The organism is Xanthomonas hortorum, from assembly GCF_011305375.1.
GTDB lineage: Bacteria > Pseudomonadota > Gammaproteobacteria > Xanthomonadales > Xanthomonadaceae > Xanthomonas > Xanthomonas hortorum_E.
In genome coordinates this window covers 1-57,671 of sequence record NZ_VCME01000025.1, presented here as the reverse complement: position 1 = coordinate 57,671, position 57,671 = coordinate 1, and the positions used below count along the sequence as shown (strand labels likewise).

The window sequence follows — 57,671 nt, the reverse complement described above, 5'->3', positions numbered from 1 at the left end:
AGGTGTCAACCTAAGATTCCAAAATAGCAAAAATGATTTTTCAAGCATGTCAGCTGTGTGCACGCTAGATTTTGAGCATTACGATAAAGCACTCAAGGCAATGGGGTTTGATGGCTCACCTACTTACGGTCCGATTGGTCAGGTAGAGGACTGGCGCTACGTAAAGTTCGCAAAAGGAGGGGTAGGAGGACACATTGTTATTTCTTTAGTTCCGCAGAATTTAATAGCAGGCGAGCCGAGCCAAATGTGTGTTAGAGCTATCGGAACATTGAACGGACGCTAAGCCGCAAAGGAGGTAGACCATGGCCAACCTTAGCCCGCAATTGGAAGCCGCGCTCTCAAAATTTTCTTCGCAGCAGGGCGTGACCAGTGACCAGTTAGCCCAGCTGCGCGGTGCGCTCACTAACGATGCCAAGCTTTTGTCTCAGTTCGAGCAGCAGGTGCAAGCGGGCCAACTCCGTGGCTTTGCTGTACAGGCTGCCAGCAACGTTCAGCCCAATCTCGCTGGAACCTACGATATACAGAGTGGAATGGTCACTCTACCTGCAGCGAGTTTGCAACCGTCTGGTACAACGGCAACTAGTGATTTGAAGGCTGCGCTGCAGGTTCAACAGATGTCGGTGGCATTCGCGCACAGTACCTATCAGGATCCGGCTAAGAACCATCGTCCTGTTACTCAGGACATGCTTGACAACCTGCAATCGAGCATCAACAAGTCACCTTATCTTGCCGATGAGATCAAGAGGGCCGCGACGACCGTCGATGTATCAGATACACGCAATCCGAAAAGAGCTCAGCTTGAGGGATTTGGATTCGTTGGACCTGGGGTATCGGCGGGCGGGACGTACGACGGCAACCAAAAGATCATGAGCTTGCCAACCATCGGGTTGCAATCGGTATCTCCTACTACTCCCGGCGGCAGGTTTAATCCGCAAGATCTGACTTTCGTATTAGGCCACGAGATACAACACAGTTTCAACCATTCCTCCAAGGCTCAAGCGACCGTAAAGTTTCTGGCTGATGTTGATCATCAATCAAAGAGCAAAGGACCAGTCCATGACTACACTGACGAGCTGAAGAACTATATACAGGCCGGGCGGGAGGACGAGGCGAAAGCAGAAATTGCTGGCTGGAATGCTCTTCTAAGTCGCGAAAGAGAACAAAATCCTCATGGAAACGGTTTGAATTTGATGTTGGCTACTCAGACTCAAAGGCAACTGGATTTCATTGCGGCTGATCCAGTAAATCCTAGTGCGGCTGTAGCTATACCAAACCTCACTTTCAATCAGGATGGCAGTCTCTCTCCGACACCGGGCAACATTGCGGCAATGGGTCAGAATTACTTCGATCGGCCTTCACAGCTCTATGCACAACCCGGCCAACGCCCCGTAAGTCTTGGCGAGCACCGCAGTCAGGCGGGGCAACTTCAACCCACTGCGGACTACGCCAATTACTACGGCACATGGGCCGTGGAGCAGATCCTTCAGGCAGAAGATCGCGCAAACGTGCTGCACCAAGGTGTCCGGCCACAGGTGACGATCGATATGGCCGCGTTGGGGCTGAAAGAACATCTGATCGAGAACGAAGGTCTGGACCGAGGGCCGAACAAGACACCGTTTCCGTATCACGACAGCAGCACCAAGCCGCCCACGCTGCACCATTTCGACCACACGCAGGACGGCAGCGTGAATCGGGCGCACGACCACACCTACGTGCCGGTGGTACCCAGTGCCCCTGCCGCAGCGGGCCCGCGCGGCCCGGATGATCCTGCGCATCCGGACCACGCCATGCTTGAGCAAATTCGCGGTGGTGTACGCAAGATCGATGAAAGTGTGGGCAAGCCCTATGACGATATGAGCGAACGCGTGAGCCGCAGCCTGCTGGCCGCATGCAAGGACAACAGCGAGGCACATCCACACGTCACAGACTACGCGCTGGCCAGCAACGCGCTCAGCCGTGTGGATCATGTGGTGATGAGCAAGACCGGCAACGTGTTCGCGGTGGAGGGACGGATGGACGATCCTGCGCATAAGCGCGCGCATGTGGAGATCGATCAGGCGATCCATATCCCCGTCGAACAGTCGGACCAGAAGCTGCTGGCCGCCAATCAGGCGATTGCGCAAGAGAGATCACTGATGCAGCAACAAGAGCTGGCGCGCGGGATCAACGAACCTGGCCCAGGTGGCCCGACAAGATAGGTCACGGACTCCCCGAGCGTATGCATAGCCGTCAAAACCAAGCGGACTGAGCCACCTGTGCCTGCAACGCATGCGCTAGGATCTTGCGTACAGGGGGAACACCATGGACAGGATCACCATCGCGCACCGTGTCGCGCTGGCACTGACAGCGCTATGCATACTTGCATGCGGACAAAGCGTGCCGGCACAGAGCATGCGCTCTGCCACTGGCAAATCCGCCAGCAAATACATACCGCCCACGCAGCAGCCATACAACTCCATGGCGCGCGACACCACGCCGTTCAATTGCGAGCAATACCGCGCGCACCCGCATCCGGGCATGACGCGTTACTGCCAAGGCATCGAGAACATGACGTTGCGTAACGAAGCGCATCGGCAAGGGCGACCTGCTCCGTCGGATTCCATCATCGCGCTACCTGGCCTGGGCACGGCGGAGGCAAAGCAGCTGGGCTACGCGTGCGTGGGCGGGCAGGCGATGAAGCGGCTGCGCAATGGATGGGAGCAGGTATCTGCCGCTGCGGGTGGATGGCAGCGGTATCAGGGTGGGTAAGTGACCCTATTCTCCGCTAGCTCTAAACGAAGCGAACAGACGCCAATAGATGGCGGCCCTGATCAACACTGAAATCCCCACTGCTAGCACCGGAGCGAAGCGGAGTGGCGTACGGCTAAAACCCGCCCACTAGATGCCCACTTGGCCAGGAGGCACGGACATCCCGGCACAAGGCGAAGTGCACTACGGGTTTCGTTCCGTTGAAGACCAGCTCAAGGCAACCCTTGAGCACGTAGGCGGCAAGGCGCTGACCTGATCCCGATGCAGCTAGACCGCGCTGACGCCGACCAAAACTCGTGTCAGTAGCACATAGCCGATCATCGCCAGAGTTGCAAAAACAAGACCATTGGCAATGAGGTGAGAGCGGTTGCCGCGGTTTTCAGCTGCGGCACGTTGTACTGCCTGTGCCCGGTTAACCCGGTAAAGCAAGAATGCCGAGCCAACCATGATCACTGCACTACAGCCGAAAGCGGCAGGATGATTGGAGATGAGATAGCCCTGCAAGAATTTCCCGTGACTCGGAACTGCAGCCTCCCAGCCGGCTGGTAGGGATTTACCTTGAAGATCGAGAGCAGCGATGGGCTTGGCTGAGAGGAACGTGGACGTAGCATAAAAGGAGACAATTAGCGGCAGCCATAGCAGCAGCTCAACTACGTACAGGAGAGGGAACTTCATATTTTTCAGCATATTTTTCGGATATCTCGACCTAGTAATCAGCTTTTTAATAATCGAGCTTTCGCTCTCAATCGCGCCTCAAACGGATGTTCCCACAACATCTCGCCAAGCTGTTGGTGATCCGAGGAGCCGCGCGCTACAAACCTTGCTAACTTAGCCGAATACGTAAGTGCGATGAATCCTGCCAGTTCCCAGCTGGTCGTGATGCACCGTCAAGGAGCGTATGGCATCGCCCTGCCATTACTCACCCAGCGCCGCGCGGCAGGCGGCCAGGGCGAGGCTGATGTGCTTTTCCACCATCTTGACGGAGATGCCCATGACGGCGGCGACTTCGGGGTAGGTGGGCCGTCGATGCGGTTGAGCATGAAGGCCCGGCGGCATCTGGGCGGCAGTGCGGGCAGCGTTTGGGTGTGCAGGTGCTGCAGGGTGCGGCGGGCGTCCACAAGCTGGTCCACCGCGCGGCTGGCTTAGAGCGGCTAGCACAACTACTACGCGGCCGTTAGGCGGGCGACCGCTCGCTACCTTTTGTTAGCCGCTCTTAATCCGGTTTCCTCCAATTCGGATTATTCCCCAATGTCGGGTATCGCCTGACCAGCGTGTGCAGTGCGTCGGCCAAGGCAACCGGGTCCTTGCGCAACGGCCAGACAATGTCGAAGAGCCCGCCTGACAGGGCCACTCCCTCCGTGAGCTTTCTAAGAAGATTCTGTATGCGTCTTGCGTGATCTTCGCTCGGCGGAGCGTATGTCTCCTCGACCCCGGACACCAGGTTCGCAACCTGCGCTGCCAACTCTGGTTTGAGGATCAGGCCCTCCTTGAACTGCAAGAACTTTGCATCGCCGCCTGCCTTGGCCACCTGGATTTCGAGGTCGACATCCGCCGCGAGTTGCCGCATCTGTTTGAACATGGGGTGGCCTGCGTATTGCTCGATGCCCTCGACAGGCGGCGCGGCTGCGTCCGGGTTCGCATAATGGTTAGCGATCCGGTTCTGGATCTGCTTAATTCTTTCAGCAATATCGTCGCTACCGCCAACCGCCCTTTTCCCGAGTGCACACTCACTCATGCGCGTGAGCAACCTGAGTGCTGATTTATGCTCGGCATGGAGGGCTTCATTATTGAGGATGGGGCCAATGGCATTGAGCAATGTGTGCGCCATCCCCTGCATCTGCAACAGCATGCGAGTTTCCACGCCCGAGCGCTGTGGCCGCGTTGGCTGTGACGTCGTTGGCCGCGATGGAGTTGGCCGTGACGTTGGCCGTGATGGGGTTGACAGGCGCGGCGGGCGACGTTGCAGTCCCTGCAATGGCGACTGATTCGGCAAGGGTGTCGATGGGGCCGGCCGCTGCGGCGTGCTCTGGGGCGTGGGTTCGTGCTGCGTGTAGGTCACGTGCGCGTGGGTGCCACTGACATTGTTTGAAAGACAGTTTCCCATCGGTTTTTCCCACTACTTCAATCATGGGCGGCGAGTACATCAGAGCCAATCCCGGCACTGCGCAAGCAAACGCGAATGGGCGGTTGTGGATCCGAAGCTACGCCCCGCTGGTCAGCAATGCAGGAGAACCCCTTCGTCGCAAGGCACGCGGCCAGCTGCCGTAGGCGGGCAGGCGGTGCAGCGGCTGCGTAACGGATGGGAGCAGGTATCTGCGGCTGCGGGTGGATGGCAGCGGTGTCAGCGTGGCTAGGTGGCTCAGGTTGGCAGGCGTGAGGGCCTGGTGCATCTGCCCGGCTGCTTGTGATGTGCTGCTAAGGCGCACAAGCCGTGTGTTCCACCCGTTGCTCAAGAATCGCGCGCACCGCGTTGGCGGCGTCGAAGATGGCCTGGCCCAGGGTTGGCAGCGTCTGTGCGTGCAGGCACTGTGGCGCGCTCATGGCGATCACGTCGCCGTGCGCGGCGATGGTGCGCATCAGGCGCTCGAGCTGGTCGATCTGGTCCAGGGTGAGACAAAAGACGGCGGCATGCGGGTGCATTGCGTGATCCTCTGCGAGGCGGGCGCGTGCGCACGCAGCGTGGCATGCGCGCAGCGCGCCTGAAGGGTGGCCGTGCACCTGCGTGGCTACACGCGCACGGTGGGGCCGGTCAGTCTGTGGGTGCCACGCTCACCACCAGCTCGCCATCGCGCAGGCGGATGTGCAGCTTGCTGCCGATGGCAAAGCCCAGTTGTTCCAGCCAGCGGCCACGCAGGCGCAACGTGGGCACGCGTAGGTCGCTGGCGGGGTAATAACCGTAGCCGACGGTGCAGTGTGTTGGGGCACGCGGGTGGCCGGGGCGTGGGGGGCGGGCTTCGGTGCGGGGTTGGGGGATGGGCGTGCGCTCGACGTAGGGCCGCGGCTTGAGCGTGGGGTCGAGCGAGTGCCAGCCGATCTCGCGGGGCGGCGGCTCCGTGGCGCGCTTGCGTGCTGATGTGGGACGGGACGTGGGTCGACGCATGGCAAGGCCCTCCTTGACGAACAGGCCCCGTTGCACAACGCAACGGGATGTCGGGAGGCTAGAAACCGCAGAGAGCCGGCGGGCGTATTCCCCTTGCGGGTGTTGTATTAGCCGCCCTCCCGACGCAGGCATCGCGTCGGTTGCACCCGCAAGATGCTGCAGGCACAAAAAACCCACCGGTTTGACGGAGGTGGGTACCGCTCTCTGAGGAGTTTCTAGGCTCCTTAGGGTGGAGATTGCTACGCGCTACGTGACGTGTCAACTGGCTGAGGCTGGTAGTCTGGAGGACACGCGCTGAGACGTGTTCTTAGCGGGGCAGAGCACAGAGAATTTCGAAGTACGACGCGAGCAGAATGTGGTGTCCTCCACCTTTAGCCTGCGACAGCACTACTCTGCGCATGACTTGCAACCGCTCTATTCGATCAGGATCTTGTGCAGAAGAGTTTGGAGTAGCCGTGATAGATAGAGAACTTGCCTCGGATCGAAGCGTCGCGTTGGGCAACAGGAAGACAATGACAAGGTTCCGCTCACTCACTCTGCTTGTTTCGCTGACGCTTGCGGCGATGCTATCGAGCGCCTGCGCTCGCTCCTCCGAAGAGAAAGCCGGCGATGTCCATGGTGTGCGCTCCGTGGCAGCCAAGTCCCCAGCATCCCACGCTACGTCAAAAACCGTGACCAACGGAGTCAACACCACGACGACAGGCATCAGCAACCAAGAGTTAGAGGCTCGATTGCTGCAGTTCATCGATGCATTTAAGGTTCCAGAGGACATGAGCTATACGCGCTTGGAGTCCGCGCTGGGAATGAAGCTTGGGCCCGCCTCAGAGCCTGCATCTCCTTGGCATGTGGTGAAGGACGTCGCACTAGCCGATGGCTATACGTTCTATGCCACGCATTTTCCTGCGAAAAAAGGCTTTTCAAGCATGGAGGTTGCGGTGGCTCTGCCCAATCCCATCGACCCAACGCGCACGCCGACATCCGTCTGCATTTGGGACGCGGCAGCGCTCTCGCAGAAGTTGGAGGCCATGGGTTACAAGCGCGGCGGGCAGCGCCCTTTCCAGGCTGGATGGCTACGCCAACACTGGCGCTCCATCGACAACGGAAAGCAGGGCTTCTCAGTGGCATTGCTGATTTATCGAACTAGCCAAGAAAGCGGCTCGCGCGAATGCGCGTTTGGCGTGCAAATTGATGGAGGTGATGTATGACACCTGTTGATCCGCGAATTGAACCTTTGCTAGCTCGGATGGCCGAAGACCCGCGCCTTCCAAGGGAGGCCGAGTCCAGCATTCGGCAAGCGCTCGCTGAATCTCCGTACCTATCCAACTTATTAGGCAATGCGATTGAGAAAGAACAGATAGGAGCGATTGCGGTCTCGCGCGGCCAAAACAACGGCGGCCACTTTCAAGATAGTAAAGATGGCAAGGCGGGCACGCTCAACATTAGCGAAGCAGCCTTCGCAGATTTCAGTGGTACCCAGCGCATCGACTACCTGACAGAGGTCATGGGCCACGAAACGATGCATGGTGTGCTGGCTGAGCATCGTACCCAGGCACTGGCAGAGTTCGGAAAAACCATGGGCAGCCGCATGCAAGAAGCCCATGAGAACCGAGAGGGTCAAGTCGACCTCACGGGGCCGACGCAGGTGTACTTGGACGCAACCCGAGAAGATGAAGCATTGTCCGAGATTTCCGGCATGCGCGCCCTGCATAATCGTATCAAGCATCAAAGCCCGACGATGCCGGATGACATTGTCGAGCTACGGCTACTCCAACGCTCCACCACCCGTTGCGTAGACAGAGAAACAAACCCTCCGCAATTTGCCAACGGCTTGAGCTACGACGAGCTAACGACGCGCCCATTTGCACGCAACGACGCGCTAACCAAATCAGTAGAGCAATGCTTTTACGATAGTAGAGGCACGCTCGGTCCGCACGGCGACTCCGATTACCGCAACTACTATGGCGTCAATCTGATCAGCCATATCGCACAGAACTACGATCATCTTGCGCACGATCGCCGGCCTCCTGAAATTCGCATTGACCTCAAATCACTGGGCCTGGACCCAAAGCAGTTGGAGCGCAATGGGCTGGAGTTAGGCTCCGCAAAGACATTCAATATCGTTGATCTGGGCAAGGACGGCTACGGCATGGTCCAACTCAAGGAAACCGGCGCGCGCAGCATCAACTCGCCAAACCCGGCAACGCCCATTGAGCCGAGCCGCGCATTGACGCCTGCTGACGCAGGCCACCCGGACCATGCCATGCATCAACAGATTCGCGGCAAGGTGGAGCAGCTGGATGCCGCCAACGGGCGCACATTCGATGCAACCAGCGAGCGGATGACGGCCAGCCTGCTAACCCTGGCCAAGGACAATGGGTTGACCCAAGTCGACCACGTATTGCTCAACGAAAAGACCAAGGATGTGCCTGCTGCACAGACCCTGTTTGTGGTGCAAGGCGAGCCGCAGGACCCAGCAAAGCTGAGAGCGCATATGCCGACAGCGGAGGCCGCGCAACGCCCGTTGCAAGAAAGCTTTGCGCGACTGGAAACAGTCAACCAGCGCTTGGCGCAGGAGCGTGCACAGGAACAGTCGGCAGAGCATCAGCGTTCACAAGAGCAGCAACAGCGCGGCCCTGTGCCGACGTTGTAGGAAGCAGACGCACAGGTTATTTTCTTGGACGTCCATATCCGTAGTTACTGCTCAGGAAAAGAATCTGCTTTAAGTTAATTGATGACTGTTGGGGCCAGAATTGAATCTGACCACGTTATTTGGATTGTGCGCGGTCAAGCTACCGGAGACGCTATTACAGGAGCTTCGTTGGCCGGTGGATCCGGCAAGGATTTCAGCCGTTCTGTAGTAAGCTTTTCTTCTAGGTCGCGGAGCTCTCTGAGCCGCTCTCGCATGTAGGATTCTGGATTCCACTCCTTCGCTGGCCGGGAAGGCACACCACTCGTAAGCCGGAGCTGTTTAGCCAGATCAGCGACCATCACGCCTAGTTCCGCGAAGCGAAGTTGTCGCTCAGCTATGTAGCGATCATAAGGCGGGTCATCGTATTCACTGACACCCTGCAAATAGTCTTTTGCCTCATCAAGCTCAAGCGGTATGGAAAGAATCGTATACATCAGTATTGAATCAATCGACTTCCATTCGACTTTTATCCCATCCCACGTGAGTTCGGGAATTTTCGTTTGCGCGACATAAAATTCTTCGCCTTCGTCAGTGCGACCGGCTGGTCTACCGTATGCCGTTCCGTCGTCGCCCACTACGCTCGCGCAGCCATGCATAAGACGTTCAAGCTGAATCAGCACAGTCGCTCCCAAGTAAGCGGCGTCAGCCTGTCTCTCGCGTCTACGCTTCCAGATATCTGCAAGCTGCGCGAGCAACCAGCCTGCAATGACACCGCCGAAAATTTTTTCTAATGAATCCATATCTTCACCCGCGTCTTTAATCATTAATAACCATCTCGACTAGCGCTTTAAAAAACGGATAAATTCTGATTTATTAATTAAATCTGACTCCGTCTCTGTAAACGCCTCAAATTAATTTTTTGATCAAATAACAAGTACTCGACAATCGACTAAATTTACTTCATTTGACTGACCAAACCTTAACAGCCATCTCGGCCATGATCGTTTGGCGATTATTTATTTCTTCCGAAGTCCACTCACTTGAATCAGCAATCATTTTAGTGAATGTGAATTTTGACTTTTTAAGTTCGCCGCGCTTGGTGGCAAAGTCATCATTTCCAATCGTACTATTTATGCGTGTTGATAGGATGGCCATGTTTCCCAAGCGTCGTTGATAAGCTCTTGCTTCATCGGGGGCCCACGTCTTTGACCAGCCACCGGAAAGTGTGATGGGTAGAATATGCTCTAGGTTTACTTTATCTGTATCGGTACTTGGAACAACCTCAGAGTCTGCATTGCTCCCTTGATCCAGCGATCTTAAATAATATCTGGCAAGTGACTGCTTTGAAATTGTCGCAGTAGTGAAAGCCTGAAAGAATGCAGAGTCGCTAGGAAGCGTAGTAAATACCTTTAGTATTTCAAATATATTTGTCAACTTCCCCTCGGTGACTTGACGAGCGGCATCGCTATAGATTTTCTCTAGTGTTCCGCCACCCGCACCCCCAACAATTTGAAAACGAACAGCCACGGATACTAATTTCTTAAAAGAAGCACTTACTTTTTTTGCTTCAAATTTTTCAAGAATTGCCAACAATAGCGGTCTCATCTGGACCATTCCAAGCAAATTGAAAGCAATTACCGACTCACGCGTTGCATGGTCATATCTATTCCAGTATTCATGATCGGTATTTATGAGAGACGCATAAGTTTTTGAATTATTACTGAGCTCAGTTGAAAATGATAAGGCAAGCTTTTTACTAGTTATCTTTTTCTTTATCAGTCCAAAAAGGTCTTTCTCTCTTACAAGCCCGTATCTCGACATCGCGAAATGGCGCAGATAGCTGACAATTAACGGATCATCAGACGCACTCTCCAATGTCGCCACCATTGTGAGCCAACGGTTCTTCGTCTCTTCTATTTTGTCGGAAGAGCGATGGAAAAGATAATTTTTCAGCAGATCGGAAATAGCCAACTCCAACCCACGATCATTAAGAGTTTCAAAGATAACAAATGCATTACTATCATCCGAAGTAACGACTAATATTACTTTTAGATTTGACTCCAAATAATCAAGCCACTCATGAAGGGCCTCCTCGGAATCTTTTGAAGCTTCACATATTTTGTCAACATACAGGCGAATACGATCGGAAGCAGCCAATAGTCGAGCATGCGACTGTCTTGGGTATTTAGCCCTATCAATAGCCGCCTTATCTTCTATCAACTCCTGATATAACTCGTTATCAACCTCGTTAAGTGCAAGCCTGGGCTCGCGATCCTTTGTTTTGCGATCAACATTTGCGAGGTAATCATTTCGTATAGAATTTTCTGCCTCTTGGTCTCCGTCATCTCGGAAACGATCGCGAATAGCAGCAATAAGCAAACTTACGGTCGTAAGACGTTGCTGGCCGTCCACCACTTCAAATCTACGTTCGACAGGACCGGTCACTACTAAAGAACCAAGAAAGTATTCTCGCTCTCCGCCGCGTATGGCATCCTCAATATCGGCTAATAGAGCGTCAACATGTTCATCTTCCCAGGCATAGGAGCGCTGGTAAGGGGGCACCCGAAATCTCCGAGTTTTAAGTACGTTACTAATTCCATCCAGTTGAATATTTATTTCCTGAACCTGGGACATCACCACTCCGTTTCTTATATTAAATTTCTGATGCCGACTAAGGTGGTGCGAGTGTCCAGCAGTTTACGGCGCTGGTAGCTGCCGAAATACAAAGCGATAGTGCTTTGATTGAAGCCCTGTACGAACAGGCCGTTTTGCTGCGGCAGCAGCCATGGCACGTTCGTACGGATGGCGAAAAATACGCCAACTCCCACAGCGAGCCCAAGCAGCCATTGTAATGACCGCACAGCCGTAAACCCGGTACTTCCCCGTCTGCTTCCCATGCATGAAACCCCCGTTCCAGCCTGCACACTACCGTTATGTAGTGGTTTTGTCAGCGGGGTACCCGGCATTTTGTACCAGCGGTGTCATCCGCTGTGATTGCGCGCACTAAATTGCATGGTGAGGCGCTCGTCTTTGTGCGAGCGCCTCTACCATTTACTGCAGCGTTCGCTTATTTCTTCTTGCCGCTTTTATCCGGCGTCTGACTCAAAGCGGACCCGGCCGCTGTTTTTGAATCCTTACCGGTGCTGCCGCTACGCAAGACCTTGCTTGCGGCCTTGGCCGCTTTGGGGCCGGTTTTCTCGTTGGTCGCCATGCGTGTGACCTCCTCGCCACCCGAATGGTGGCGGGGCGACGCTAGGCCGATTAAGTTGACCGCACAAGTCCGGTTGCATCGCGCGATGCGGCAGATACTGCAAGACCATCAGATTCAACTACTTGTCGGTGTCTTACGCAGACGCCGGTAATACAGGTTGTCGCCATCTATATAGACCCGCGTTCTTGGCGTTGCCATTCCACTTCCCTGAAATGAAAAAACCGGCGCAAGGCCGGCTTTTTCTCCCTGACTCCTAAGGTGCGAGCCCATAGCAATGAGGGTTAGTTGTTGAGGCCCACGTTAGCCACGACCGGCAGGCACGTCAACCTGACATGACGGCACCATGCTTTATCCACCAAGGCGTTGATCTGGGAAACGTCTGCTCCAACGATATTGCTTGGGAACTGTCTGGCTAGCATGTACTCGGATGCAGCCTTACTGGGGACGATGGTCGCCGTCCAGGGCAGTGCATTCGAGACACCTCACCCGTTGAGCGTGCGGCCGCCGTCGACGATGATTTCCGAACCCACTGTCCACCGGGATTCGTCGGAGGCCAGGTACAGCACGGCCTTGGCCACTTCGTCCGGGGTGCCGAACCGGCCGAGCGGGATGGTGGCGGCAATGTCCTTGTTGACCTGGTCGCGGTACGCGTCGGGGATGCCGAGCTTGTCGTACAGCGGGGTTTCCACCGGGCCGGGGCTCACTGCGTTGAGGCGGATGCCGCGTGCCAGCAGTTCGCTGGAGAGTGTCTTGGTCATGCTCAGGAAGGCCGCCTTGGTCGCGGCATACACCGACGAGCGGGCCGCGCCCACATGCGCATTGATGGAGGTGTTGAGCACCACCGAGGCGGGGTTGGCGAACACCGGCAGCAGCGACTGGATGAGGAAGTACGGGCCTTTGACGTTGATGGCGAAGGAGGCCTCGAACGCCTGCTCGCTCCAGTCTTCGATCGGTGCCCATACCGAGACGCCGGCATTGAGGAAGGCGATGTCGAGCTGGCCGTAATGCGCCTGCACCGCGTACGCGAGTTGCTGCTGCGCGGTGACGCTGGCCGAATCGGCGCGCAGCACCAGCACCTCGCTACCCAACGCGGCCTTGGCGTTGGCGATGGACTCGGGGTTGTTGCCGGTGACGATGACGCGGGCGCCTTCGGCAAGAAACTGCCTGGCGGTCTCCAGGCCGATACCGCTGGTGCCGCCGGTGATGAGGGTGCGTTTGCCTGCTAAACGGGACATGGGGTGCTCCTGAGCGAGGCCCGCCGTGCGTGGCCGGCCTTCGAGGTGTGCAGCGTGCGCCCATGCCGAATTTGCTAGAAGACCTTGGCGCCACATACCATTCATGCGATCTGCGCATGAATAAGGGCTGGCGATGGACCGGTTTCTGCTGATGACCTGCTTTGCCCGTGCGGTGGAAACCGGGAGTTTTTCTGCGGCCGGGCGGGATCTGGGCTTGGGCCAGCCCAATGTCAGCCGCCACGTGGCAGCGCTGGAGGAGCACCTGCACACGCGGCTGCTCAACCGCTCCACCCGCAAGCTGGTGCTGACGCCGGAGGGAGAGCGCTACTACGCGGAGGTGCGCCGCATTCTGGATGCGGTGGGCGAATCGGAAATGTCGCTGCGCGAAAACGTGCAACCTTCCGGGTTATTGCGGGTGGCCTGCCCCACGGCGTTGTCGCATCAGTATGTGATGCCGCTGGTGCCGGAGTTTCTGCGGCGCTTTCCGGGACTGGAGCTGGATCTGCAGATCAATGACCGCTTCGTCAATCTGCTCGATGAGGGTGCGGAGCTTGCCATCCGCATCGGCCACCTGGAAAACAGTGCGCTGCGTGCACGGCGGATTGGGGCGTTCAAACGCGTGTGCGTGGCAAGCAAGGACTATCTTGCCGAGCGCGGCATCCCCACCGTGCCCGACGACCTGCGCCAGCACGATTGTGTGATCTACACGCTGTTGGCCTCCGGGGCGAGCTGGCGTTTCAAGGAGGTGGACGTGCCGGTCACCGGCAGGATCCGGGTCAATTCGCCAGAAGCCGCGCGCGAGTCGGTGAGCGCGGGCCTGGGCATCGGGCAGGGGCCGGAATGGTTATTCGAACAAGGGCTCAATGCCGGGCATCTGCAGATCGTGCTCAGTGCGTTCTCTGGCCCTGCGGTGCCCATGCACATCATGTATGCCGCCAACCGCCTTGTGGCCAAGCGGGCGATTGTGTTTATGGATTTTATTGCCGAGGCGTTTGCGAAGATTCCGCAACTCAACTCCCCCTCCTGCTCGCAGCGATAGACGTTTATTCCAGCGGTCTTGGCGACGGGCGCTGGTAGTTGGAAAACGTCTTGTGGAGTGAGGCGGCGCGCTCATCGGCAACGACGTTTTCCACACTGCTCAACCCACGCGATGCGATGACGGCCGAGGCTTTTGCATCGCCCAATAGGTAAGCCAGGCGCAGGTACGCCAGACTGTCGACCAGGTTTTTGTTGTTGGAGTCGCTGGCGTACACATCCGACAGCCCGTAATAGGCATACAGATTTCCGGCCACTGCGGCGCGCCGCAATATATCGATCCCCTTATAAAAGGGCCCAGTGAGTGCGGTTTTTTTGCCGTAAATCACGGTGGCGGCCTTGTTGCCTGCTTGCGACTCCGCTTTGAGCTGGTCCAGGTTCAAGGTTTCCAACCGGGCGAGTTCGTCCTCTGTCGGGTAGCCGTGGGTCCACAGCCACTGCGCTTCTGCATCCGAGTTGGCAACCAATGGCCCACTGACCCTGCAGGCATTGGGACCCTGCGGGCATAGATAGCGTCTTGCTTCCTGGATCACAGAAGGCGGCTTGATGTTGGCCGCGTGATCGGGCGGCATTGCTGCGGCGTTGCGCTGGCCAGTGGCAGTTGGGGGTGTAGCAAGCGCAGACGTTGACGCCTTGCCGGTTTGCGTTGGTTGGTCTGTTTTTCCGCAAGCGGCAAGTGCAATGCACAGTGCCGCCAGGGGCAGGAATGTTTTTACGCGCATGGTGCCATCCGTTGCAGGCTGCAGTGGTCAAGCGTGATGGTGCTTGATGTTGGCCTGCGATGCGAATGCGTCCTTTGATTGCTGGCCTCTGATTGCAGGCCTGCGCTGGCAGTCAACACACACTGCCTCACTCCCTACCCTCACCCCCGACCCCTCTCCCGGGGGGAGAGGGGAGTGTTTGCCACGTCTGTGGGGCAAAGCAGACCGACTCCGCCGCCTTTGGCCTGCACTGCTCGCAGCCCGCACTTGGCGGGCTGCAGATGCGGCGGTTGAGGCCGCACCACGCAGGTGGCGCGTGGCCGGGTGCGGCGTGTCGCTCCCTCCCCGGTTGCACGTTTTGCCGTGCGGTTGGGGCCGCAGGTGGCACCCGCCCAGCTGTCCTGGCTGCTGGCGCAAGAGTGGGCAAAACAGGCCACACGGCGCGCCCGGCGCGGCGGGCAGCCATGTGCCGCCGAAGGCCAGATCGCTTGCTGCGTAAGGCTTTCAAGGAAGTGACGCGATCTGATTTGCATGAAATTGGAGCCCCTGAGACGAAATGCATCCCTGGTCTGAATTTTCCGTATATCGTGCGTTACGTCACATTTAAATGTGACCAACGTCGCAATTAACCGGCGAGAAGGATCTGGGCATGACCGACAACACGATTGGGCTGCACCCGCAGCCATTGGGCGGGCGTGGTGTGGCAGGACAGGGATGGGCGGTCATGCCGCCGTCGTTGACGTCGTCGTTTGGTCATCGCCGCATGGCCGCGTTGCTACGCGTGCCGACATCGACACCGTCGTCAGCTCCAGCTCCAGCTCCAGCGCCAACTCCAACGATAGCGCCAGCGCCAGGGACACCCAGTCTCAAACGGCTGCTGCGCAAAGGCGCGCGCAGCCTGCTGAGAACACTGCCCTGGCGGCACCAGGACCGGCTCCACTTCCTGCATACATTCGGGCGGCTGCCGGATCTGTATGCGCCGAAGTGCTTCAACGAAAAAATCCTCTACCGCAAATGCGTGCACGGCGATTACCCGCTGTACACGCGTCTGGCAGACAAGTTTGCGGTGCGCTCCTATGTGGCGGCCAGGATCGGTGAGGCGCACCTGGTACCGTTGCTGATGGACAGCACCGACCCACAGGCGTTGTTGCAGCTGCCACGCTGGCGGCAGACCGTGATCAAGGCCAACCACGGTGCAGCCATGGTGCAAGTGGTGCGCGACGAGCCGGATGCGGTGCAGAAGCGCCGCATGATCGAGCGCTGCGGCCAGTGGCTGCGGATCGACTTCTCCGAGATGGTGCGCGAGATCCATTACCGCGATATCCCGCCGCGCATCCTGGTGGAGCGGTACATCGGCGAGGCGCAGCAGGTGCCGGTGGATTACAAATTCCACATGTTCCGGCAGGCGGATGGCAATTTTCATTACGTGCTGCAGGTGATCTACGGCCGCTTCGACACACCGAAGCTGGCGATGACCTTCTTCGTCGACAACCTGCACACGGCCTTCCACCGCATCCGCGACGACGGGCGCACGCCGCCCTGCGCGCCGGGGCTGCTGGAGCAGGCACTGGAACTGAGCAAGGTGCTGGCGAGCGACTGCGATTACGTGCGGGTGGACTGGTATATCCAGCGCGGAAAAATCTATTTCGGCGAACTGACCTTCACCCCGGGCGCGGGGCTGGTCACCGGGCTGGCCCGCGGGCTGGACCGGATGATGGGCGATATGTGGGTGCAGCGGCGCATGCCGGTGGAGCCGTGGTTTTCCGGGGAAGGCATCCGCGTGCGCGTGCCGGTGCGGTGAGGCGTGGCGCCGGTGTCTGTGGCGATGACCGTGCGGCAGATGGATCAGCGGCAGCGCCACCGGGGCGTAGCGCCCGGATGCCATCTTGGCGAATGGGCATATTCAACATCGTCAGCCGCAGCAGACCGCTGCGCTGACGATACCGATGCTGGCCTGCGTGGCGGATTACCCACGCACCTTTAGATGCAGCATGGGGTAATGCGCATAATGGCCGATGCCATTTTGGATCATGGGGTCTTGCGCGGTGAAATCCGCAATCTCCTGATCATCGGCAATCTGATAGAGCGATAGACCGAAGCCGCCGGTGTCGTCGATCACCGGGCCGTGTGCCAGGAGCAGGCCCTCGGCCAGGCGCTGGTCCAGAAACGCGCCGTGCTGCTGCATCAGGGATGTTTCTTCCTCCGTCATGGTGCTCAGAAAATCGCTGCGCGGCGGAATGTATTTGCAGAAATAAGACTTCATGGTGGGTTACTCGTGGCATGAGGGTGGCGTCGCGGCTTATTCAAAAGCCGTGTCTGGGTTTACAGCAGTGAGATTTTTTACAGACCGGGCAACACGGTCGTACGCCCGCAAGGTTTATGCGGTTTTGACGCTCTTCAAGATCGAGCCTTCGAACATCTTGGGCAGGTAGCTTTGCAGGAACAGAATCATGCCGGTCATCTTGCCGACGGGATTGCTGAACTTCGGGTCCTTGGCCTGGATCAGCCGCTCGATGGTGTTGACAACCGCGTCCGGTGCTTCGGCCGTGTCCAGGCCCTTCTGGGTCAAGGCCGTGACCTGCTTGCGGTAGGCGCTGTAGTCGGCAATGTCGTTGCCGTTTGCGGAGATCGCGTTGTGGCCGAGATTGGTCTTGAACCACACCGGCTCGACCATGTTGACCTTGATATTGAACTGATTGAGTTCAAACCGTAGCGATTTGAAATATCCCTGCACCGCATGCTTGGACGCGGAGTAATACGAGAGGTTCGGGGGGCCGATCAAACCGACGATCGAACTGATGGTGATGATCTGCCCGCTCTTCTGTTTGCGGAAATACGGCAGCAGCGCATTGGTGGTTTTCACCGTGCCCCAGAAATTGGTTTCGAACTGCTGCCGGCCAACATCGACCGGTGTTTCTTCGGCGATGCCGGTCACCATATAACCGGCGTTGTTGACCAGGACATCCAGGCGATCGATGGCTTGGAACAACGCTTTGGTAAATGATTGGATCGAGCTTTCATCGTCGATATCCAGACGCAATAACTTGAAGGGCACCTTGCTCTGATGCTTCTCCGGTTCGCGGCTGGTGCCGATGACGTTGAAGCCTTGTTTGTGCAGGTTGTTGGCCAGCAGCAGGCCAAAGCCTGAGGAAGCGCCAGTGATCAGGACTGTCTTTTTCATGGTGATGTCTCTCAAGCAAGCAGGTTGGCGGAAGGTTGGAGAACAACACCGCCATACGCCTTGGGTTGCAGTTGCACGGTGTCTGGCGGTTGACGCGCGTTGCGGTGTGCGTTGGTGCATGCCGCAGTGCCGATTGCGGGCGAGGCGTGGGCGAGCCCACGACTTGCCTGCACAGGGCGACTGGACTGCCCACGGAACGCATGTTAGTATCGATTTAGTAGTGAGTCAATACGGAAATGATATGAACTTGAAAACTTCTTCGGACAACCTCTGCCCGATCGCCCGGAGCCTGACCTTCCTGGGCGATGCGTGGACGATGCTGATCCTGCGCGACGCGAACTCCGGGCTGACCCGCTTCGATCAATTCAGACAAAGTCTGGGAATTGCGCCGACCATGCTGACCAAGCGGCTGGCGACGCTGACCGAGGAACAGCTATTGGAGAAGCGCCAGTATTCGACGCGCCCGCCGCGCGAGGAATATGTGCTGACCCAGGCGGGGCGCGATTACCTGCCAGTGCTTTTCATGATTGGTGCGTGGGGCCGCAAACACCGTGGCGAAGGCAAGCTGCTGCGTTTTGTGGATGCGCAAACCGGCACCGACCTGCAGCCGATCGCCATCGATGCGGTGACCGGTGCAGAGATCGGCACGCGCGAGATCCGCATGGTGATTCCGGAGTGAGGGTGCGGCACCACTGATCGCTCTCGGCGTGGGTCGAGCTTGTGGTGCGTTGACTTCGTGCGCGCTACCCTTGCGCGCGCTCGCTGCCCCCAACGTGTGCATCCGCGCCTCACTTTTTATCCAGTACAAGGACGTCTCCGTTGTCGAACCTTTCCCTACGCACCTGTTTGCCGCTTGCCCTTGTAAGCGTGCTGTCTGCCTGCAACGGCGCTGGCAGCGCCAGCACCAGCACGCCGCGCCCGGAGTCCGAGCATTTCAATCTTGCCGATCTGCAGCAGCTTGGCTGCACGGTCACCGCCACGCCCAAGCGCAACGTGAGCAAGATCCCGTTGATGGGCGAGGTGGATGGCTACGGCGTGACCAGCACCACCGCATGCGCAACCCAGCTGGTCAGCCTGCTGCAGCCGATCAAATACGAAGACGCGGTGTGGGAAGGCGCGCGGACGGCAGCCGGCAACTTCGCCAAGAAGCAAGGCTTCGAACGCGAGAGTTTTGAAGGCCAACTCGGCGAGTACAGCGAGATCGAGGTCTTCAGCCGCAGCGGCACGCCGGTGGGCTTCGAGTACAGCGTGCAGGCCAAGGGCCAGCTGCATTCGGTGATCGTGGTCTCCGACAGCATCGCGCCGGATGCGGCGTTCGAGGCAGTGTTGAAGAAGAAGCTGTGAGGGCGGGCGCTGCTGTTTTGGGTTGAATGCGGTGGCACTGCATCGAGGCTGGTTCGGTGCAGATCCTGTGCGCATCTACGTGCCGTTGTTGCCAGCCAGCCGTCCCACGTAGGGGCAGATGATTACCCTGCCCGGCCACTGCGCAGCTGCGGCAGAGTGGAACGGACAACCATTAGCCGGCAAACCGATTAATGGTAAAGTGAAGCCACTCACTTGTTAGCCGGAGAGCACGATGGCGAATCTGGTCAAGCTGGCGACCGCTCGCGCCCTGGTCGATGCCAGCGCGGTCAGACAGGCTTCGGTCGTCGGGGAGGCCGGTGCCTGGACCGTGCAGCTGCAGACCCATAACCAGACCCGTGTGCTGGCCACCAAGGCCAATGCGCCGCGCCGGTTTGGTAGCTTCGAAAGTGCGTTGAAGGTCTTGCGCGAGATGGGCATGCCATTGGACGTGCTTCACGTGGATGCTGCCCAGTGGGACGCCGAGGGCGGCACTGCGAAACGCCGGCCGGATCGCTCCGAAGCGATGAAAGTCAAGGAGATGGACGCGCGCTATGCGGTCTCGCTACGCACTCAGACCGAGCACGCCCTGGCCGACCCCCGCCCTGCGCTCTCCAGCGTGCAGGCGAAGCAGCAGATGGAGACACTCAAGGCGCAGCAGCGTGCAGTGCTTGATGCAGCACTACGTGCAAAGGGCACGCGTGCGTGAGCGTGGCCTGGAAGCAGACCGCGCTGGATGCGCGCACCGCGTTGCTCGCTGCAGCATTGGCACGCGCGATCGAGATCCCCGACCCGCAGATGTATTTCGCAGCGTGTGAACAGGACGACCGGATCGAAGCCGAAGGCGACGCGCTGGATGGTGCCGCCATCTATCTCCCCGGGCCCACGCCGGGAACGCGTTTATACACGTGCCAGGACGGCACGTATCTGTTGATCTACACACGCGACGGCGACGATGTGCTGATCCTTGCACTCGTCCCTGCGCGCTCCGATTGGAAGCCGACGTAGTAAAGCGATCTACAGCTCCATGACGTGTCGATGCTACCGCGCGGGGAGGCGCGACCGGGACGACATCGACAGCGCGCTATACCCCACCCAACGGCTGCAGGCACAACCAGATCGCGCACCAGTGCGAGAGCGCGCCGCCCAGCACGTGGGCGTGCCAGATGGCGCGGTTGTACACCAGCGATTTGCGCACGTAGAAGGTGACGCCCACGGTGTAGAACGCGCCGCCGGCAGCGATCAGCCACAGCACGGTGCTGTCCAGGCCGGCGACGAACGGCTTGATCACCACGATGCCGGCCCACCCCAACAGCAGGTAGATGGCCACCCAGAAGCCCTTGGCGATGCCGGGCAGGAACAGTTTGGCGAACACGCCGAACAAGGCCACGCTCCACACCGCCACGATCATTGCCCAGCGCCAGGTGCCGTCGAGGGCGACCAGCAGGAAGGGGGTGTAGGAGCCGGCGATCATGACGAAGATGCCGGCGTGGTCGAACTTGCGCAGCATCGGTTGGCGCTGCGGCGGGGCGAAGTTGTAGGCCGCCGAACAGCCGAACATCACCAGCAGGCCCAGCGCGTACACGCAGGTGGCCAGCAGCATGGTCTGGCTGGCATGCGCGCGCCAGACCATCCAGGCGCCGCCGACGATGGCCAGAAACAGGCCCGCGGCATGCACCGCGACATCGGCGCGGCGGGCGGAAGCGGTCTTGTAGTGCGGAGCAATGGCGCTGGGGGGCACGGGCACGGCGGTTCTTCGAGGTGGGGGAGCCCACAGCGTGCAGAACAGCGGTGACGCGGCGGGGGCAACAGGATACCCGGCTTGCTGAATCCGCTCAGTGAGGCAGGCTCGCCGCTTGGGGCCGGGTCTCATACCCTGAGACATCCTTTTTGTTTGATCTCCCTCTTTGGGAGCCTTGTGATATGCCTCCGTTTGCCCTCGCTCCCCGCACCGAAACCGCCGAACGCGCGCTGGCCACCACCGATGGCCGGCCCAGCCGCGATGGGGCGCTGCTGACCGAACGCCTGGAACGGCGTTACCACGACCGCATCACCGGCAGCTTCACCCTGCCCGGGCGTGAGGGCCGGTATGCGCCGATCCCGGACGATGTGCCCAACGCGCTGCGTGATGCCTTGCATGCGCGCGGCATCACGCAGCTCTACAGTCATCAGGCCGATGCCTGGGCGGCAAGCCAGCGCGGCGAGCATGTGGCAATCGTGACGCCGACGGCCTCGGGCAAATCGCTGTGCTACACGTTGCCGGTGGTGAGCGCGGCGATGAGCTCCGGTGCCAAGGCGCTGTACCTGTTCCCGACCAAGGCGCTGGCGCAGGACCAGGTGGCCGAGCTGCTGGAGTTGAACCGCGCCGGCGAGCTGGGGGTGAAGGCCTTCACCTTCGACGGCGATACGCCCGGCGATGCACGCCAGGCGATCCGCCTGCATGGCGACATCGTGGTGAGCAACCCGGACATGCTGCACCAGGCGATCCTGCCGCATCACACCAAGTGGGCGCAGTTCTTCGAGAACTTGCGCTATGTGGTGATCGACGAGATCCACACCTATCGCGGTGTGTTCGGTAGCCACGTCACCAATGTGCTGCGCCGGCTCAAGCGCATCTGCGCGTTCTATGGCGCCAACCCGCAGTTCATCCTGTGCTCGGCCACCATCGGCAACCCGCACGCGCATGCGCAGGCGTTGATCGAAGAACAGGTGCATGCGATCACCGAATCCGGCGCGCCCACCGGCGACAAGCACGTGCTGCTGTGGAACCCGCCGGTGGTCAATGCAGACCTGGGGCTGCGCGCATCGGCACGCTCGCAGAGCAACCGCATCGCGCGCATCGCGATCAAGAGCGGGCTCAAAACGCTGGTGTTCGCGCAGACGCGCTTGATGGTGGAAGTGCTGACCAAGTATCTAAAGGACATCTTCGACAACGACCCGCGCAAGCCGCCGCGCATCCGCGCGTATCGCGGTGGGTATCTGCCCACCGAGCGGCGCGAGGTGGAGCGTGCGATGCGGGCCGGCAATATAGACGGCATCGTCTCTACCTCGGCGCTGGAGCTGGGCGTGGATATCGGCGCGCTGGATGTGGTGATCCTCAATGGCTACCCCGGCAGCGTGGCGGCGACCTGGCAGCGCTTCGGCCGTGCCGGGCGCCGCCAGCAGCCGTCGCTGGGCGTGCTGGTGGCCAGTTCGCAACCGCTGGATCAATACGTGGTGCGGCATCCGGATTTCTTCGCCGATGCCTCGCCCGAGCATGCGCGTATTGCGCCGGACCAGCCGCTGATTCTGTTCGATCACATTCGCTGCGCCGCATTCGAATTGCCGTTCATTGCCAGCGAACCGTTCGGGCCGATCGACCCGCTGGTGTTTCTGGAAGCGCTGGCCGAGAGCGAAGTGATCCACCAGGAAGGCGACCGCTGGGAGTGGATCGCCGACAGCTACCCGGCCAATGCGGTGAGCCTGCGCTCGGTGGCCGATGGCAACTTCGTGGTGGTGGACAAGACCGACGGCAAGCAGCAGATCATCGCCGAGGTGGATTATTCGGCCGCAGCACTCACGCTTTACGAAGGTGCCATTCACATGGTGCAGAGCACGCCGTACCAGGTGGAGCGGCTGGATTGGGAAGGTCGCAAGGCCTATGTCACGCGCACCCACGTGGACTACTACACCGACAGCATCGACTACACCAAGCTGAAGGTGCTGGACCGCTTCGACGGCGGCGTGGCCGGGCGTGGCGACTCGCATCACGGCGAGGTGCATGTGGTGCGGCGCGTCTCCGGCTACAAGAAGATCCGCTATTACACGCATGAAAACATCGGCTACGGCCCGGTCAATTTGCCTGACCAGGAGTTGCACACTACGGCGGTGTGGTGGCAGTTGCCGCAGGCCACCTTGGGCAAGGCGTTTGCGTCCAAACAGGATGCGCTGGATGGATTTCTGGGTGCGGCCTACGCGCTGCACGTGGTGGCCACGGTGGCAGTGATGGCCGATGCACGCGACCTGCAAAAAGCAGTAGGCAACGGCGATGGCGCGTGGTTTGCGGTGGCCGACCAGACCGGGCGCGGACAACTGCGCGGTGTGGAAGAAGGCGAAGAAGGCGCGGTGGAATTGCAGCAGGCGTTCGTGCCCACGGTGTATCTGTACGACAACTTCCCCGGCGGCGTGGGCCTGAGCGAGCCGCTGTGGCTGCGCCAGGCCGAGTTGTTGCAGCGCGCCGATGAATTGGTGCGGCGTTGCGATTGCAGCGCCGGCTGCCCGGCCTGCGTGGGCCCGGTGCTGGCCGCGCACGAAGAAGGCAAGGGCGAGTCGCCCAAGTCATTGGCGTTGACGGTGCTGGCGCTGTTGTTCGATGCGGATGCGCCGTTGCGGCACGCCACCCAGGTGGACGAGGATCTGGCGCTGGACGTGCTTGCATGAGTGTGAGTGCGGACCGGCTGCGCTTGCTGCGGCGTCAGGCCGGGCATGCCGATGTGCGTGCGCCGGTGACGATTGCAGACGGCGATGCACCGCACGGCGCGCAGGCAGCGCCTGCGGTGGATGCGAACGCCGGAACTGTTGCTGGAGTGCCCCAACTGCATTCCAACGCAGGCGCGCGTGTTGCGCCGCATGCAGCGATGGCACGCGCGGTCGTGGATCCTGCTCCTACTGGCGACGTTGCCGCACGTGAGGTGCGTCGTGGTGCATCTTCGCCCTGCGATGCGCCGGCGATCGCGCAGACCGGCGTGGACGATGAAACCTCAGCGTTCGCGACCGAATGCAGGATGCTTTCGCCTGCACAACAGATGCACTCCGCAGTGGTCGGACGAACATCTGGTGAAGCAGTTGTTGTGGGTGTTGTTGTGGGCGATGCGCGCACGCGTGCCGCAAGTGAAATGTCTGCAACGGCACAGCCGACGCGTGACCCGGCAACGCCGGTGACTGGTAGCGGCCCTGGTGTCAGCGCAGAACGTTTGCGCTTGCTGCGCCGTCAGGTCGGCGGGCTGACGCCTGCAGCGCGCAAGGACGATGCGATGATGCCCACGCGCGCGCAGCGTCAGCCTGCGCCAGGTGCCACCTCGCAGGGGTGGCGCGCTGCGCCGCGCGATGCTGCTGCGCCAAGCGCGCAGGCAGGCAACGTAGACGCTGGCAGTGACCGGCGTGCCCAGGCACAGACACCGGCAATGACGCGCCGTCCCTTGCAGGCACCGGGTGCTGCAACGCCAGCGCGCGATACCTCCGTGTTTGCCTGGGTGGAGCACGACGTGCGCCACCGGCCGGTATCTCCGTTGCAGTCGATATCGCAGTCGCAGTCGCAATCGACTGCACATGCCGATGCCGATGCCGATGCCGATACAAATGTCGCGGACGCTGCTGCGAAGCGTCTACCTGCATCGCATGAAGCGTCCATCGCACCGGCGCCATCTTCGCAGCGACGCACCGATATCGCCGGCTTGCGCAAGATGATCGGACTGCGCGAACGTGCGGTGTCAACGCACACGCCGGCGCGCGCTGCCTCCACCGATCGCCATCTGCCCGGCAACGAGATCGCGCCCGGCCTGCATCTGATCGAAGACTTTCTGCCGCAGCCGATTCCGCACGAAGCCTTGTCATTGGCGTTCGCCAAACGCGAGGACGCGGTAGACCCGATGGATCTGCTGTTCTTCGACACCGAAACCACCGGCCTGGCCGGCGGCACCGGCACGCGCGCCTTCATGATCGGGGTGGCCGATTGGTACATGGACGACGCACACGGCAGCGGGCTGCGCGTGCGTCAGTTGATGATGTCCACGATGGCGGCCGAAAGCGCGATGCTGGATCTGTTCCGCAGCTGGCTCTCGCCGCAGACGGTGCTGTCCAGCTATAACGGCCGCTGCTACGACGCACCGTTGTTGAAGACGCGCTATCGGCTGGCGCGCCGCGGCGACCCGATCTCCGCGCTGGATCATGTGGACCTGCTGTTCCCCACGCGCCGCCGGTATCGCGGCACCTGGGAAAACTGCAAGCTGGCCACCATCGAACGACAGCTGCTGCGCGTGGTGCGCGAGGACGACCTGCCCGGCTCCGAAGCCCCGGCCGCCTGGTTGAGTTACCTGCGCGGCGGCAGCGCGCGCAATCTGCGCCGCGTGGCCGAGCACAATCATCAGGACGTGGTGACCTTGTCGCTGTTGCTGCAACGCCTGGTGGCGGTGGAAGCGCAGGACCGCGAGGTGATTCCGATGCTGGAGATGCCGTAACGCTGGACCAGGCGCTGCGCTGGCACGGCGTGGCCCGCATGCCGCCGGGCCACGCTATGCCAGCGCGGGATCACTGCGCCAGTGTCACTGCTCCGGCTCGATCTGTTTGGCTTGCTCGTTGAGGTAGTGGGTCACCGGTGCGCCGCGGTACTGATCGGTCAATCGCCCCAGCGATTCGGCGCGTGCATCCGCCGCCTGCCTTGCGGCGGCGTCGTGCGGACCTTGTGCCGCACGATCCAGATGGCGGCCTTCGCGCACTGCCGCTACATGGGCCGGGTCGGCTGGCTTGGACGCGGCGCGGAACTCGTTGGTGCGCTGCTCCACGATCGCCGCATCGCGTGCGGTGTCGATGGGGGTTTCTGGCGGCAGGTCCAGTTCCATGCCGGTGTGGCCACGCGCCAGCGTGCGGTTTTCCAGCAGCGCGAGCAGTTCTTCCTCGGGCTGGTCGGTCAACAGGCTTTCGCCGGCGTCGCGAAAGGCACCGGCGGTGGTGCGCTGGATCCCAAAGGCTTCGCCGCTGAGCTTTTGCATCTCGCCGAAGTTGCGCCAGACGTAATAGTCCTTGTCGTGGTTGGCGCGCGGCAGGGAGAAATCCTCATATCGGTAGCCAGACGAAAATGCCGCCTGCGCGTAAGCCGAGTCCGGCTGACGCAAGCGTGTGCGTGTCAGTTCCATGGCCTTGCCCGCAGCACTTTGCTGATCGGTGGCCACCGCCTCCACGATGACCGGGCGCATCTTGTTCCAGCTTTCCAGCCACTGCACTGCGGTCTCGGCCAGCCCCTCGGGGCCATCATCCTTGCCCGGGAAGAAATCGCGCAGCTGCGGGTCGGCCAGCATGCCCTGGCTGAAGACCGGCACCACATTGATCTTGGACAGCAGGCGATCGAGCGCGGCACGGCGGGGCGCATCCTGCGAGTGCATCGGATTGATCTGGTAGTGCTTGTACAGATTGGACACGAATTGATCGAAGCCGCCCGTGTAGTACTTGGCATACAGCTTGATCGCCGCCCCCTGACGCAGATCCGGCCGGCGCATCAGCAGCATCGCCACCGCCTCGGCGGTGTCTTCCTTGCAATCCAGCGCCACCGACATCGCCTCCGGCTTTTGCAACGCGTGCTCCAGTGCCTGCTCCACGACGGCAATGGTCTGATCGGTCTTGATGAAGTTGCCATCGACCGGGTTGCGGATCACCAGCGGCATGTCGCGCAACTGGGCGAACGGCACCTGCGAGACCAATCTGTTCTGCGGGTCGTCGGTCATGCGACCAATGCTGAAGTCGTGCATCAAGACCGGCACGCCGTCGGCACTGACTTCGACATCCAGCTCCAGGTTGCGATACCCCTGTGCATAGGCGCGATCGATGGCGGCAAGCGAGTTCTCCGGAATGCCGGCGTGGTTGTCGAACAAGCCCCGGTGCACCATCACGTCCTTACCCAGCGCGCGCGTGCTCGGCGCCTGGAAATACGTGTCGTGAACCAGCTCCTTGCGGTGCTTGCGCAGCAGCGCGTCCTTGCCGGCCACCAGATGATGGTCGTTGGCCTTGAAGAACGCTGCACCGCCGTCGCGCGCCGGCACCTCGTGGCCGTGGTAGCGCGCGGCTTGCTGCAACTTGCGGCGCGGCTGCGTGGAGGCGGAGGGCTGCAGCCAGTGTGGCGTTGTCAGCCCGTGGCCGGGCAAATCCAGCGCCTTGCGCAATGCGGCGTGGGCTGCGTCGCTGAAGGTGTCGCCAGGCGCAAACGCGCGCTGCAGATCGAAGATGATGCGGCCTTGCTGCGCATCGACCAGCACCGGGCTTGCCGCTGCACTGGCGCAATCGGGTAGCGCCTTGGCCATGGCTTTGAACGCGGCTCTATCCAGATACACCGGCTGCAGCGCTCCAGCTGCAAGCTTTGCTGCAATGCTGTCCTTCTCGGGCGCGATGCCGGCCTGCGCGAGGTGGGTAGCCAGCTTGCTTTGCAGCGCTTGCACCGTGATCTGCCTTGCCTGCACTTCAGCCAGCCGCTGCTCCGAAAACTCGCTGTCCAGCGCCACCAACGCCTGCTTGCCGGTCATGGCGCTGTCGTTCAATGGCACCAGCGGTGGTTGCATGAGGGCCTGGCGACGAGGCCGTGCACGCAAGGGCAGATTGCCGCCTGGCGCGTGCGGCACCTCCATCGGGGTGATGGCACTGGTGTGCGTGGGTGTTGCCAGCGCGGTGGTGTGCGTGGCGGCTGGTTGCAAAGGACCAATACGCATGACGACCTCAAGAGCACTGCGGGCGGCCAGTAAAGCGCGTGGCATATGACAATTCGCAACCGAGGCGAAGTCTGCCGCTGCAATGCGAAACGATGCCCCCGGCGCACCGCATCACGTGGCCCGGCGCCTGCTTTAGAACAGCGTTTCCTTGAACGGCAGCATCGCCGCGCCCAGCACCGTGGCGTGTGCCTGCACCTGCCCGACCAGCAACGCCGGATACGGCGATGCGACGCCGCGCCGTGGCGCGGATTCGAAGGCGATACGGGCGATCAGCCGCTGCGCAAGATCTGCCGGCAGGCGCGCGCCGAAGACGATGACGCGCGGGTCGATCAACGCGATGATCGCCGCCACCGCCAGCGTCACGGTGGGTTGCACCGCATCCAGCCAGGCCTCGATCTGCGGCCATGCCGGATCGTAGTGCTGCAGCATGGTGTGCAGGTCCGGCAGCGCATGGCCATCGGCGACCAGCGCCTGGCGCAGGCTTTCCAGCGTTGGCCGCGCCATGCCGGTGATGGCCGAGATGCGCCCCAGCTCGCCCACGTTGCCGTGCGCGCCGCGGTGCACCTTACCGGCGGCGATCACGCCCGCGGCGAAGCCGTCGGCGATCGTCAGATAGACCAGATCCGGCGATTGGCGGCCAACCCCGTACAAGGCCTCGGCCAGGGCGGCGCAATGGGCGTCGTTGTCCATCCAGACCGGCAACTGCAGGCGCTCGGCGATGAACCGGTCCAGCTCCACCTGCATCCATTCGGCCGCCAGCGAGAGCGGCGGATTGACCCGGGTGCCGTCGCCGATGCGCGGGCCGGTCATGCTGACGCCCACCCCGAACAGCTGCTGCCGGTCCACCCCGGCCGCCTGCAACAACTGCTCCAGCAATTCCGGCAAGCGCGCCGCGAGCAGATCCAGCGTCAGCGGGAAGGCCGTGAGCTGGCGCATGCCGCGCACCTGCCCGGCGAAGTCGATCAGCACCAACGCGATGCCATCGACCATCACCGAGACCCCCACGCTGAAGGCGTAGCCGGGCACCAGACTCAGCTGCACGCTCGGTTGGCCGCGACCACGCCGCAGCGATGGGCCGAGCTGGAGCAGGCCCTGTGCGACCAGCGGGTCGATGATGCCCTTGGTGCCGGGAACGCTGAGCCCGCTGGCGCGCGGCAGATCGGCACGTGCCAGCTGGCCGGCACTGCGGATCAGATCCAGCAACGCGCGCTCGCTGGAACCGGCGGCCTGCCCGTCGCTACGACGGCGGTAATGCGAACGAATGGCCGCGTAGGCGAAGAAGGAAGACATAGGGAGCAAAAGGGCAGTGGTTGTCACATAAGCTTAAATTAAGCAGATTAATTTAATCCGCCTGCGGCACCGCGTTGGGGCCGCCCGACATCGCGGATCGTGCCATGCGTCTGTTTCATCCCTCTTCCTCTGGCCCTGTGTGTCTGCCCGGTCCGGCCTGCGGCCCGCAGCGTCGCATATTGTCGCTTGCGCTGGGCATGGCCGTGGTGGGCTGGATGCACGCGCCGGCCCAGGCTGCCGAGGCGCCCGCCGATGCTTCGGCGCAGACCCTGGATGCGGTGCAGGTGCGCACCTCGTTCCAGTCGCAGAACACGCGTGCCATCGCCACCAAACAGGCCGCGCCCACCATCGTGGACTCGGTCGCCGCCGACAGCATCGGGCAACTGGCGGACTTCAACGTGGGCGATGCGCTGCGCCGGGTCACCGGCGTCAGCACCGTGGAGTACCAGGGCGAGCCGCGCTACGTGACGGTGCGCGGCCTCAACGGCAACTACAACAGCATGCTGATCGACGGCTTTGCGTTCGCCAGCAACGACATCGGCAGCCGCCAGGCGATGATGGATGTGCTGCCGGCCAACTTTGTCGACCGCATCGATGTGGTGAAGTCGCTCCTGCCGGAAAACGACGGCGGCGCGATCGGCGGCGTGACCAACCTGGTCACCGCCACCGGCTTCGGCCGCCCGGACGGCCTGCTCACCTTCTCGGCCAAGGGCGGCGCCAACCTGATGGGCAGCCGCTATGGCGGCAGGACGCCGGTTGGCGAGGGCGACCTGAAGTGGGGCAAGCGCTTCGGTCGCGACGGGCAGTTCGCCTTTTTGGGTGCTGCCAGCCAATGGCGGCGCGAGATCTCGGTGCCGCAGCAGGAAAACGGCGGCGGCTTGAACTGGTACGCCGCCAATGGCACGCGCGATCCGGTGGCCTATGGCGGCACCGGCGATGCCGTGCCCAGCGAGCGGCGCTGGTACAACTACGACAACACCCGCGAACGGCGCAGCCTCACCGCGCGCGTGGACTGGCAGCCGGAGGGCCCGCTCAGCGGCCATGTGTCCGGTTACAGCTTCCGCCAGCGCGAGGCCTCGGACCGCTATACCCAGAACGCCCAGGTGCAGAACAGCGCGCGCCTGACCCGCACAGGCCCTCAGAGCGGCACGCTCGACAACCTGAATCAGTACGTTGAGTTGGGGCAGTTGCGCTGGAAGCGCGCGCTGTCGGGCATCAACGGCGAACTGCTGGCCGAGTTGCCGGCGCAGTGGCGCGCCGCGCTGCGCGCCAGCACCTCGCGCGCCACGGTGGACAACCCGCAGACCTGGGACCGCTTCCAGCAAAATCGCCTGGCCTACGGCTTCGACTGGAGTGGCACGCTGCCCGCTTTCACGCCCCTGGCCCCGGCCCTGGCCGACGACCCGGGGCGCTACGCAAACCTCTATCACCAGCAAGAACGCACCGGCTACGCCGAACGGGTCGGCGACCTGCAGCTGGAGCTGCGTCGCAACATGGACGAGGACAGCCGTGGGCTGGGGCTGGCGGTTGGCGCGCGGCAGGTGCGCACGCACATGCGCACCGACGTGCAGCGCACCACCTGGAACGGCTTGCCTGACACCTTGGCCGACGTGCTGGGCAGCCCCACCTGCGCGCTGGGCTGCAACAGGCAGATGATGACCATCGACCCGGCATTGGCCGATGCGCGCTGGGATGCCCTCGCCGGCCAGGCGCGCGGGGTGGTGGACACCACCGCGCAGAACAGCGGCAGCTACAGCGTCGACGAGCAGGTGCGCGCCGGCTTTGCCCAGGCGCAATGGCGCGGCGAGCGCTGGCTGCTGGCCGGCGGCATCCGTCTGGAACAGACCCGCTTTGCCAGCGCCGGCCAGCAGCTGAGCGGAACCACCTGGACGCCGGTCAGCGCGGTGCATACCTACCGCAACTGGTTGCCATCGCTCAGCGGGCAACTGCAGACCAGCGCCAACGGCACGCTGCGCTTTGGTGCCTCGCGCTCGATCGGCCGCCCGCGCCTGGACCAGATGGCATTGAACGGCGGCGTGCTGCAGCTGGGCAGCACACCGCCCACGCTCAACCAGGGCAACCCGGACCTGCAGCCGCGCCGCTCGCAGAACCTGGACCTTGGCCACGACTGGAGCTTCGACGACGGCGGCAGCCTGCTGTCGATCGCGCTGTTCCACAAGACCATCGACGATGAAATCTTCCGCTACGGTCAGATGGACAGCATCGACGGCGAGCAGGTGCTGGTCACCCAGCCACGCAATGTGGACCGGCCGGTGCGCCTGCGTGGCGCCGAGCTGGGAGCCATCAAGGAGCTGGGGCCGTTGCTGCCTGCGCTGGACGGCTTGTCGGTGTCGGCCAATGTCACGTTCCTGGACGTGGCCTACCCGGTGGTGCTCGGCGATGGCACCCGCACCACCCTGGACGTACTGCCGCAGCAGCCCAGGCAGCTGTGGAATCTGACCCTGAATTACGCCCGTGGGCCACTGCGCACCACGCTGGCCTGGAGCCGCACCGGCGAGCTGTGGGACGACCGCTTTCCCAATTACAGCAGCCTGCCCGAGTTCTATCGCAACCGTTACCAGCAACCGCTGGACCGCATCGATCTGAAACTGGGCTGGGATGTGTCGCCGGCGGTGTCGCTGAGCCTGGACGTGCTCAATCTGGCCGGCCAGGGCTACCAGTACCGCATCGGCCGCGATCAGGAATATGTGCAATCGGCCTGGAAGATGGCCCCCACCGTGATGGTCGGCGTCAATGTCAAACTTTGAGGAGCTGTGTATGTCGCCATGTCTGGATACCACCTTCAGCCGCCGCCGGCTGCTGGCCGCCGCTGCCGGCGCCTCGCTACTCTCCACCGCGTTGCCGGTACTCGCCGATCTCGCCGATAAAGCGCCGCCGCCGGATGTGGGCCGCAAGTTCCTGCGCTCCAGACGGCCGATGCCGTTTGCCGGCAATACGTTTGTGGGCCATCTCGAACAGCAGGGCGATGGCTACGACAGTTTCGACCGGGTGCTGGAGATCTACCGCGAATTGCCCGAGCAGCGCTTCGCCAACAAGCTGGCCATGTTGCCGCCGAGCAGCTATCACGTGACCTTGCTGGGCGGGGTCAATGAGACCGACCGCGCGCACGGGCCATGGCCGAGCGATCTGGCGCGCGATGTGGCGTTGGCCGACATCAACGCCAGCTTCCTGGCGCGGTTGCAGCAGCGCGATGCTGCAGCGCTCGGCGCGTGCCGGTTTCTGGTCGACCCCACTGCGGCCAGGACCGGCAGCCACGATAATCTGCTGATTCCGTTGCTGCCTGCCGATGCGGCCACCGCGCAGCGGTTGGAGACGGCGCGTCAGGCATTGATGACGTTGACCAAACTGCAGCGCCCGGATTACACCAATTTCCGTTTCCACATCTCGTTGGCTTACCTGTGCGAGACGCTCGATGCGGCTGAGCAGGTGGCCTATCGCCTCGCGGTGGGCGATTGGTTGAAGCGGCTTGCGGCGGCAGGCCCGATCACGGTGCCGCGTTTCCACTTTTGTACCTTCAAGGACATGGACGCGTTTCGTGAGGTGTATGAGGTTTGAAGTTGGGCGTATATGACGAATGCAGAAGCCCCTCTCCCTCCGGGGCGATAAGGCACGGCTTGCGTGCCACTGGAGCGCGTGCCTTGGAGCGCCCGCGCCGCAAGCGCGGGCCGGGGCGCGGAGCAGGGGTTGGGGTGAGGGTACGCAATCTCACCAACTCACAATCGCCGGCGTATTTGCCCTATCGAAAGACCGAATATTTCGTTTAAGCAGGCGTTTGCAGCACGTTGAATTTTGTGTGTGATGGCGACACCTGTGTGCGTGGTTGATGCCTGTTGCTCAGTATCGGCGAGCAGACAGGCGCCAGCGTATCCAGCTTGTCCGCGCACGATGGCGACACGATGCGACTAACCGGAGACCCGTGTCACCAGACCACGGTCCAACGCCTCGCGCAGCACCTTCAGCGCTTCGCGCGTGGCGAGCTTGGAGGCACCGGCCTGCTTGGTCGCCAACGCGGCCTGCCTGTCGGCCAATGCACGTTGCTCCCTGGCCAATGCCTGCAGCGCCTCGGGCATCGCGCCTTGTTGCGAGGATGCAGATGCAGCGGCTGACGGCGTGCGTGTCGAGGCCTGGAGCGCACGCGGCTCGGTCTGCGCAGAGAGCTGTGCGGCCAGTGCGGCTTGGCGCTCGCTCAGCGCATGCTGACGTGCCGCCAGGATGGCCTGGGCGTCGGCCAGTTGCTGGCTGCGGACATGCGCCGCGCCCAGCCGATGCATCAGCGTCGGATTGCGCACCAGGTATTGCACGCCATCGGCGCGGAACCACAACACGCGCTGGCCATTGCCCGCATACGCGCGTGCGGTCTGCAGATCGCTGCGCGAGCCATGCATCACCTGATGGTCGCCGTGCACCAACACATAGGCGTCGCCTTCGTCCTGGGTGATTGCGGTGGCTTTGCCGCACGGTGCGTTTGCTCCGGCTCGCGGTGCGACCGGGGCTGGTGCTGCACTTGATGCACTTGATGCACTTGATGCACTTGGTGCGACGGGTGCGACGGGTGCCAAAGGCGCTGTTGGCGCAATCGCCGTTGGCGCGACAAGAGAAACCGCAGGTGCGGGCAGCGCCGGTATGACAGGCGATGCGGGCACGGCAGCCAACGCAAGCGGATGCGATGCAGATGTAGTTGCAAACGCGGTTGCGATCAGCGAGGGACCAGCGAGTGCGGCGGTAGCCAGCAGCAGCGCGGTGCGTAGGCACAGCAATGGGGAAGCGGTCTGGATCATGAGAGATCTCCACGAAGGTCACAGCTCGGTAGGTGCCGCCTGCGCAAGACACGCAGGCGGGTAGGAAACAGCGATCACGCGGCCACGGCGTTGCCGACGCTGCGCAGCGTCGTCACGCGGGAAGTGCCGGGCTGTGGCGGGCCCGTGTCGATGCAGGTGCTGCCCGGCGCGATGCGATCGCACGATGCCGGCAGGTGCTTGGTGTCATTACCGCTGCCACGGATCTGCCGGCCGTGCACGGCCAGGAGCGGATCGGTGACTGCACGCCACACGTTGCCGAGGCGTGGTCGCTAGAGACGGTTGCTGACGCGACGTGCGGTCAGCAGCGAGCCCGCGACTGCTGGCTCGCTGTGTTCGACGATCTTGGGTCGCCGGCATGACGGAGCGAGCGGCCGTCAGCTGGGTACGGATGGTGCGCTCAGAACCAGTGCGTGCGCGTGGTCAATGACGACTCCGCGCAGCGGCCGTGCTCACGTGGCGGTGAGCGCAGCCGTGGCGTTGCTGGCTCCTAGTTGTTCTGTGCGTCTTCGGCGTCTGCCTGCGCCTGCGCCGCTTGCTGCTGCGCGCGCGCAGCCTCGATGCGGGCCTGACGTGCGGCCTGCCTGCCCATCTCGGCCTGCTGCCGGGTCAGCTCGGCCGCTTGCCGCACCGCCGCGGCATAGGCGTATTGCGCCTGGCGATGCTGCTGCGCCACCTCGCGAATCTGTTGCTCGGCTTCGCGCGCCTGCTGTTGCGCGTCCTGTTTGGCCTGCGCCAGTTCCGGGCCTAACGACGCCAGCTGTTCGCGTGCTTCCTGCAGCGCGTCCTGCGCGTCCTGCATCTGTTCCTGTCGAGGTTCAAGCTCACGGTTGTCGGCACCCAGCACATCCTGCATGGCGCTCTGCGCATCACGCAGCGCCGTGGCGGCGGCCTCGCGGCTGACGCGGTCCAGCTCCACATCCCAGCGGCTTTGCGTTGCATCCCCATCTGCACCAGGCAGTGGCTCGGCGCCCAGCACATCGGCGATGACACCGTGCGACGCCGGGGCAGCCGGTGCCGCAGGCAGTGCTGGCAGCGCCGGTGCAGGCAGTGCGCTCATCGGCGCTGCGGCATCCACCAACGACACACCGCCGGGCGTACCAGGCGTGCGTTGCGCTGCCGGGGCGGTCACCACGATGGGCCGCATGCTGGTGGACGTTGCCGGCACCGGCATTGCGACCAGGCGCAGCGGCATCACACCGGCGACGGCCACCGTCGCCAGGATCACCGCCGCGGCCAGCCGCGGAAAGGCGCTGGTGTCCTGCAACATCACCAGCCTGCGCTTCAAGCTGAGGAACGACGGCGAGGCACTTGCCACGCCACCGAGCGGACGTGGCGATACCCCGAACTGCAGCAGCAGGCGTCCATAGTCATGACGGCAATGGCGATGCCCGGCGACCACGGCCGCATCGCAGGCCGCTTCGCGGGCGATGGCGTATTCACTGGCGGCCAGGTGCACCAGCGGATGGAAGAAGAACAGATGCTGGGCAAGCGACGGCAGCAGCCCCCACCACAGGTCGCGGCGGCGCAGGTGGATCAACTCGTGGGTCAGCGCCATGTCCAGGTCGTCGTCGGCCATCTGCGCCAGGCGCTTGGCCGGGAGCAGCAACACTGGCCGCCACGGGCCGATCAACTGCGGCGAATCGATCTGCGAAGACAGCCGCAACGCGGGTGGGTGCGGCAAACCATGCGCCTCGGCCGCCATCTGCAGTGCCTGCACCAACGCCTTGTCGGTGCACGGCTGGGCCGCGCGCACCAACGCACGGCTGCGCCAATACGCGCGGACCGTGCCGGCCGAGATCACCAGCACGCCGGCCGCCCATACCGCAAACAACCACGTGGCCCACGACGACCAGACCGTGACATCCATGGCGTGCGCCGTCGCGCTGGCGGCGGCGGCTGTCGATGCGGCGGCCGTGGCCATCGGCACCAACGCATCGGCACTGCCAAGCGCAGATGCAAACGTGTGCGCCGGCAACACCGGCAACTGCAGCGGCGCGTTCCACAGCAGGCCAACCACGGCCTGCACGCCTACCAACCACCACAGCCAGGTTTGCGTGGTGGCCGGCAAGCGCTTCACCCCGCGACACAGCGCCCACACCGCAAGTGTCAGCACCGCGGTCTGCACACTGGTGGCGCCGAGTTTCCATAACAGCGATTCGATCAGGGGCGACATGGCTCAATCCTCCTTGCGCTGCGATTGCAGCTTGGCGACCAGGGCTTCGAGTTCGGCCAGCTCGGTATCGCTGACTTCGGCGCGCTGCGACATCCACGCCACGAACGGCGACACCGAGCCCTGCAAGGTCTTTTCCACGAACTGCCCCACAGCCGAGCGCACCACATCGTCCTGGCCGGTGGTGGCGCTGTAGCGGTACATGCCCCCTGCCTGCTTGCGGCGCAGGAAGCCCTTGGCGCGCAAGCGCTCCATCATGGTCAGCACGGTGGAGCGCGCCAGCCCGCGCGGCTCACCAAACGCGGCCGCCACTTCGCCGACACTGGCGTGCCGTTGTTCTTCGATGTGTTGCAGCAGGGCCAGCTCCTGGTCCCCGATGGTCTTGCCGCGCATGCCGTTCTCCATGACTACAGTTGTCGCTACCGTAAGCCTGGCGACAGGTGTAGTCAATAGGTCGGATGGCAGGGGTGCGCCGTGTGCGGCGCGATTGGGATGTTGGGTTGGGCAGAAGGCGAGAGTGCCCGCCTTGAACGGAAGGGCATCAAGCAGCTGGGGGCGAAACTCATCGTGTATCCCGGCGCTCCACATGGCCTGCCCAACGCCCACAAAGATCGCGTCAACAAAGATTTGTTGAAGTTCCTGCAGAAGTAGCAGGAGCTTTGCACGTAGCAACGTCCGCCTCAGGGCGGCCGTTTGCATTGGCTGCGGATAACGGAGCAGAGCCTGCCCTTATCTCCGTTGTCATCTACAGCCTATCAATACAACATTTCTTGAACTTCTTTCCGCTACCGCACGTGCATGGGTCGTTACGTCCCACCTTGCTCTGCCGGCCATCGGTCACACGCATAAGGCTGGCCGGACTCATCGGCCGTCGCATGCCGGCTGTAGCGGCATCCATGTCATCTGATTGTTGCCAGTCGTAATCCAGAGCCACTCCAAATTGCAGCCTGGACTCATGGTCCAGCGACACTCCTATCCATCGCTGTGCGCGCTCAGCATACTTCCTGCATGTGCAATAGGCCCCGAGCTTATCCTTCGCATCATCAGAAGGTTCGATATTGCAGTGAAAAGTGATACCGCCTTCCTTTCCTCCAATAGTGAAGTCGTGGACCTTTTCGTCCGCTTTTGTCTGACGCGTGATGAACTGAAGGCCCTGGTTGATAGTCCGACAAAAGTCCTCGTCAAGTGTAAGCAGCATCAGCCCTAATTCGATACTGACCGGAGCCGGGTCCTTCTCGATCTGCTGCAGCAAGCGTTCGAACTGAGTCCCGGCAAACCTGGTCAGGATGCCGTCTGGAGTGTGTGGTCCCTGAACATTGTCGCGCCGGACCATCATTGCAAGATCCAGGTCGATGGCGATGTCGTCTTCCAGCATGATCATGTTGAACTCAGGCTCGATCCACAGATTCCGCTTTAGGTGGAACCCCAGCGCCGTGAGCTCATGACTCATTGCCAGACGCTCTGTATTCTCCACCCGGTGTCTGACATAGCTCAGGAGCCTGAGCGGACTCTCCAGCATCTCGGTAAGTGCATCCAGCAAAAACACATCCATTACGAACGGCGCACGGATCTGAGCTGTTTCTCGATACTTCAGATACTGTCTGGTTTGGAACGTCAGTGCCGGGTAGTGGTCCGAGACTACATTGAAGATGAATATCTCTTTCGGCGTCTGCGGCAGCAGGACTTCCGTTCCATCCGAGCCGATCAGCTTGCATTTGCCAGAGAGTATCGTGTCTGCGCAAAGATGCGCTTGGTCATACGAGTCCTGTATTGCCCCGGCGAAGTCCTTGCGCAACTGTCCATCGTTGCCGCGTCGCGCCTCCAAGGTCAGTTTTTTTGATTTGGCCTGAACCACGATCAGTCTGTCGCCAAACATGACCAAAACATCAACCTCGCCAACTATTTCTCCCTTGCTTCGAACGAGGTTCACGCCTCTGATTACGTGCTCTGCACCGAAAACGCGTTCGAGTCGCCTAGCCGCGAATGTTTCAGTGAAAACACCGCGGTGCTTTGCAGCGGTCGGTCGATAGGACGCATCCGCCATCATCCAGTAGAACGGCGAGTCGCATAGGGCCTCATAGATGCTATAGCTCTGGAAAAGGAGAACACGCTCGCCATCGATGGCCAAAAGTGGCGCCTCGGCCAGCGAGTTGAAATCCCCCACTGATTGGAATTTTGCGTTGTCGCCGCACATGGTGAATGCAGCGAAGAACGCACTAATCCGTTCAGCCGGCACTTCAACCAGTTGGCCGATTTCGTCTTGGCTTTGGGTGAAGGCCGGCAGCCACGTCTCAGGAGGGTTGTCCGAATGCTTCATCTCCGAGTACAGCCGCGTCATCTTTTCCACCAATAGCGCGCACATTGCCTCAGCAATGGTTCTCGCTTCGGCTATGGAGAATCCCTTATGCTGTAGTAGCCAAGCATCGTCTGCGTGGTACTTCTCGACCGCCAAGTCGCGATACTGGAATTGGTAGGCCGATTCAGTGCCATAGAAGATCGGCTCACGCATTGCTTCCCCGCGCCAGACATCTGCATTGCCATCTCGCTGTTCAATTGCAGCCTTCACAACTTCCATCATCGGTGCTCGCATCGCATCGTGCAGTTCTTCCAGCAGAATATCGGTACGAGCGAGGTACTCTCGCAAGACCTCCGGTGTGGGCAATGTGGTATCGATCGGGCAACGTGCGAGCAAACCCAATACCGTCGTAATCTCGGTTCTTATCAAGCGATCATGACTAAATAGCTTCTGCAGGTCAGATGCTTTCATGTCACTGACGTATGTCACAAAATTATCGCGAAAGCAGATCTGCGCAATCGCGTGAACATAGCCCGGTGACTGTGCAAGAATTTCCAGATCAGCAAATACCTCTGCTTCGCTACGGAGCGGTTTTATCATGTCGTACTCGCTTGGCTAAATGAATTCAATTTTCTGGATCTAGCATTCTCCCCCAGAAAATAAATTTTCGGTTCTGTCCGCTCAACGCCTATAGCCAGAACTTGGCACTGAAGTTGTTCAGTCCTCGACTGTAGGAATCGGTTTTTGCCTGGAACGATTTCGGAATCTTAGATCCGTCACCGCCTCCTTTGAAATAATCCCGGAGAGAGTAAAGTCCCAATTTCATTAGGTGCTCCCATTCGCGATATAGCTTGTCCTGCCGCTCCTGTTCTTGTTTTGCCGCGCTCAACTTTCGTCTCGGTAGTGGCATTGTGTAGTCGGGTCGTAAGTCGACCTCATGCGAGAAGGTGACGCTGCCGTATGTCCATTCATCCTCGATCGCTCGACGCCAGCGATAGCTCACTCGAACAGTCACATGTTCGCTGAAGCGGTATGGCGGCAGGATTTGGTCGTCGACATAGAAGAGAAGTCCTTCCTTCGCTTCCGTTTCCACCCGATGTTTCATTTGCTGAATGGCATGAGCCAGGTTACTGCCCGCGCAACGGGCGCGGTATTCCGTCTCAGCGCGTTTTTTTGCCAATTTTGCTTTGCGGTGCTCTGCCAACGCTTTCTCATATATCCGCAGTTGTGCGGCAGCATACGGCCCACAACTCTCGAGCCGGAGAATCCGCAGAGCAGTCGGACGTTCCTCATGCAGGCACTGCTCGATGAGCTTGTTCAACACGTTGTTATCAATCGCTTTAAGAGCATCCCGCTCGTCGCTAGGAATATTTATCTCACCCATAATTACTCCGCAGGCGGGGTGGACTCGACATTGGCCTTCGTTTCCAGTAATTCAAACTCCGAGGTCTGGTAGACAGCCGTACTAAGGTTGCATGGCGTGTGCCTGTCAGTAGTGCAAACATGAGAATCAGGGCCGCCAGCAGCTCCTAAGAAAGACCGCGACTAACTGCATCAGGTGACAGACCGAGTGCCAGGGCATGTGTTCCGGCACACCAAAACAGCACGCCCCACGCTATGCCAGCCCGCACACTGAAGTGGCCCAGCTTCTCTAGCGTGTGGGTACGCACAATCATCACCCGTTCCTGTAAGCGCTGCAGGTCCTGCCTTTGAGAAGCCGATGCCGGAATGAGTCGCATAGGCTTGCGACGTTCTCTAGTTTGACGGCTCGAATGACACATCTTTGAGATCAGAGGTTGCTTCCAGAGGTTCTAAACAAAGGCGGGACGCACGAGCGTAATGAAACTGGTCACCATTCCCGCTGGGCCCAATATCAAAAGTATCACTCTGCCGTGGCATCAATGCGCATGTCCTGATTTCCCCGTCATAACGACATCCAAGCCAATGCATTGGAGCGCTCCCGCCTCGTGAGTTCAGCGAGTTTGGCGAACGCTTACGTACGCGGATCGCTAAAAGGCGCCTTAGTCTACTGTCCGTTATGAACACCAGTCCAACACTTGGACACTCGTGACGGACTCAACCGATGCCTCACCCTCGTTAGTGTGTGCTCCGATCCTCAAGCGGACAAGCCAGCATCGCTCCTGGTAACCGTCGAGTCGTCGCCAGAGCATTTGTTATGGTGAAACCCGCTCTCGCCTTCTGCCACATCATTTGAGCCGAATTCTCACCTTTTGCCAGCGGTCGATTCTCATGCGAAGCGCCCTTCCGGACAGTGGCCCATTCAGGCCATGGAAAATTAGTCTCAGCATCCAGCCGACCCCACATAGCGCGACAGAGGACCCGAACTCGCTACTGCGCAGGCATGCATCTAAAGGTTGGCGCCGGAGTAAAGGCTGCTCCCGGCTTCAGGCATCGTTTCCTGCACTTCGTCGCCCCCCAGCTCACTTCGTCAGATTGGGTGACCTGTCTTGAGCCTGCTCAGCTATCTTGCGGCGGGATTTGCAAACCCATTGCAGATGGGCCTCAGATCAATACCTACAAGGAAGTGCAGATAAATGAAACGCTGGCTTTTTGTTGCTTTGCTCATTCTTTCATTCGGGGCGAACGGCGTTGTCATTCGTGCCGATGTTGACGATTCAAAATATCGAATCGATCGATCAGCGTTTCCAGCTCTGGCGGACATGCCAGGCGAAGGGCATGGCGTCCTCATCGCGCCGAAGTGGGTCGTCACCGCCGCACACGCGGCTCCCATGGAAGGCATGGACGCGGAGGTGGCCATCAACGGGAATGCCTACAAAGTTGCTCGGGTCTTCGTCCATCCTGGCTACAAGCGCATGCCCGACGCATTGGGGCAAGAAGCTTTGAAGTCGGGCGATCCGTCCCAAATTCATGCCTTTCTGGCAGGTTCGGATGACATTGCTTTGATCGAGTTGGATGCACCTGTTGAGCAAGTTGCACCGGCAGCTCTTTATCGAGGCGACGATGAAGTCACGCAAGTCGCCATGCTCGTAGGAAAGGGGGCAACCGGCAATGGCATTGCAGGGCAGATTCCCAACTCTCCACATCGTGGCGCGCTGAGGCGGGCCTACAACGCGATTACTGGAGCTAATGACCGCTATCTCTGGTATCGATTCGATTCACCTGCACAGGGCCTGCCCCTCGAAGGTGTGTTGGGAAGCGGTGACAGCGGCGGCCCGCTCGTTGTGCAAGGCCAGGGCGCTTGGCAACTCATTGGGCTGGGCTCTTGGATCACGGCAGTTCCAGAACATGCCCTGGACGCTGGCTTCTATGGGCAGATGGTCTACAACGTCCGCATCTCGCGATATGTCACTTGGATCGATGGCGTGATGTGCGCGGCAGATGGAGCTTTCTGTACAGAGACTAGCCAGCGCCCCAGCCACTAGCGCGTGCTAGGGAGAAACCCTCGCGGTGGTCGCTTTGGGCCGAAAGCAGACACGAAGGCACCCTCGATCACCAAGGAGAGATTGTGCTGCCGAACGTCGGGTAGCGTCACTTGCCTCGGTAGAGCTGTGCGACGCCGCTCTCGGTGCCGTCGCCACGCGCCGTGGCTCGCGCACCACGGAAGACGCAGACAACGGTCAAGCGAGCGCTATTTTTCCTCGTTGCTGGGCCAGTCTTTCAAGATGGCGCTGGTCACAAGGTGCGAGAGATGTCCTGCCCGTGGCGCGAACGACGGCAGGTCGACGAGCCAGCCCAGTGCTGCCATCAGGCCGAACAGATCGTCCCCCGTCATATCGGCACGCGCCGAGCCGTTGGCCTGCGCGCGGAGCAGGAGCCGCGCACTCGCTGCGTGGACCGCCGCGCAGGAGGCATAGAGCGCGGAATCCGGGTTCGTGTGGGCAGACGCCATCAGCGTGACGACGCCCCGATAGCGTTGGGCGAAGGCCATCCATTCACGGAACCAGGACGCCAGCGCCTGGTCAGGCGAATCCGACGTTTCGAGGGCGTCTGCGGTCTGCGTCAGGGCGTCCAGGTGGGTGCACAGGAGCGCTTCAAACAAGGCTTCCCGGGTCGGGAAATGACGGAGCAACGTGGCCAGCCCGACCTCGGCCCGGCGGGCGATATCGCGCATCGACGCATCGGTGCCGTGCTCGGTCACGGCCTCGCGCGCGACCGTGAGGATGTGGTCGTAATTTTTTTTTGCGTCGGCGCGCATGGCTACCCTTGACAAGTGGATCAGTGATCCATATAAATGAATCACTGATCCACATCGTACCGCAAACCGCCAGGCAGGCGCATGGGTCGGCTCATCGCGAGCCTCGGGCGATGCCCGATGGATACCGGGCCGCTGGTCATGGCGTGGACGCTGGAGCAGGTCTGCAGGGTGTGGCCGGGCCTCAAGGAGCCACCTCCGTCAAGCACGGCAACTTTTCAATCGGCGTCAGCGTTGTCGGCTGATTGCACCGGCCTTTCCACTTTCGCCTCACCTCACTCACTAAGGAACAGCCATATGCGCGTCTTCGTCACAGGCGGGACCGGCCACGCCGGTCCATACGTCATCTCCGACCTGGTCGCCGCCGGCCATGCGGTCACCGCCCTGGTCCGCTCGGACACTGCCGCAGCGAGGGTATCGGCACTCGGCGCGAAGGCGCGTCGCGGCAGTCTTGAGGATCTCGACGGCCTCAAGGCGGCGGCCGCCGAGGCAGACGGCGTCATCCACCTCGCGCACCGGCAAGACCTGCTTCCGTCCGTGGGCCTGGACGGCGTGGCCGCTGCGGAGCGCGCGATCATGCTGGCTTACGGCGAGGCACTGGCGTCGACCGGAAAGCCGTTGGTGGTGTCGGGCAGCATCGGCTCGCCAGGGTGGGAAAACCTCGGGCGGCCGGCCACCGAAGCGGATCCGGCCCTTCCCGGCGGCGACACGTACAAAGGCACGCTGCGGGTTCGTAACATCGTGGAGACCACGGTCATCGACCTCGCACAGCGAGGCGTGCGGTCGTCGATCGTGCGGATTCCTCCCGTCATGCACAGCGCCACCGACACTGCCGGGTTCATCCCGCTGCTGATTGCACTCGCAAAGCAGAAAGGGATTGCCGGCTACCCCGGAGACGGCAGCAACCTGTGGCCAGCCGTGCACGTGGGCGATGTTGCGACCTTGTTCCGTCTGGCGCTGGAAAAGGGTCTGCCCGGCAAAACCTGGCATGCGATTGCCGACCAGGGGATCGCGCTGCGCACGATCGTCGAGGCCATTGGCAGCCGTTTGAATCTGCCCGCCGTGCCGATTCCTGCGGACGTGTTGATGCTGCCGGGATATTTCGGGTTTCTCGCGCATCTGGTCACGCTGGATCTGCCGGCGTCCAGCGACATCACCCGCCAGACCCTCGGCTGGGACCCGGCGCAGCCCGGCCTGCTCGCCGATTTGGACAACGGCCATTACTTCCCTGCCGGCTGATGGGCTGATGTCAGGGAGCCGGCATGCAGCAAGTGCGGCAGACAGACATTTTCCGATGCCGTGATCCGTTTGATGCAAGGCGCTGTCGCACCTGGCCTGCAATGCGCGATGGCGCAGGCAGCGCGCCACACTCCGAAACATCACCCCGGGGATGCCCAAGTTGGAAACCAAGGGCAATCCCCAATCTACGAGGAGTCACACATGAGCATGATCAGCATCATTGGCACCGGCAGCATGGCTGCCGTGATCGCGCGTCGTAGCGCCCAGGCAGGACACACCGTGGAGGTGATTGGCCGCGACCCGGGCAAAGCGCAGGCACTCGCCGACACGCTCGCCTCCGGAGCGATCAGGGGCACGTACGGCGCAGCGCCGGCAGGCGAGATCGTCATTCTCGCAGTGCCCTACGCAGGTGTGTCGGCAGTGCTGGCCGAGGTCGGAGCAGCGCTCGACGGCAAGGTCGTGATCGACCTGGCCAACCCGGTTGCGTCCGATCTCACGGGCCTTGTCACCCCTCACGGCAGCTCCAGCGCGCAGCAAACCGCGGCGGCCCTGCCCGCCGGCGCGCAGGTGGTCAAGGCCTTCAACACGATCTTCGGCCACGTGCTTGCCAAGGGTGAGCGCCTGGACGCCTTCATCGCAGCCGACGACGCGCAGGCCAAAGCGCGCGTCTCGCACTTCCTCGAAAGCCTTGGGCTGCGCCCACTCGACGTCGGCGGCCTGCACATGGCCCAGACGCTGGAAGCGCTCGGTCTGATGATGATCGGACTGGCCAAGCACGGGGCCGGCACCTGGGATTTCGCCATGCATGTCGAGATCGGCTAATTGCCCAGATCGGCATGCGCACTGGCGCTTGCGCAGTTGATGCAACCAAACCATTTTTAATGAGGCAGCGACGATGTTTGACAATGAAAAAATCATCAGAGACCTCTACGCCGCCGCCGAAGGGCGAGGAACTGACACCGCGAGGTTTGTCTCCATGTTCGCAGAGGAAGGCTATATGCGGGATATTCCTAGCGGGGCCGATTTGCGTGGCAAGGCCATCGGCGACTCCATTTCCGCATTCGCCCTTGCATTCCCTGATGTGCACCGTGAGTTAATCAGTCTCTACGTTGCGCAGGATGTCGTTGTTGTCGAGCTGGCGATTCGGGGAACGCATCGCGGTGAGCTGGCTCTTTCTTCCGGAACGCTTGCTCCCACCGGAAAGGCAATCGATGTCCCCAGTTGCGACGTCTTTCACCTCCAGAACGGAAAGGTGATGTCCTTCCATTGCTACAACGCGGTGTCGGTGTTGCAGCAACAACTCGGGGTCGGTCTCGGCTGAGCCGCCAGTGCACCGAAATCCGAAATCCGATTCAAAAACAGGAGTTTCAATGCGCACTCAAGAAAATATCCAGACAGTGAAGCAGTTTTTCGCGGCAATGGGCGGCAGCGACCGGCAAGACCTGCTGGCCTTGTGTGCCGAAGAGATCGAGTGGGTCATTCCCGGCCAGCACTGGCCGCTGGCAGGTACGCACCGCGGGCATGCGGGATTGGCGCAATTGCTACAGACAGCGTCCGAGACGTTGGAAACGACGTTCCCGCAGGCCCCCGAATTCGTGGCGCAGGGAAACCGGGTTCTGGTCATCGGGTTGGCCACGGGAAAGGTCAAGGCCACGCATAAAACGTTCGAAGACTATTTCGTCTTCGCCATCACCGTTCGCGATGGCAAGGTGACGCACATCCGCGAGTACGTCGACACGCAAGCACTGGCGCAGGCCTCCGAGATGGCGTGAGCTCTCGGTGGCACTGGCCCGTCGAGACCGAGACCGACATCGCACGAACCGGTTCGTATGGTCAGCCGATATGCCTCGCGGACCTGGTACCGACATGGATGTCGCCGGTGGGACTGCGTCTAGGAGGTTCCGGTCCAGCCGGCATCGCGCTGAGCATCTGCGCAGAGTTGGAAGCATGGCGGTGCGGATGTTTTCAGTCGGAGTGATTGGCTTGCGTCGAACCTGGCGAAGCGGCCGGCACCAGATCCACGACCTGCTCCGTCACCGCATCAACCGCCGCACGCGTGTACAGCAGCGGAAAATAGCGGCCCTGCAGCCACATCGGTGCGAGGTCGCGGTAGTGCGGGCTGGCCGGGTCGCCGGATTGGCCGGGGTAGTTCATGGCGCGCGAGTTGTCCCAGTTGCCCAGGTCGATGATCAGCCGTGCAGACGGGCCGATGGTCTGGCGGAAAGTGGTGGGGTCGTAGCTGGATTGATTGGGCGTATACGGGCTGCCGCCCTTGGCGAACGGGCCCACGTCCAGCAGCGCGTGATCGGTGCCGAGCGCTGCGCTCATCGCGTGCGTGACCTTGTTGGTATGCAGCTTGCCCCACGGCCATTGCGCAGGATCCGGCCCGTGCAGGTCGACCAGCGATTGATACGCGCTGCGTAGCGACTCCAGCAGCAGTTGATCGCGGCGTGCGGCCGGTGCGGGGCCGAACGCGGCGCCGGGGTGTTCCAGTGCCTCCATCAATACCGCTGCATCCGGCATGCCGAAGGTGGCCGCCTCGGAGGGGCGCAGCACCAGCGCCTTGTAGGCATCGCCGAGGTAGCGGCTGAACCACACTTCTTCCAACGCAGCGGCGGAGGAGGTGGCGCTCACCGTGCCATCCCAGGGTTTGAGCAACGCGAGCGCCGCCGTGGTGGCGGCATCTTGCGCGTGCAGCGGCTGGATCAGCGCGACCAGCCGCTGCGCCAGCAACGACACCTGATCGTTCTGCAGTTTTTCCGAATCCTGCACGCTCACCGTTGGCAGCTGCGACAGCACCTGGGTAATGCGCGCATGCCGCGCGTCGTTGGCCCATTCGAAACCGATCTTGCGCTGCGCATATGGGTAGCCGGCAGGCAGATTCATTTCGTTGGAGGTGGTGATGAAACCTGCTGCGGGATTCTTCGATGACGGCAGGACATCGGCGTTCCAGAAACCGTTCCACTCGTCGCGGCCGTCGCCAGGCACCGGCAGCAAGCCGTCGGACTGCACGCGGCGCGGCGTCATGCCGGCAGTGGCCCAACCGATGTTGCCCTTGACGTCTGCGTAGACCTGATTCACCGACGGCGCGCCCCAATGTGAGAGTGCGTCCTTGAATTGTTCGAACGAGTCCGCTCTGAGATAGCGCAAGGACCCCAGGTAGGGCGCCGTGCCCGGTTGGCTCCACACCGAACGGATCGCATAGGCGATGTGCTTGTCTGCATCGATGTAGATCACCGGCCCGTGGCGGGTGAATTGCAGCTGCTCGGTGACCGCCGCGGTATCGCGCACCGCGATGGAGGCGTGTTCGGTGTGCAGCGGCTCCCACTTGCCGTTGTACCAATACGACGCGTTATCGGCCGGATTCAGACGGTAGACGTACAGATCCTCCTGATCGATGTTGAAGATGGTCAGCCCGAACGCACTGCGCTGGTTGTGGCCGATCGCGATACCGGGTGCAGTCGGCTCGCCGGCACCGATGACGTCCAGCCCCGGGCTGTTGAGATGCACGAAATAGCGCAGGCTGGGAACGCTGTAGGCGCGATGCGGGTCGTCGGCCAGCACCGCGTGGCCGGTGGCCGATTTTTGCGGTGCGATGACCCAGTTGTTGCTGCCTTCGGCAAAGGCGTCCTCGCCTGGACGCAGTGGCGTTGTCTGCGCGTCGGCCACGTGCGTGTCGGCGCTGAGCCTGGGGCTTTGCGTAGCCAGTTCGTAGACCTTCAAGACGTCATCCGGAAGGCAGGGATCCAGCCCCTCGGGCACGCGGGTGGTCCAGGCCGGTTGCAACTTCTGGCGCACTGCATCGACGGCAAGCGAGGCCTTGCACGCAACCTTTGCACGCGCCACTTCGCTTTTGACGTTACGGCTCAAGCCGGTGGTGCGGATGCGCAGCACGTCTTCCGGCGCCCATTTTTCCGGGCGATACGCGAACGTGCGGAACTCATACGGCAGCGCGTGCGGATGGGCGCCCAACCAATCGATGTAGGCATTGATGCCGGCAACGAAGCGCGTCACATCGCGCTGCGCATCGGGTCCGTAACTGTTCCACTCCTCGGCCATGCTGCCGCGATACAGAAACAGCCGCGCGGCGCGATCCTGCTGCACATAGGCGGGCCCGAACGCCGCCGACAGGTGACCAAGCCCTTTGCGGCGCAGCAGATCCAGTTGAAACAGGCGGTCACGTGCCACGTTGAAGCCCTGCACGAAGAACGCATCGTTGTCGGTCCTGGCATAGATGTGCGCCACGCCCCAGCGATCCACACGGATCTGCGCGGGCTGCTCCAATCCGGCGACTGTCAGCGTGGCGTGCGTCGGTTGGGCTGCCGCTGCGCTGTTGAGCATCAGCTGGCACACCACCAGGCAGCACAGCGCTGTTGTGCCTATCGAGATCGTGCCTATCGAGATCCTGCGTGTCGACATCATGCGTGGCACACCTTGCGGGTGAAAAGGGCGGTGTTCAGCGGCATGTTCGTTATCCCATCGGCAGCCGCGCAGGCTGCGGCATTGTGGCGTGTTGCGTGTGGTTGCCGCAGAACCACCGGCGCGAAAAACGAATCGCAGCCGCAGCACTGGCCGCATCTTCAACCGGCGATCATCGTCGCCAGTACAGCGCTTTTTTGCACCGCCTGGGTGGACGCGGGCGTGCAGTCCTCCATCACCCATCTCGGCGCGCAGCGCGCGTGAGGCGTGCGTCGATCAGCGAACGACTGCAACGCGTCCGCATTGCTGCCTTCACATGCCACACAGGGCAAGCGCGCATGATCGTCGCCTCTAGCGGCTCTTATGCTGCACAGGTTATGTCTCCATGCCGCCACAGCGGAAGGCTTCTGCGTTCTCTCTCTGGTGGCAGTCGATTACCCAACCAGCAGCAACCCTGCAGCATCCGTCGGTGCGGGATGCAGTGCCTGAAGGCGCCGCCTTGTTTGGCGACGAGCAGATGGAGGCGCTGGGGCACAGCCTGGCGCAGGCGCATGTGCTCTACACCGGGCCAACCCGCGAACTGCTGTTGTCGCAACTCAAGTTCAACGAACGCGCACTCGGCACGGCCGCAGCGCGATTGACCGAAATGTCGGCCGATGGCTTGCGCCTGCATCCGGCCGGCGAGTGGCTGCTGGACAACTATTATCTGGTCGAAGAACAGATGCGCCTGGCGCGTCAGCATCTTCCGCCCGGTTACAGCCGGCAATTGCCGCGTCTGCGCACGCCCACCTCGGTTGGCCTGCCGCGCGTCTACGAGCTGGGCCTGGAGGTGGTGGCGCATGGCGACGGGCGCGTGGATACGATCACGCTGAGCCGTTTCATTGCAGCCTATCAACAGGTGGCGCCACTCAAACTTGGCGAGCTGTGGGCGATTCCGATCATGTTGCGGCTGGCGCTGATCGACAACCTGCGCCGCATTGCCGAAGACATCATGCACGATGGCCGCGACACCCGGCTGGCCGCGCATTGGGCCGCGTTGCTCAACGCCACGGCGGCGGCGCAACCCAAGGACGTGGTGGTGGTGGTGGCCGACATGGCGCGCTCAAAGCCGCCGGCCACCGGCGCGTTCGTGGCCGAGCTCACGCGCGGCATCCAGGGCCGTGGCCCGGTGCTGTCGATGGCCAGCGCCTGGGTGGAGCAATGGCTGGCAAGCGAGGGCCACAGTGTGGAAGGCCTGGTGCATGCCGAGAGCCAACGCCAGGCCGCCGAACAGGTGGCGATCAGCAACAGCATCGGCAGCCTGCGGTTTCTGGACCAGATGGATTGGCGCGACTTCGTCGAGGCCATGAGCGTGGTCGAGCAGATCCTGCGCAAGGATCCGGCCGACGTCTACGCACGCATGGATTTCCACACCCGCGATAGCTACCGGCATGTGGTGGAGCATCTGGCGCAGCGCCTGGACCGCGACGAGCCGGCGGTGGCCGAGTGCGTCCTGCGCCTGGCCGCGCAGCCGGGCTCCGATGCACCGGTGGCCAGCCACGTGGGCTATTACCTGGTGGATACGGGATTGCCGCTGCTGCGTAGCGCGCTGCGCGACCCAGCCGCACCCGGCACACCGAAACCACCGAAACCACCACGCCCACGCGCGCGACGCGTTGCGCTGCCGGTGTACCTGCTGCCGATCGCCGTGATCGCCGTGCTGTGGAGCGGTGTATTGCTGCAGGGCGTGAGCGCATTGCCACCGGCGCTGTGGTGGATCACTGCCGGCATCGCGCTGCTGGCCGCCAGCGAGTTGGGCATCGCCCTGGTCAACTGGGTGGCAACGCTGTGGGTGCGCCCGCATCCGTTGCCGCGCATGGACCTGAGCCTGGGCATTCCACCCGATTGCCGCACGCTGGTGGTGATGCCGAGCATGCTGGCCAGCCCCGAGGCCATCGACGAGCTGGTCGACGCATTGGAGGTGCATTACCTGGCCAACCGCGACGAACAGCTGTACTTCGCACTGCTCACCGATTTTCTCGATGCCGCGCAAGCGCTGTTGCCTGGCGACATGGCATTGGTGGCGCATGCGGCGCAACACATCGACCGGCTCAACGCGGCCTATGCCGATGCGCACGGCGATCGCTTCTTCCTGCTGCATCGCGCACGCCAGTGGAACGCAGGCGAAGGCTGCTGGATGGGCGCAGAGCGCAAGCGCGGCAAGCTGGAAGCGCTCAACCGCCTGTTGTGCGCGGGCGATGCGCCGCTGCAGGCAGCCCACGAATTCCTGCAGGTGCAAGGCGATGTCGCCGCGCTGGTGCAGGTGCGCTATGTGATCACGCTCGATAGCGACACCCACCTGCCGCGCGATGCGGCACGCGCGCTGGTCGGGGCGATGTCGCATCCGTTGAATGTACCGCGCATGGATGCGGCCGGGCAGATCGTCGAGGCCGGTTACGGCATCCTGCAGCCCGGCCTGGGCACCGGCATGAGCGAGGGCGGCGAATCGCGCTTTGCGCGTATGTTCGGCATCGAGCCGGGCATCGACCCGTACACGCGTGTGGTCTCGGACGTGTACCAGGACCTGTTCGGCGAAGGCTCCTTCATCGGCAAGGGCATCTATGCGGTGGCCACCTTCGAGCAGGTGCTGGCCGGCCGCTTCCCCGACAACCGCGTGCTCAGCCATGACCTGCTGGAAGGCTGCTATGTGCGCGCCGGCTTGCTCAGCGACGTGCGTCTGTACGAACGCCATCCGCAGCGCTACGCCACCGATGCCAAGCGCCGCGCGCGCTGGGTGCGTGGCGACTGGCAGTTGCTGCCATGGCTGCTGCCGTGGGTGCCCGACCGCGGTGGCCGGCGCGCGCGCAATCCGTTGTCGTGGTTGTCACGCGGCAAGCTGCTGGACAACCTGCGCCGCAGCCTGGTGGCCCCGGCGGCGTTTGCACTGTTGCTGATCGGCTGGCTGTGCTCGCCCACGCCATTGCGCTGGACGCTATGGATGCTGGTGTTGTGGCTGCTGCCGGGGCTGTGTTCGGCGGTGTATGCGCTGGCGCATCCGCCCGAGGGTTTGGGGTTGCGTCATCACGCGCGCCAGGTCGGGATGGGGCTGCGTCAGCACCTGCTGCGCACCGGCGTGGTGCTGGCCTGCCTGCCGTTCGAGGCGGGGCTGCAGCTGGCGGCCATCGCGCGCACGCTGGTGCGGATGTCGATCACCCAGCGCCACCTGCTGCAGTGGGCACCGTCCAGCGAAGTGGAGCGCAGCGCGCGCAGCGGCAATGCCGAACAACAGCTGATGGCCGGTGCCGCCTGCAGTGCGGCGCTGGTAATCGCCGCAGTGGCATGGTGGTCGCCGTTGGCGTTGTGGACGGCGCTGCCGCTGGGGCTGGCATGGATGGGCGCGCCGTGGTTGATGGCCTGGCTGGGCGAGCAGCCCGCCGCGCCGGTGGCGCAGTTGTCGCAGGAACAACGCGATTTTCTCGGCGGATTGTCGCGGCGCACCTGGGCGTTTTTCGAAAGCCATTGCACTGCGCAACACCACTGGCTGCCGCCGGACAACGTGCAGGAATACCCGGTCACGGTGGTGGCCAACCGCACCTCGCCGACCAATATCGGGCTAGGCCTGCTGGCCAATCTGGCGGCCTACGATCTGGGCTACCTGACGGTGGCCGGGGTGATGAGCCGCGTGGCCAATACGCTGACCACGCTGGAAGCGCTGCCGCGTTATCGCGGCCATTTCTACAACTGGTACGACACCGAGACGCTGGTGCCGCTGGTGCCGCGCTACGTCTCCACCGTCGACAGCGGCAACCTGGTCGGGCATCTGTTGACGCTGCGGCAAGGGCTGCTGGCGCTGGTGGATGCGCCGGCCGTGTCGATGGCGGTGTTCGATGGGCTGGCCGACACCCTGAGCGTGCTCACCCTGCAGGCGCAGCCGCGCAGCGACGCCGCCACCGCCGCACTGAGCGCGATGACGCACAGCGTGCAGGCGATCCGCAACCAACCCACGCCAACCCTGCAGCAGGCCGATGAAGCGCTGCGCCTGCTGCTGGCGCAGAGCCACACCATCCTGGCCTCGATGCCGAGCGGTGGCGAGGACGAGGAACCGTGGCCGCAACGCCTGGTGAGCAGTTGCGAGGCGGCGTTGTCCGAGGTGGGCCATTGCGCACCGGCGCTTGCCAGCACGGACCCGCACGCGGCAGAACATTCCGGCGATGCAGTCGCCACGCTGCGGCAGCTCGCCAACGGCAGCCACGCACCGAGCGTGCAGACCTGGGCCGCCAAGCGCGTGCTGGAGCTGCAACGGCTTGCGCATATCGCCGGGCAACTGGCGCAGATGGATTACGACTTCCTCTACAGCCCCGCCCAGCAGTTGCTCTCGATCGGCTACAACGTCGACGACCATCGTCTGGATAGCGGCCGTTACGATCTGCTCGCTTCCGAGGCACGCTTAGGCATCTTCGTGGCGATTGCCCAGGGCAAGCTGCCGCAGGAGAGCTGGTTCGCCCTCGGGCGCACGCTCACCGATACCGGCGCCGAGCCGACGCTGCTGTCGTGGAGCGGCTCGATGTTCGAATACCTGATGCCGGATCTGGTGATGCCCAGCTACCCGCAGACACTGCTGAGCCGCTCGATACGCGGCGCGGTCCAGGCGCAGATCCGCTATGGCGCGGCGCGCGCGGTGCCGTGGGGCGTGTCCGAATCGGGCTACAACACGGTCGATACGCGGCGCAATTATCAGTACCGCGCCTTCGGTGTGCCCGGGCTCGGGCTCAAGCGCGGGCTGGGCCAGGATCTGGTGATCGCCCCGTATGCCAGCGCGATGGCATTGATGGTCGAACCGGATGCGGCCTGCCGCAATCTGCAGCAGCTGCAGGCGCTGGGATTCGACGGGCGTTTCGGCTTGTACGAAGCGATCGACTACACGCCCTCGCGCGTGCCGCGTGGCGAACAACACGCGCTAGTGCGCTCGTTCATGTCGCATCACCAGGGCATGGCACTGCTGGCGCTGGACCACGTGTTGCGCGATGCGCCGATGCAAAAACGCTTTGTCGCCGATCCGCAATTCCAGGCCACGTTATTGCTGTTGCAGGAGCGCGCACCGCGTGCCGGCGTGTACGTCAAAGGCCTGGTCGAAGCAGCCGAGCGCCCGGTGGCCACCGAGGCGGGTATGGCGTTGCGCATCCATCGCGACCCCAACCTGCCGCAGCCGGCGTTGCAACTGCTCTCCAACGGGCGTTACCACGGCATGCTGACCTCGGCCGGCGGCGGCTACAGCCGCGCGCGCGACATGGCGGTGACGCGTTGGCGCGAAGACGGCACCCGCGACCACTGGGGCACGTTCTGCTACTTGCGCGATGTGGACAGCGGCGCGGTGTGGTCGGCCGCGCATCAGCCGACCTGCGTGCCGGTGGAGCGTTACGAAGCGATCTTTTCCGACGCCAAGGCCGAGTTCAAGGGCAGCCACCAGCGCTACGACAGCCATCTGGAAATCGCCATTTCCGCCGAGGACGATGTGGAGCTGCGCCGGTTGCGCATCCGCAACCGTTCGCGGCAGACGCGGGTGATCGAAATCACCACTTATGCCGAAGTGGTGCTGGCACCGGCGCAGGCCGACGAGGCGCATCCGGCTTTCAGCAATCTGTTCGTGCAGACCGAAATCCTGGCCGACAAACAGGCGCTGTTGTGCACGCGGCGCCCGCGCGGGCACGACGAAGCGCAGCCGTGGATGCTGCATCTGGTGGCGGTGCACGATGCCGATGTGGCGACGATCTCCTACGAGACCGACCGCGCCGCGTTCGTCGGGCGCGGACGCAGCACCCGCAATCCGCTGGCCTTGCACGAGCACGCCAGCTTGTCCGGCACCGCCGGCTCGGTGCTGGACCCGATCGTGGCGATCCGCTGCCGCATCTCGCTGGCGCCCGACCAACAGGCACAGGTGGACATGGTCTACGGCGTGGGCACCCAACGTGCCGCCTGCACCGCCTTGATCGACAAATACCGCGACCGCCGTCTGGCCGACCGCGTATTCGATCTGGCGCTGACCCAGAGCCAGGTCACCCGCCGGCAGATCAACGCCTCGCTGGAAGACGCCATGCTCTACGAACGGCTGGCCGCACGCGTGCTGTTCGTCGACCCGCAACTGCGCGCCGACAACGAGGTGTTGCTGCACAACCATCGTGGCCAGTCGGCGCTGTGGAGTCATGCCATCTCCGGCGACCTGCCGATCGTGCTGTTGCGCATCACCGACCCGGACAATCTGGACCTGGTGCGCCAGCTGGTGCAGGCGCACGCGTACTGGCGCCTGAAAGGCCTGCGTGCGGATCTGGTGATCTGGAACGAAAGCCAGGCCGGCTATCGCCAGCAATTGCAGGACGCCATCCTGGGCCTGATCGCCGCCGACCCCGAGGCCAATGTGCTCGACCGCCCAGGCGGTATCTTCGTGCGCGCCATCGAACACATCTCGCAGGAAGACCGCGTGCTGCTGCAGACCGTGGCACGGGCGATTCTGAGCGATGCCAACGGCACGCTGGATGCGCAACTGCAGCGCCACCCCAGCGCGCGTGCGCACCCGCCGTTGCTGGAGCCGATCCGGCAACCGGACAGCGCCGATGAATTGGCCAGCACGCATGCCGCCTACCTGGACAAGACCCTGCAGGCCGCCGCCGAAGAGCCGGTGCTGTTCGACAACGGCCTGGGCGCCTTCGCCGCCGACGGCCGCGAATACCGCATCACCCTGGACGAAGGCGTCGCCACGCCGGCGCCGTGGTGCAACGTGATGGCCAATGCGCAGTTCGGCAGCGTGGTCAGCGACAGCAGCCCCGGCTACAGCTGGGCCGAAAACGCGCACGAATTCCGGCTCACGCCATGGCATAACGACCCGGTCGGCGATGCCTCCAGCGAGGCGTTCTACCTGCGCGACGAAGACACCGGGCAGGTGTGGTCGCCGATGGCGCTGCCATGCCGCGGCAGTGGCCGCTACACGGTGCGCCACGGCTTCGGCTACAGCGTCTACAGCCATATCGAACACGGCATCGGCACCGAGCTGTGGGTGTTCGTGGATGTGGAGCGGCCGATCAAGTTCAGCCATCTGCGGTTGAAGAATCTTTCCGGCCGTCCACGCCGGCTCAGCGTCACCGGGTATGTGGAATGGGTACTGGGCGATATCCGCACGCGCTCGCAACTGCATGTGGTCAGCGAGGTCGACCTGGGCAGCAGCGTGCTCACCGCGCGCAATCCATACAACACCGAGTTCGACGGGCGCGTGGCGTTCTTCGATGCCGATGCACCCAACCGCAGCATCACCGCCGACCGCAATGAGTTCCTCGGGCGCAATGGCAGCCTGGCCGCACCTGCCGCGCTCACGCGGCAGCGCTTGTCCGGGCGCGTGGGTGCCGGCCTGGACCCATGCGCGGCGATCCAGATCCCTGTGACGCTGGCAGCCGAACAGAGCTTCGAAACGGTCTTCCGCCTGGGCGCAGCCGTTGACCGCGAGAGCGCACTGACACTGGCACGCCAGAGCCGTGGCGTTGCCGCAGCACATACCGCCTTGCTGGCGGTACGCGCGCACTGGCAGCAGATTCTGGGCACCGTGCAGGTGACCACGCCCGACCCGGCGGTGGACCTGCTGGCCAATGGCTGGCTGCTCTACCAGACCATCGCCTGCCGCTTCCTGGCACGCAGCGGCTATTACCAGTCCGGTGGCGCGTACGGCTTCCGCGACCAGCTGCAAGACAGCATGGCGATGGTGCACGCGCAGCCGGCGCTCACCCGCGCCCACCTGCTGCGCTGCGCCGCGCATCAGTTCGTGCAGGGCGATGTGCAGCATTGGTGGCACCCGCCGCAAGACCGCGGTGTGCGCACGCAGTGCTCGGACGATTTTCTGTGGTTGCCGCAGGCGCTGTGCCGCTATCTGGACGTCACCAACGACGCCAGCGTGCTCGACGAGCGCGTCAGCTTTATCGACGGGCGCGCACTCAAGCCCGAGGAAGAATCGTATTACGACCTGCCGCACATCACCGGCAACGTGCAGTCGCTGTACGCGCACGGCGTGCTTGCCCTGCAACGCGGCATGGCCCGCCTGGGCGAACGCGGCCTGCCACTGATCGGCAGCGGCGACTGGAACGACGGCATGAACCGGGTCGGCAAGGACGGCAAGGGCGAGAGCGTGTGGCTGGGCTTTTTCCTCTACGACACACTGCTGCGGTTCGCAGACGTGGCGGTGCAGCGCGACGATGGCGCATTCGCAGCGACCTGCCGTGCGCATGCACACGCCTTGCGCACCGCGCTGGAACAGCATGCCTGGGATGGGCGCTGGTACCGGCGTGCCTGGTTCGACGACGGCACACCGCTGGGCTCGAGCGATTCGGACGAATGCCGCATCGATTCGCTATCACAGAGTTGGGCAGTGTTGTCCGGCGCGATGGACCCGGCGCGTAGCGCACAGGCGATGGAGGCGATGCGTCAGCAACTGGTCGATGCCGAGACCGGCATCGTCAAGCTGCTGGTGCCGCCGTTCGATCACACCGAACACGACCCCGGCTATATCCGTGGTTATGTGCCCGGCGTGCGCGAAAACGGCGGCCAGTACACGCATGCCGCGGTGTGGGCGACGATGGCCTTTGCGCATCTGGGCGACAGCGCGCGGGCCTGGCAACTGGCCAGCATGATCAACCCGATCCACCACGCCCGCGATGCGGCGGGCGTACAGCGCTACAAGGCAGAACCCTATGTGCTGGCGGCCGATGTCTATGCGGTGGCGCCGCATGCCGGCCGCGGCGGCTGGAGCTGGTACACCGGCGCGGCCGGCTGGATGTACCGGCTGCTGACCGAATCGCTGCTCGGCCTGCAACGCCATGGCGAGCGCATGCACATCGTGCCGTGCATCCCGGCCAGCTGGCCGGAGTACCAGCTGCGCTATCGCTTCGGTAGCAGTACCTACGTCATCGACGTCACCCAGCGCCCCGGTGTCGAAGCCCGGCTGGAGATCGATGGGGTGATGCAAGCCGAGCTTGCTTTCACTCTGATTGACGACGGTGCGGTCCACGCTGTCGCCCTGGACTGGCCGGGAGACGCGACATGAGCATGCGCACACGCACCCACACCAATCACCAGCTTTCCGACCTGGGCAAGATGTTGTCGGTGTGGCCGCAGCGGGTACGCGACCCCAGCCAGTTCTGGCCGCAATTCGATGCCTTGGCCAAAGACATTCTCGATGAAGCGGTCGACGCCGATCTGCAGCGCGTGCAGCGTCGCCTGCGGCAGCTGCTGCACCGCCACGGGCTGACGCGCACGCAATAAGCGCGCGGACACCGATTTGAGTCGTAGAGGTGTCTGGATACAGTCAAAAGCTGAGCTAGTCGAGGGCGCGGTGCCCTCACCGCTCGCGGGACACGCCGTGAATCCGTCCCTGGAGGCTCAGTGGCGGCATCCATGCCGCCACATGGTCCCGCAATCGGTGAGGACACCGCACCAGAAAGTTGGTCGGCTGCTTGAAAACATGCACACCGACCATCTCCACTGGTCCTTGCCCGCCCACCGTCGTGGGACCTTCCGCGGCATGGATGCCGCGTAAGAGCCTTATCTGTTCGGAATCTGGCAGTTTAGGTGTCGAGAGCCGGCGTGGGCCACCGTGAGAGCCTGGATCTCAGCGATCG

General features: G+C 62.3%; 45 protein-coding genes and 1 other RNA gene (1 of these 46 running past the window's edge). 23 read left to right on the top strand and 23 right to left on the bottom strand.

The window, feature by feature from the left end:
* The 3 genes from FFY45_RS19575 to FFY45_RS19565 form a co-directional block, all read left to right on the top strand.
* On the top strand, positions 1–283 hold the final stretch of the coding sequence (locus tag FFY45_RS19575) for a hypothetical protein (RefSeq protein ID WP_176341708.1). The gene continues 371 nt to the left of window position 1, outside the view; the window shows 283 of its 654 coding nt (coding positions 372–654); its start codon lies beyond the left edge, outside the window; it ends in the stop codon at positions 281–283.
* Positions 284–362: 79 nt separating this feature from the next.
* A complete protein-coding gene (locus tag FFY45_RS19570) occupies positions 363–2,198 on the top strand; it encodes an XVIPCD domain-containing protein (protein ID WP_176341721.1) in 1,836 nt (611 codons plus the stop codon).
* Between the two features lie 103 nt (positions 2,199–2,301).
* Complete coding sequence (locus tag FFY45_RS19565) at positions 2,302–2,748, top strand: hypothetical protein (RefSeq protein ID WP_176341707.1); 447 nt, start codon at positions 2,302–2,304, stop codon at positions 2,746–2,748.
* A 267-nt stretch (positions 2,749–3,015) separates the two neighbouring features.
* Here FFY45_RS19565 and FFY45_RS19560 read toward each other — a convergent pair whose 3' ends face one another.
* The 4 genes from FFY45_RS19560 to FFY45_RS19545 all read right to left on the bottom strand — a co-directional run bounded on the left by FFY45_RS19560 (position 3,016) and on the right by FFY45_RS19545 (position 5,848).
* Positions 3,016–3,423: a hypothetical protein gene (locus FFY45_RS19560; RefSeq protein WP_255172087.1), complete on the bottom strand. Its 408-nt coding sequence runs from the start codon at positions 3,421–3,423 to the stop codon at positions 3,016–3,018.
* Between the two features lie 538 nt (positions 3,424–3,961).
* The gene (locus tag FFY45_RS19555) at positions 3,962–4,597 is read right to left on the bottom strand and encodes a hypothetical protein (RefSeq protein ID WP_176341705.1); all 636 of its coding nucleotides are present in this window, start codon (positions 4,595–4,597) and stop codon (positions 3,962–3,964) included.
* Positions 4,598–5,163: 566 nt separating this feature from the next.
* Positions 5,164–5,388: a hypothetical protein gene (locus FFY45_RS19550; protein WP_168959155.1), complete on the bottom strand. Its 225-nt coding sequence runs from the start codon at positions 5,386–5,388 to the stop codon at positions 5,164–5,166.
* Positions 5,389–5,497: 109 nt separating this feature from the next.
* Complete coding sequence (locus tag FFY45_RS19545) at positions 5,498–5,848, bottom strand: SymE family type I addiction module toxin (protein ID WP_176341704.1); 351 nt, start codon at positions 5,846–5,848, stop codon at positions 5,498–5,500.
* 512 nt (positions 5,849–6,360) lie between these two features.
* Here FFY45_RS19545 and FFY45_RS19540 point away from each other — a divergent pair.
* Positions 6,361–7,053, top strand: coding sequence for a hypothetical protein (locus FFY45_RS19540; protein WP_176341703.1), 693 nt, complete (start codon positions 6,361–6,363; stop codon positions 7,051–7,053).
* Positions 7,050–8,498, top strand: coding sequence for an XVIPCD domain-containing protein (locus tag FFY45_RS19535; protein WP_176341702.1), 1,449 nt, complete (start codon positions 7,050–7,052; stop codon positions 8,496–8,498). Before FFY45_RS19540 ends, FFY45_RS19535 begins: the two co-directional genes overlap by 4 nt.
* Before the next feature lie 134 nt (positions 8,499–8,632).
* Here the strand turns inward: FFY45_RS19535 and FFY45_RS19530 are convergent, their stop codons facing one another.
* The 4 genes from FFY45_RS19530 to FFY45_RS19515 all read right to left on the bottom strand — a co-directional run bounded on the left by FFY45_RS19530 (position 8,633) and on the right by FFY45_RS19515 (position 12,923).
* The gene (locus FFY45_RS19530) at positions 8,633–9,301 is read right to left on the bottom strand and encodes a hypothetical protein (RefSeq protein ID WP_176341701.1); all 669 of its coding nucleotides are present in this window, start codon (positions 9,299–9,301) and stop codon (positions 8,633–8,635) included.
* Positions 9,302–9,437: 136 nt separating this feature from the next.
* On the bottom strand, positions 9,438–11,111 hold the full coding sequence (locus FFY45_RS19525) for a DUF262 domain-containing protein (RefSeq protein ID WP_176341700.1): 1,674 nt from the start codon (positions 11,109–11,111) through the stop codon (positions 9,438–9,440).
* Positions 11,112–11,544: 433 nt separating this feature from the next.
* Positions 11,545–11,688: a hypothetical protein gene (locus FFY45_RS19520; RefSeq protein ID WP_162866341.1), complete on the bottom strand. Its 144-nt coding sequence runs from the start codon at positions 11,686–11,688 to the stop codon at positions 11,545–11,547.
* Positions 11,689–12,170: 482 nt separating this feature from the next.
* Positions 12,171–12,923 (bottom strand): SDR family oxidoreductase, encoded by a 753-nt coding sequence (locus tag FFY45_RS19515; RefSeq protein ID WP_176341699.1) that lies wholly within the window; start codon positions 12,921–12,923, stop codon positions 12,171–12,173.
* Positions 12,924–13,074: 151 nt separating this feature from the next.
* Between FFY45_RS19515 and FFY45_RS19510 the strand changes: the two genes are divergently transcribed.
* A complete protein-coding gene (locus FFY45_RS19510) occupies positions 13,075–13,962 on the top strand; it encodes a LysR family transcriptional regulator (RefSeq protein WP_255172086.1) in 888 nt (295 codons plus the stop codon).
* Between the two features lie 4 nt (positions 13,963–13,966).
* Here the strand turns inward: FFY45_RS19510 and FFY45_RS19505 are convergent, their stop codons facing one another.
* A complete protein-coding gene (locus tag FFY45_RS19505; protein ID WP_176341697.1) occupies positions 13,967–14,680 on the bottom strand; it encodes a hypothetical protein in 714 nt (237 codons plus the stop codon).
* 742 nt (positions 14,681–15,422) lie between these two features.
* Between FFY45_RS19505 and FFY45_RS19500 the strand changes: the two genes are divergently transcribed.
* The gene (locus FFY45_RS19500; RefSeq protein WP_439333556.1) at positions 15,423–16,460 is read left to right on the top strand and encodes an ATP-grasp fold amidoligase family protein; all 1,038 of its coding nucleotides are present in this window, start codon (positions 15,423–15,425) and stop codon (positions 16,458–16,460) included.
* A 165-nt stretch (positions 16,461–16,625) separates the two neighbouring features.
* Here the strand turns inward: FFY45_RS19500 and FFY45_RS19495 are convergent, their stop codons facing one another.
* Both FFY45_RS19495 and FFY45_RS19490 read right to left on the bottom strand, forming a co-directional pair.
* Positions 16,626–16,922: a YciI family protein gene (locus FFY45_RS19495; protein WP_176341695.1), complete on the bottom strand. Its 297-nt coding sequence runs from the start codon at positions 16,920–16,922 to the stop codon at positions 16,626–16,628.
* Between the two features lie 114 nt (positions 16,923–17,036).
* Entirely contained in the window at positions 17,037–17,840 is an 804-nt protein-coding gene (locus FFY45_RS19490) for an SDR family NAD(P)-dependent oxidoreductase (RefSeq protein WP_176341694.1), read from the bottom strand.
* 241 nt (positions 17,841–18,081) lie between these two features.
* On the opposite strand from FFY45_RS19490, the gene FFY45_RS19485 reads away from it, so the two are divergent.
* From FFY45_RS19485 to FFY45_RS19470, 4 genes are all read left to right on the top strand, one after another.
* Positions 18,082–18,519 (top strand): winged helix-turn-helix transcriptional regulator, encoded by a 438-nt coding sequence (locus tag FFY45_RS19485; protein WP_176341693.1) that lies wholly within the window; start codon positions 18,082–18,084, stop codon positions 18,517–18,519.
* 140 nt (positions 18,520–18,659) lie between these two features.
* Positions 18,660–19,184 carry a hypothetical protein gene (locus tag FFY45_RS19480; RefSeq protein WP_255172085.1) on the top strand — a complete coding sequence of 175 codons (525 nt, stop codon included), beginning with the start codon at positions 18,660–18,662 and terminating at the stop codon, positions 19,182–19,184.
* A gap of 232 nt (positions 19,185–19,416) precedes the next feature.
* A complete protein-coding gene (locus FFY45_RS19475; RefSeq protein ID WP_232372201.1) occupies positions 19,417–19,890 on the top strand; it encodes a hypothetical protein in 474 nt (157 codons plus the stop codon).
* Positions 19,887–20,189: a plasmid stabilization protein gene (locus FFY45_RS19470; protein WP_176341692.1), complete on the top strand. Its 303-nt coding sequence runs from the start codon at positions 19,887–19,889 to the stop codon at positions 20,187–20,189. The genes FFY45_RS19475 and FFY45_RS19470 overlap by 4 nt, the downstream gene beginning before the upstream one ends.
* 76 nt (positions 20,190–20,265) lie before the next feature.
* Here the strand turns inward: FFY45_RS19470 and trhA are convergent, their stop codons facing one another.
* The gene (gene trhA / locus FFY45_RS19465; RefSeq protein WP_043910170.1) at positions 20,266–20,928 is read right to left on the bottom strand and encodes a PAQR family membrane homeostasis protein TrhA; all 663 of its coding nucleotides are present in this window, start codon (positions 20,926–20,928) and stop codon (positions 20,266–20,268) included.
* A gap of 176 nt (positions 20,929–21,104) precedes the next feature.
* On the opposite strand from trhA, the gene FFY45_RS19460 reads away from it, so the two are divergent.
* The gene (locus FFY45_RS19460; RefSeq protein WP_176341691.1) at positions 21,105–23,600 is read left to right on the top strand and encodes a DEAD/DEAH box helicase; all 2,496 of its coding nucleotides are present in this window, start codon (positions 21,105–21,107) and stop codon (positions 23,598–23,600) included.
* Positions 23,597–25,396: a ribonuclease H-like domain-containing protein gene (locus FFY45_RS19455; RefSeq protein ID WP_176341690.1), complete on the top strand. Its 1,800-nt coding sequence runs from the start codon at positions 23,597–23,599 to the stop codon at positions 25,394–25,396. The genes FFY45_RS19460 and FFY45_RS19455 overlap by 4 nt, the downstream gene beginning before the upstream one ends.
* 84 nt (positions 25,397–25,480) lie before the next feature.
* Here FFY45_RS19455 and avrBs2 read toward each other — a convergent pair whose 3' ends face one another.
* Together avrBs2 and FFY45_RS19445 are read right to left on the bottom strand one after the other, a co-directional pair.
* Positions 25,481–27,631, bottom strand: coding sequence for a type III secretion system effector avirulence protein AvrBs2 (avrBs2, locus tag FFY45_RS19450; protein ID WP_176341689.1), 2,151 nt, complete (start codon positions 27,629–27,631; stop codon positions 25,481–25,483).
* 132 nt (positions 27,632–27,763) lie between these two features.
* Positions 27,764–28,921 carry an ROK family protein gene (locus FFY45_RS19445; RefSeq protein ID WP_176341688.1) on the bottom strand — a complete coding sequence of 386 codons (1,158 nt, stop codon included), beginning with the start codon at positions 28,919–28,921 and terminating at the stop codon, positions 27,764–27,766.
* A 104-nt stretch (positions 28,922–29,025) separates the two neighbouring features.
* On the opposite strand from FFY45_RS19445, the gene FFY45_RS19440 reads away from it, so the two are divergent.
* Entirely contained in the window at positions 29,026–31,689 is a 2,664-nt protein-coding gene (locus FFY45_RS19440) for a TonB-dependent receptor (protein ID WP_176341687.1), read from the top strand.
* Between the two features lie 10 nt (positions 31,690–31,699).
* Complete coding sequence (locus FFY45_RS19435) at positions 31,700–32,497, top strand: DUF1868 domain-containing protein (RefSeq protein ID WP_176341686.1); 798 nt, start codon at positions 31,700–31,702, stop codon at positions 32,495–32,497.
* Positions 32,498–32,844: 347 nt separating this feature from the next.
* On the opposite strand, the gene FFY45_RS19430 is transcribed toward FFY45_RS19435, so the two are convergent.
* From FFY45_RS19430 to FFY45_RS19400, 7 genes are all read right to left on the bottom strand, one after another.
* Positions 32,845–33,381, bottom strand: coding sequence for a hypothetical protein (locus tag FFY45_RS19430; protein WP_439333555.1), 537 nt, complete (start codon positions 33,379–33,381; stop codon positions 32,845–32,847).
* Between the two features lie 413 nt (positions 33,382–33,794).
* Complete coding sequence (locus tag FFY45_RS19425) at positions 33,795–33,992, bottom strand: hypothetical protein (RefSeq protein ID WP_176341685.1); 198 nt, start codon at positions 33,990–33,992, stop codon at positions 33,795–33,797.
* A 97-nt stretch (positions 33,993–34,089) separates the two neighbouring features.
* Positions 34,090–34,159, bottom strand: a non-coding RNA gene (locus tag FFY45_RS19420) — sX9 sRNA.
* Positions 34,160–34,228: 69 nt separating this feature from the next.
* On the bottom strand, positions 34,229–35,914 hold the full coding sequence (locus tag FFY45_RS19415; protein WP_176341684.1) for a M56 family metallopeptidase: 1,686 nt from the start codon (positions 35,912–35,914) through the stop codon (positions 34,229–34,231).
* Between the two features lie 3 nt (positions 35,915–35,917).
* Positions 35,918–36,316, bottom strand: a complete 399-nt coding sequence (locus tag FFY45_RS19410; protein ID WP_176341683.1) for a BlaI/MecI/CopY family transcriptional regulator — start codon at positions 36,314–36,316, stop codon at positions 35,918–35,920.
* Positions 36,317–36,656: 340 nt separating this feature from the next.
* Positions 36,657–38,807: a nuclease-related domain-containing protein gene (locus FFY45_RS19405; protein WP_176341682.1), complete on the bottom strand. Its 2,151-nt coding sequence runs from the start codon at positions 38,805–38,807 to the stop codon at positions 36,657–36,659.
* Positions 38,808–38,895: 88 nt separating this feature from the next.
* Positions 38,896–39,591: a hypothetical protein gene (locus tag FFY45_RS19400; RefSeq protein WP_176341681.1), complete on the bottom strand. Its 696-nt coding sequence runs from the start codon at positions 39,589–39,591 to the stop codon at positions 38,896–38,898.
* A gap of 1,171 nt (positions 39,592–40,762) precedes the next feature.
* On the opposite strand from FFY45_RS19400, the gene FFY45_RS19395 reads away from it, so the two are divergent.
* On the top strand, positions 40,763–41,611 hold the full coding sequence (locus FFY45_RS19395) for a S1 family peptidase (RefSeq protein WP_176341680.1): 849 nt from the start codon (positions 40,763–40,765) through the stop codon (positions 41,609–41,611).
* 206 nt (positions 41,612–41,817) lie between these two features.
* Here the strand turns inward: FFY45_RS19395 and FFY45_RS19390 are convergent, their stop codons facing one another.
* On the bottom strand, positions 41,818–42,384 hold the full coding sequence (locus tag FFY45_RS19390; RefSeq protein WP_176341679.1) for a TetR/AcrR family transcriptional regulator: 567 nt from the start codon (positions 42,382–42,384) through the stop codon (positions 41,818–41,820).
* A gap of 294 nt (positions 42,385–42,678) precedes the next feature.
* On the opposite strand from FFY45_RS19390, the gene FFY45_RS19385 reads away from it, so the two are divergent.
* The 4 genes from FFY45_RS19385 to FFY45_RS19370 all read left to right on the top strand — a co-directional run bounded on the left by FFY45_RS19385 (position 42,679) and on the right by FFY45_RS19370 (position 45,392).
* Positions 42,679–43,620, top strand: a complete 942-nt coding sequence (locus tag FFY45_RS19385; RefSeq protein WP_176341678.1) for an SDR family oxidoreductase — start codon at positions 42,679–42,681, stop codon at positions 43,618–43,620.
* Between the two features lie 201 nt (positions 43,621–43,821).
* A complete protein-coding gene (locus FFY45_RS19380) occupies positions 43,822–44,442 on the top strand; it encodes an NADPH-dependent F420 reductase (RefSeq protein ID WP_176341677.1) in 621 nt (206 codons plus the stop codon).
* A 73-nt stretch (positions 44,443–44,515) separates the two neighbouring features.
* Positions 44,516–44,941, top strand: coding sequence for an ester cyclase (locus tag FFY45_RS19375; protein WP_176341676.1), 426 nt, complete (start codon positions 44,516–44,518; stop codon positions 44,939–44,941).
* A 49-nt stretch (positions 44,942–44,990) separates the two neighbouring features.
* Positions 44,991–45,392, top strand: a complete 402-nt coding sequence (locus FFY45_RS19370; RefSeq protein WP_176341675.1) for a nuclear transport factor 2 family protein — start codon at positions 44,991–44,993, stop codon at positions 45,390–45,392.
* Positions 45,393–45,585: 193 nt separating this feature from the next.
* Here the strand turns inward: FFY45_RS19370 and FFY45_RS19365 are convergent, their stop codons facing one another.
* Positions 45,586–47,961 carry a penicillin acylase family protein gene (locus FFY45_RS19365; RefSeq protein ID WP_255172084.1) on the bottom strand — a complete coding sequence of 792 codons (2,376 nt, stop codon included), beginning with the start codon at positions 47,959–47,961 and terminating at the stop codon, positions 45,586–45,588.
* 111 nt (positions 47,962–48,072) lie between these two features.
* Between FFY45_RS19365 and FFY45_RS19360 the strand changes: the two genes are divergently transcribed.
* From FFY45_RS19360 to FFY45_RS19350, 3 genes are all read left to right on the top strand, one after another.
* On the top strand, positions 48,073–48,303 hold the full coding sequence (locus tag FFY45_RS19360; protein WP_176341673.1) for a hypothetical protein: 231 nt from the start codon (positions 48,073–48,075) through the stop codon (positions 48,301–48,303).
* Positions 48,304–48,424: 121 nt separating this feature from the next.
* Positions 48,425–57,097, top strand: coding sequence for a glycoside hydrolase family 94 protein (locus tag FFY45_RS19355; protein ID WP_439333554.1), 8,673 nt, complete (start codon positions 48,425–48,427; stop codon positions 57,095–57,097).
* Complete coding sequence (locus FFY45_RS19350) at positions 57,094–57,315, top strand: hypothetical protein (RefSeq protein ID WP_176341672.1); 222 nt, start codon at positions 57,094–57,096, stop codon at positions 57,313–57,315. The genes FFY45_RS19355 and FFY45_RS19350 overlap by 4 nt, the downstream gene beginning before the upstream one ends.
* Positions 57,316–57,671 lie beyond the last annotated feature (356 nt).

Coding starts and splice junctions, on each gene's coding strand:
- FFY45_RS19565 (WP_176341707.1), top strand. CDS start 2,302: ATGGACAGGATCACCATCGCGCACCGTGTCGCGCTGGCACTGACAGCG.
- FFY45_RS19560 (WP_255172087.1), bottom strand. CDS start 3,423: ATGAAGTTCCCTCTCCTGTACGTAGTTGAGCTGCTGCTATGGCTGCCG.
- FFY45_RS19555 (WP_176341705.1), bottom strand. CDS start 4,597: ATGCTGTTGCAGATGCAGGGGATGGCGCACACATTGCTCAATGCCATT.
- FFY45_RS19550 (WP_168959155.1), bottom strand. CDS start 5,388: ATGCACCCGCATGCCGCCGTCTTTTGTCTCACCCTGGACCAGATCGAC.
- FFY45_RS19545 (WP_176341704.1), bottom strand. CDS start 5,848: ATGCGTCGACCCACGTCCCGTCCCACATCAGCACGCAAGCGCGCCACG.
- FFY45_RS19540 (WP_176341703.1), top strand. CDS start 6,361: ATGACAAGGTTCCGCTCACTCACTCTGCTTGTTTCGCTGACGCTTGCG.
- FFY45_RS19535 (WP_176341702.1), top strand. CDS start 7,050: ATGACACCTGTTGATCCGCGAATTGAACCTTTGCTAGCTCGGATGGCC.
- FFY45_RS19530 (WP_176341701.1), bottom strand. CDS start 9,301: ATGATTAAAGACGCGGGTGAAGATATGGATTCATTAGAAAAAATTTTC.
- FFY45_RS19525 (WP_176341700.1), bottom strand. CDS start 11,111: ATGTCCCAGGTTCAGGAAATAAATATTCAACTGGATGGAATTAGTAAC.
- FFY45_RS19520 (WP_162866341.1), bottom strand. CDS start 11,688: ATGGCGACCAACGAGAAAACCGGCCCCAAAGCGGCCAAGGCCGCAAGC.
- FFY45_RS19515 (WP_176341699.1), bottom strand. CDS start 12,923: ATGTCCCGTTTAGCAGGCAAACGCACCCTCATCACCGGCGGCACCAGC.
- FFY45_RS19510 (WP_255172086.1), top strand. CDS start 13,075: ATGACCTGCTTTGCCCGTGCGGTGGAAACCGGGAGTTTTTCTGCGGCC.
- FFY45_RS19505 (WP_176341697.1), bottom strand. CDS start 14,680: ATGCGCGTAAAAACATTCCTGCCCCTGGCGGCACTGTGCATTGCACTT.
- FFY45_RS19500 (WP_439333556.1), top strand. CDS start 15,423: ATGGCCGCGTTGCTACGCGTGCCGACATCGACACCGTCGTCAGCTCCA.
- FFY45_RS19495 (WP_176341695.1), bottom strand. CDS start 16,922: ATGAAGTCTTATTTCTGCAAATACATTCCGCCGCGCAGCGATTTTCTG.
- FFY45_RS19490 (WP_176341694.1), bottom strand. CDS start 17,840: ATGAAAAAGACAGTCCTGATCACTGGCGCTTCCTCAGGCTTTGGCCTG.
- FFY45_RS19485 (WP_176341693.1), top strand. CDS start 18,082: ATGAACTTGAAAACTTCTTCGGACAACCTCTGCCCGATCGCCCGGAGC.
- FFY45_RS19475 (WP_232372201.1), top strand. CDS start 19,417: ATGGCGAATCTGGTCAAGCTGGCGACCGCTCGCGCCCTGGTCGATGCC.
- FFY45_RS19460 (WP_176341691.1), top strand. CDS start 21,105: ATGCCTCCGTTTGCCCTCGCTCCCCGCACCGAAACCGCCGAACGCGCG.
- FFY45_RS19455 (WP_176341690.1), top strand. CDS start 23,597: ATGAGTGTGAGTGCGGACCGGCTGCGCTTGCTGCGGCGTCAGGCCGGG.
- avrBs2 (WP_176341689.1), bottom strand. CDS start 27,631: ATGCGTATTGGTCCTTTGCAACCAGCCGCCACGCACACCACCGCGCTG.
- FFY45_RS19445 (WP_176341688.1), bottom strand. CDS start 28,921: ATGTCTTCCTTCTTCGCCTACGCGGCCATTCGTTCGCATTACCGCCGT.
- FFY45_RS19440 (WP_176341687.1), top strand. CDS start 29,026: ATGCGTCTGTTTCATCCCTCTTCCTCTGGCCCTGTGTGTCTGCCCGGT.
- FFY45_RS19435 (WP_176341686.1), top strand. CDS start 31,700: ATGTCGCCATGTCTGGATACCACCTTCAGCCGCCGCCGGCTGCTGGCC.
- FFY45_RS19415 (WP_176341684.1), bottom strand. CDS start 35,914: ATGTCGCCCCTGATCGAATCGCTGTTATGGAAACTCGGCGCCACCAGT.
- FFY45_RS19410 (WP_176341683.1), bottom strand. CDS start 36,316: ATGGAGAACGGCATGCGCGGCAAGACCATCGGGGACCAGGAGCTGGCC.
- FFY45_RS19405 (WP_176341682.1), bottom strand. CDS start 38,807: ATGATAAAACCGCTCCGTAGCGAAGCAGAGGTATTTGCTGATCTGGAA.
- FFY45_RS19400 (WP_176341681.1), bottom strand. CDS start 39,591: ATGGGTGAGATAAATATTCCTAGCGACGAGCGGGATGCTCTTAAAGCG.
- FFY45_RS19395 (WP_176341680.1), top strand. CDS start 40,763: ATGAAACGCTGGCTTTTTGTTGCTTTGCTCATTCTTTCATTCGGGGCG.
- FFY45_RS19390 (WP_176341679.1), bottom strand. CDS start 42,384: ATGCGCGCCGACGCAAAAAAAAATTACGACCACATCCTCACGGTCGCG.
- FFY45_RS19385 (WP_176341678.1), top strand. CDS start 42,679: ATGCGCGTCTTCGTCACAGGCGGGACCGGCCACGCCGGTCCATACGTC.
- FFY45_RS19380 (WP_176341677.1), top strand. CDS start 43,822: ATGAGCATGATCAGCATCATTGGCACCGGCAGCATGGCTGCCGTGATC.
- FFY45_RS19375 (WP_176341676.1), top strand. CDS start 44,516: ATGTTTGACAATGAAAAAATCATCAGAGACCTCTACGCCGCCGCCGAA.
- FFY45_RS19370 (WP_176341675.1), top strand. CDS start 44,991: ATGCGCACTCAAGAAAATATCCAGACAGTGAAGCAGTTTTTCGCGGCA.
- FFY45_RS19365 (WP_255172084.1), bottom strand. CDS start 47,961: ATGCTCAACAGCGCAGCGGCAGCCCAACCGACGCACGCCACGCTGACA.
- FFY45_RS19355 (WP_439333554.1), top strand. CDS start 48,425: ATGCCGCCACAGCGGAAGGCTTCTGCGTTCTCTCTCTGGTGGCAGTCG.
- FFY45_RS19350 (WP_176341672.1), top strand. CDS start 57,094: ATGAGCATGCGCACACGCACCCACACCAATCACCAGCTTTCCGACCTG.